The sequence below is a fragment of the Paenibacillus sp. XY044 genome (genome assembly GCF_002257645.1).
In the GTDB taxonomy this organism is placed as follows: domain Bacteria; phylum Bacillota; class Bacilli; order Paenibacillales; family Paenibacillaceae; genus Paenibacillus_AQ.
Genome location: NZ_NQMO01000002.1, coordinates 112,304 through 169,974 on the forward strand (window position 1 = coordinate 112,304; position 57,671 = coordinate 169,974).

Genomic DNA, 57,671 nt, shown 5'->3' on the forward strand with positions numbered 1-57,671 from the left:
TCGGCAGAGCCAAGAAGCTGATCCGCGCCGTGGACGACGTCAGCTTTACGATCCGCAAGCGGGAAACCTTCGGACTGGTCGGTGAGTCCGGCAGCGGGAAGTCGACGCTGGGCCGGGTGCTGCTCCAGATGGAGCGTGCCACGGCGGGAAGGGTCCTCTTTGACGGCAAAGATCTGACGAATCTGGGAGGCCGTGAGCTGCGCAACGCCCGCCAGCATATGCAGACCATTTTCCAGGATCCGTACGGATCGCTGGATCCGCGCTGGAAGATCGGAGACAGCATTGCCGAGCCTCTCAAGGTACACGGGCAGGGGCAGCGGTCCGCCGCCGACATCAGCCGCCGCGTCAGCGAGCTGCTGGAGCTGGTAGGGCTCGACCCGTCCTGGGCGCAGCGGTATCCGCACGAGTTCTCCGGCGGGCAGCGGCAGCGGATCGGCATCGCCCGCGCGATCGCCCTGAACCCGCGGTTTATTCTCGCCGATGAGGCCGTATCCGCGCTGGACGTATCGGTTCAGGCCCAAATCATCAATCTGCTGCAGGACCTGCAGCAGAAGCTGGGGTTGACCTACATGTTCATCGCCCATGGCCTGCAGGTCGTCCGGCACCTGTCGGACCGGATCGGCGTGATGTATCTTGGGAAGCTCGTGGAGATCGCACCGAGCGAGTCGCTGTTTCTCGCTCCGGCCCATCCGTATACCCAGGCGCTGATTGAGGCCATACCGCAGACCACGCCTCGCCAAGACCAGCCGGCCGGCAGACTGGAAGGGGAAATTCCTTCGCCGGCCAATCCGCCTTCGGGCTGCCGGTTCCATACCCGGTGTCCGTTTGCCACGGATCGCTGCCGCCAGGAAGAGCCGGCGCTGCGCCAGCTGGACAGCGGTCATCATGCGGCCTGCCATTTCGCGCTGTGACGGGATGGCCGCCACCTGAACGGGAGGTTATGAATTGTCAGTCACGATGAACGCTGCCGCGGCAAAGGCCGAAGAAGGGCAGGACGGTCTGCCGTTTTGGCCGGTTCTGCTCACCCTGTTCTGCGGTTCCTTTGTCGGCATGTACCCCATGGTTTCCTTAAACGTTTCGCTGCCCGGATTTATCGGCATCTTTCACACCGGCCTCGGGACCGTGCAGTGGATCGTTACGGGCTTTACGCTTGCCTTCGGTATGATCGCACCTGTCAGCGGCTATCTCTCCAGCCGCTTCGGCGGCAGGCGGATGTTTCTGCTGTCGCTGGCGGGAATCACCGTCTGTTCCGTGCTGTGCTCCCTGTCTTGGAATATTTACGCGTTGATTTTCTTCCGTCTGCTGCAGGGATTGTGGTGCGGACTGATTCAGCCCGTGTCCCTGGCCATGATCTATCAGACGCTGCCGCGAGCAAGACAGCCTCTAGCGGTTAGCGTCTGGTCGTTTTCGACGGTGCTTGGCACGGCGGTCGGCCCTTCGGTAAGCGGGTGGCTTCAGCAGCACGACTGGCACCTGATCTTTCTCGTGACGCTGCCCGCCGGCATTCTGGCCTGGATAGCCGGCCGCATCCTGCTCCCGAAGGATACGCGCGGTCCGCAAAAGCATCTGGATGCCACCGGTCTCCTGCTGGCCACCGCAGGCAGCCTCGCCTTCTTGCTGCTGTTCGGCAATCTGCACGCCTGGGGTATGCAGTCGGTCTGGACGTGGGGCTGCCTTCTGATCGGCGGCGCCTGCACCATTTTCTTCATCCGGGTCGAACTTCGGGCGAAGGAACCGCTGCTGAACCTCAGGCTGTTCGGCAATTTCACGTTTGCTGCAAGCCTTGGCGTATCGCTGATCCTGTCCTTTGCCCTCTACTCGGGCGTATACTTCGTACCGCTGTTCCTGGAGGAAGTTCAAGGGCTGTCGTCCTTTCAGGTCGGGCTGCTCTTTCTCCCGGCGGCTGCCTGTCTGACCTTGGCCACGTTCGTGTCGGGGAGAGGTTACCGCACCTTTGGGCCGGCAGCGCTGATTGCCCTGGGCAGCCTGATCCTGCTGGTAACTACCTTTCGCTTCAGCCGGCTCGGCACGGAAACGACGCTTGTTTCCGTGATGATCTGGCTGGCGATCCGCAACGTTGGTACGGGGCTGTCGCTGACCCCGGCGACCAGTGCCGCGATGGCGGCGGTTCCGCAGTCCGAATCGGGCCACGCGTCGGCCCTGATCAACTGGCTGCGGCAGTTATTCAGCGCGGGAGCGCTCGGCATGTTCACGTCGGTGTTTTATGCGCGGATGAGCGTGCACGAATCCCGGCTGCATGCCGAATATGCGGCGCAAGGCACGGAGTGGGTACGCCGCGAGGCATATACGCGGAGCATCGACGATGCGTTTTTGTTCGCGAGCGCGCTGGTGGCGCTGGCCATCCCCCTTGCGCTCCTTCTCCGTAAGCGAAAAGAAGCGGCGGGCACCAGACAACGTCTGGATCAGCCGACCAAACTCAACTGATTGGAATGGATAGGAGGCGAAATCCAATATGAAAGTGGCTGTATTCAGCCTTATGATGAATCTTCCCAATGCCGTGACGGGGGAGTCCCTGACTACGCAGCAAAAGTTCCACAATGTCATCTCGCAGGCGGTCCTCGCCGAGAAGCTTGGCTTTGACGCTTACGGCGTGGGAGAACGACACGGGGCTCCCTTCCTGTCCTCGGCGCCGCCTGTGGTGCTGACCGCTATCGCGGCCCGTACATCCCGCATCCGCCTGCTCACGACCGTCACCGTGCTGAGCGTGCTGGATCCGGTGCGGGTGGCCGAGGATTACGCCACACTCGACCATCTATCCGGCGGCCGGCTGGAGATGATCATCGGTAAAGGAAACGATCCGCGGCATTATCCGCTGTTCGGCATTACGGAGGAAGAGCAGTGGGACTCGATAGAAGAGCGGTACAGGCTGCTAAAACGGTTGTGGGCAGAAGAAAATGTCACCTGGGAAGGAAAGTACCGGCCGCCGCTGCGGGAGGTGACGACGTTTCCTCGTCCATACCAGGCCACCATTCCGGTCTGGCACGGCAGCGCCTCGAGCACACGCTCGACCGAGCTGGCGGCCCGGTTCGGTGAGCCGATTTTTTCCTCCAACGCCTTTCATCCTCAGGCCAAATATAAAGCGCTGATCGATCATTACCGCGAACGTCTGGCCTATTACGGCCACGATCCCGCCAAAACGGTCGTCGGTGCGGGTTCCGGCAGCCTGTACTTGGGGAATACGACCGAGGAGGCGGTCCGCAGGTACCGGCCTTATTATACGGCCTTCAGCGCGACGGAATCGGCCAAGCATAACCAGTCGCCTTTTCACAGCCTGGAGGATCAGATCGAGAACGGCCCGGCGCTGATCGGCAGCCCCGAGAAGGTGATCGAGAAGATCCTGAATTACCATGAAGCGTTTGGCCATACGGTGCTGAGCATCAGCGTGGATGGGCTGACGGAGTCAGAGCAGCAGGAGCAGCTGCAGCGGTTCGCGGAGGAAGTGGTGCCGGTATTGAAGCGCGAAATTCCGAGCCAGGTATGGGAGAGCGGACCGGTGCTGGCCGGAGAAGAGGAAGCCGTTTTATCTGAATCGTAATCGGGTCTGCCGTTAAGAGACCTCTGCGATCGGCATCACTTCCGGATTCGTTAAACGATAGGCGTTCCCCATACACGGCTACCGATTCGCGTTGACCCATGCGTTATTTTTGCCTGATACCTTAAATAGGAGGCAGGACATCAGATATAGTACAGCGAATGTAGTCCACCAAAATATACGAGGTCAGGAGTGGTAACCGTGCCGAAGCCGTCCAGTCAGCATGTGGAGGATTTTCTAAAACAGCTGGATCATCCGCTTAAGCCTGAGATTGAGGAAGTGCGGAAAATCATTTTGAACACGGACGAAGGGCTCTCCGAGCATATCAAGTGGAATGCCCCAAGCTTTCTCTCCCATAATGACGACAGGGTGACCTTTAATCTTCATGGAAAGGGATTTTTCAGGCTGGTTCTTCATCGTGGAGCCAAGCCAAAAGATTCTACCGACCTCAGGCTGTATTTCGAACAGGAACAGGGGCAGGAGCTGTTAGAATGGTCTGCCCCTGACCGGGCGACGATCCGGTTTACCGATATGGAAGATGTCGAGTCCAAGCGGGATGTGCTGCAGGCTATCATCCGCAAATGGCTCGAAGTCTCAGGCTAACAAGTTTGAAGGAAGGGAGGAGGTATCTCACCCCTTCATTGATTTTGGAGCGCAGTGGGGCCGGCGGTTCGTTATCGTGCCGCAGACACCGAGGCACCGAAGCGCTGAAGCAGCTGACGCAGCTCATTCGGATGGCTCAGCATGGGCAGGTGCCCGGACTCAAGGCGTTCGACCCGGGCGCCCAGCTTTCCGGCCATCTGGTCCTGCAAGCCGGGCTTCAGCTCCTGATCCCGACCAAGCTTGACGTACAGGGAAGGGATTTGGAGCCGGGACGATGCCTCCACCCGGTCCGTGTAGACCCGGATCGATTCGGGGGTGAATCCGCGGACAATTTCATCAGCCTGCTCTTCGGTGAGGTCGCTGCAGAGCCCGCGGCGGATGGCTTGTTCCGGAGGTTTGGTTCCGAACAAGCGCATCATCAGAGGAAGCAGGAACCGCTGGCCCGGAGGGAAGGCGGACACGAACGATCCCCCGCTGCGGGGGATGACCGCTCCGACGGCGGCAAAGCCGACGACCCGGTCCGCCATTTCGGCGGCGATGTTCAGACCGAGCACACCCCCGAGGGAATGAGCGACCAGGATCAATTTTTCCACGTCCCAACCGCGGATTTGTTCCTTCATATATTCACAATAATCCTGTAAAGACAGCTTGCCGATCCCTTCGTTATCCGGTCCCCGGCCCGGATAATTCATCGCCAGCCAAGGTGCATGAAGCTCCTTTGCAACCTCTTCCCATATTCGGGCGTTCAGGCCCGCCCCATGAATGAACACGTATCCGATTGGTTTGCGATCCAGCTGAATCTTATCCACTCGCTATCTCCTCCATTTTGATCTTCAATGTAATGCCGGCAGGCTGTGCTGCCAGCGTATTGGCGACTCTGCGGGCTGCTTGCCCATCAACCTCATCCTCATCATACCCGGGCTTCCCTGACAGCTACGGTCAGTGGAGATTGTCGAATGGCCGCTTTTCTAAAGATACTGTCGATCCTGCAGCTATCCTGATTCGCCATGTTCCGCAGATGTTGAGACTTGCTGCCAAATTTCACGGCTTGCGTAAATTATTGTCACAGGTTTGCAATCTCCGGTCGGTAAGATAGGACCTGCGGCCCAAATCCGAAAGTGGAAGAACCGTGGGCCCAAGGGGAAGGGGATGGCAAAGTGATGAAGATGAGCGTATCCGCCATGAAGTGGCTGAAAATCTTGCATATTGTATTGGTGTCATTGTTTTTCGGCGGCATCCTAAGTTCGGTGACCGTCAATTTTACGCTGGGCTTAAGCAGCTATGAAGATACGCTGAAATCTTATAAAGTCATCGTGCTTATCAGCGACGGCGTGATCCGGACGGGAGCCGTAGGGACGCTGGCGGTTGCCTTCGTTTACGGCTTTTTTACGTCATGGGGCTTCTTCAGGCACCGCTGGCTGACCGTCAAATGGATTCTCTTCATTCTGCAGACGTTTATCGGCATTTTCGTTGTGGATAAGCTGATGCTCGCCAATCTCAATCTGCTGGAGACAAAGGGCCTGAAGGCGCTTGGTGACCCTGTATTTCTCCATAACCACGGGCTCAGAAATACGTTTGTCCTCATCCAGATCGGCTTGACGCTGGTCATATTCATCATTTCGGTCATAAAGCCCTGGAAAAAGAAATGGAAATAAGCTTCGTTACGATCTTTCACGTTTCCACGCGAAAAATAACCCCTGTTCCTGTCGGTACAGGGGCTTTGCTCGTTGGCAAGAAGCAGTGGAGTCTGCTGATCACCGCCCCCCGGAACGGTTCATCCGTGATTCCGTGATATAATGAAGGAACACGGCGAATGAGCCGCCAAAGGGATTGGAGGATGCGCATGTCCTACGAGGAACGTTTGCGGCAGTATATCCGGGAAAATGAGCATTTGATGAAAGATTTGGAGCGGGTGCGGGAGCTGGGGCTTCCGCAGTGCTACATCGCGGCCGGGTACATCCGGGGAACGGTGTGGGACCGGCTGCACGGGTTTTCGAACCAGGCGGCCCACACCGATATTGACGTTATTTTCTATGATCCCGAGGACCTGTCGGAGGCGCGCGAAGTACAGCTGGAGCAGGGGCTGATCGACCAGACCGGGAACGATAAATGGTCCGTTAAAAATCAAGCCCGCATGCATATTCGCAACGGCAACCCGCCTTACCGTTCCTCAGAGGACGCGGTCAGCTGGTGGCCGGAGACGGCGACCGCCGTCGGTGCACGCCTGGATTCCGGGAACAGGCTGGAGATCATCGCCCCTTACGGGCTGGACGATCTGTTCAGCCTTGTCGTTCGCAGAAGTCCCCGGTTCGAGGATAAGGCCTATTATGTCAGCCGGGTGCGATCGAAGAACTGGCAGCGTCAGTGGCCGCGCCTCACCATCCTCGAGGACTAGGAGCCGGGGCACGCCGCCCCTCAGTCCTTGCGGGTGTCAGGGTTGACCGATATAATTAAGGGCAAGTTGCATACATGGAATTTGGAAGGAGAAGGTGGATCCCATCGTGGAAAGTAATCATAACGGGAAACCGTTCATCTATTCCTCCCGCAGCCCCGAGGATACGGAAGCGCTGGCCGCGTGGCTGGCAGGCGTAGCGGAGCCGGGGACCGTGATCGGCCTGGACGGCGATCTGGGGGCGGGGAAGACCGCCTTTTCGCAGGCGTTCGCCAGGCATTTTGAGGTGCAAGATGTTGTGAACAGCCCAACATTCACCATTATTAAGGAATACGAAGGGCGGATGCCCTTTTACCATATGGATGTATACCGGGTGTCTCTGGAGGAGGCCGAGGATCTCGGACTGGACGAGTACTTCTTCGGAAACGGCGTCAGTCTGGTCGAATGGTCGCAAATCATCGAAGAACTGCTGCCGGTTCGGCATTTGCATATCTATATTGAGACTGCCAGCCCCATGGAGCGAAGCATTACGGTCCGGGGGTATGGACAGCCTTATGAAGATTGGGTCGGCAGTTTGAACAGAAATGGAGTCGTATCAACATGAATAACGAGAATTCACAGCCGCTGCGGCGGTTTTTGGCGCTGGACACCTCAACAGCCTGTCTGGCGCTGGCGGTGATGGAGAATGGCCGCGTGCTGCATACGATCGAGGCTTCAGGCGAGCGAAACCATTCGGTCCATTTGCTGCCTTTGATTCAGAAAGGCTTGCGGGAGGCCGGCGTTGATGCATCCCAAGTCGATGGCGTCGCCGTCGGCATCGGTCCGGGCTCTTATACCGGGACCCGGATTGCCGTCACGGCCGCCAAGACGCTGGCCTGGGCCTGGAACGTGCCGGTCGCCGGCATTTCCAGCCTGCATGCGCTGGCCTGGAGCGGACTGATGGCCGGCCCGGGCTCACGGGCCTCAACCGGAACGAGCTGGGTCATTCCGCTCGTGGACGCCAGAAGGGGGCAGGCGTATACGGCATTGTTTGCGGCCGGGCAGGCGGACATCCCGCTGCGGAAGAAGGACGATGCCATTCGCCTGGTGCAGCCTTGGGTAGAGGAGCTGGAGCAGCTCCTCTTGTCCATGCCGGAGGAAGAATGGCCGGATGCCGTCCATTTTGTCGGCGATATCGGTCATCATCAGGAATCGGCGCAGCGGCTTCATTCCATACTGGGAGACCGGCTTCATCTGACTTCCTGCGATATGAAAGGGGAGCCGGTAGGAAAGCTCGGTGCGGACCGTCTCCTCCGGGGAGAGCAGGATGAGCTGCACGCCCTGGTGCCAAACTATACGCAGCTTGCCGAAGCTGAAAAGCTCCTGCGCAAGCCGTGAAGGGAGTCTTTTGACAATCATGGAGCAGGAGATCAATCAGGACGCGGAAGGATTAAGCTTCCGTCCGATGACATTAGAGGATATACCCGCCGTCATGGTGATCGAGCATGATGCGTTCACTTTGCCCTGGACGGAGGAGGCGTTCCGCAACGAGCTGACGCATAATCATTTTGCGCGTTATATGATGATGGAATGGAACGGAGAACCTGTCGGATATGCGGGAATGTGGACGGTCATTGACGAAGCGCATGTGACGAATATTGCCGTTTTGTCTCCGTACCGCGGCCGCAAATGGGGAGAGCGCCTGCTGCTTGAGCTGATGAAGACGGCCTCGCAGCTCGGCATGAAGCGGATGACGCTCGAAGTCCGTGTCTCCAACCGGGTCGCGCAAAACTTATATATGAAAATGGGATTCGAGCCGGCCGGGCTCCGGAAGGGATATTATTCGGACAACCAGGAGGACGCGATGATCATGTGGGCCGAGTTGTTTCCGGACCACAGTCAGGGCGCCCGCGGCTAGGAAGGAAAGTACACAATGAATCAAGCCAACATACAATCACAACCATGTTATATTTTGGCGGTGGAAACGAGCTGTGACGAAACGTCCGCCGCAGTGGTCAAGGACGGCAAAGAGGTCCTTAGCAACTTGATCGCCAGCCAGATTGAAACCCACAAGGCGTTTGGCGGCGTCGTGCCGGAGGTCGCTTCCCGCAAACATGTCGAGAATATTACGCTGATGCTTCAGGAAGCGGTGCAGGCCGCGGGCATTACCCTGCAGGACTTGTCGGCGATTGCCGTCACCCAAGGTCCCGGCCTCGTCGGGGCTTTGCTTGTCGGTGTCGTCGCGGCGACCAGTCTGGCGTTTGCGCTCTCGAAGCCGCTGATCGGCACGCATCATATTGCCGGCCATATTTATGCCAACAACCTGGTGGCCGACCTCAAGTACCCGTGTATGGCGCTGGTGACTTCCGGCGGGCATACGGAGCTGGTTTACCTGGAAAAAGAGGGCCGCTTCGAAGTCATCGGACGCACGAGAGATGACGCGGTCGGCGAGGCGTACGATAAAGTGGCGCGGGCGCTCGGCTTTCCGTATCCGGGCGGCCCGCACGTGGACCGTCTGGCGCTGGAATCGGAAGAGACGATCCAGCTTCCACGGGTCTGGCTTGAGCCGGACAGCTACGATTTCAGCTTCAGCGGGTTGAAATCGGCGGTGCTGAACGTGGTGAATCAGCGCAAAATGCGCGGGGAGCCGGCTGCGGAGGGGGCGATTGCGCGCGGCTTCCAGGAATCCGTCGTGGAAGTGCTTGTCACCAAGTCGATCCGTGCGGTGAAGTCATACCATGCGAAGCAGCTGCTGCTATGCGGGGGCGTGGCGGCGAACAAGGGCCTGCGGGCGGAACTGTCCCGCCAATGCGAGCAGGAAGGCATTGAGCTGATTATCCCGCCGTTCAAATATTGCACGGATAATGCGGCCATGATCGGAGCCGCCGCCTATTTGAAATGGAAGGAGCAGCAGTTCGCCGGTTTGGACCTGCGGGCATTGCCGCAATTTTCGCTGGAGGAATGGTCCGTTCGGACATAAATGCCTGCTAAACCTTTCCGATCTTCCTGGCACCAGCCGGAGGAAAGGCAGCAAACATAGCCCAGGTGTACTGGTGAAACTGAACAGCCTGTTGTCTCTTTGATGAGACAGCAGGCTGTTTTTGCATCCTTGGCCGTTATGGCGTTTGTTGTCCGACGATAGAGGACGAAAAAGCCGTCATGCCGTCGAAGACCCCTGTCATGTCTGCCGGAAGAAGCGGTGAATCGGCAAGCCGTGAGCAAGGTTGGGGCTATATTTTAGGACCTGGTCCTTGTCAAGATGTGGACAAGGTTATCCACATATTCCACCGAAATTGTGCACAACCACCTGTTTCTTAATAAAACCGCTGGTTTATAAGGATGGTGAAAACGGGGATAGGTTTTTCACAGGTCTTCTGTGAAAACTGTGGATAATGTGGATAATTTAGTGGATAAAGATGGATATTTTACAAAGAGGCGCATTTACTCAACAAAAAATGGCCCTCAGGGCCATCTTTTGTTGGGAGTTATGCACTTTTTTTGGGGATAAGGCTGTGAATAAGTGGAATCTTAACATTAAAAGTTTTTTTGTAAATTTGACAAAAGTTCGAACTTTGGAGCTTCCACCGGTTCCACTTGCTGAAAATCGGCTTACTCTGCAGCCAATGTTTCCCATTCGGCATAAATCGTTTCCAGCAGACTTTTCTTTTCCTCCTGCTGTTGCTGGTGCTCCTGCAGGGCGACGTAATCCTGATAGACTTCCGGCTTGGCCATTTCGGCGTCCAGGCCCGAAATTTCTTCCTCTAGGCTCTGGATCTGCTCCTCAAGTGCTGCAAGCCTGCGCTGCCGGTTCCGCTCCTCACGCTTAGCCTGCTTGTCGGCCTCGAACGAGGATATGCCGGATTTGTCGCCGGGATCGGTTGCTGCCTCCGGTTTGGACGGGCTGTTCTTCGCTCCGGCTCCGTTTGCCTGCTCCAGCGCTTCTTGGTTTAGTTCCTCTATTTCCTGCTTTTTCGCTAAATAATCGTCATAATTGCCGAGATAATGCTCGGCGCCTTCAGGATGAAGCTCAATAATGCGCTCGGCCATTTTGTTCAGGAAGTACCGGTCGTGGGAAATGAACAGCAGGGTGCCTTCGTAATCGATCAGGGCCGATTCCAGCACTTCCTTGCTGAATAAGTCCAGGTGGTTGGTCGGCTCGTCCAGAATGAGCATGTTGGCTTCCAGCAGCATCAGTTTGGCCAGCGAGACCCGGGCCTTTTCGCCGCCGCTGAGCGCAGCGATTTTCTTGAGCACGTCCTCGCCGCTGAACAGGAAGTTGCCGAGCACGGTGCGAATCCGGGCTTCCTCCATGTGCGGGTAGGCACTCCAGAGCTCCTCGAGCACGGTGTTGGCCGGATTGAGGTTGGTCTGCTCCTGATCGTAATACCCGATTTTGACCTTGGTCCCCCAGTGGATCGCCCCGGTCTGCGGCTGGCTGCTCCCGATCAGGCACTTGAGCAAAGTTGATTTACCGATCCCGTTCGGCCCGATGAGCGCGACTGTTTCGCCGCGGCGCAGGTCGAAGGATACGTCTTTAAACAGCGTCTTCGGCGGTTGGAACGACACGGAAAGGTCCCGTACCTGCAGCACCTCTTTGCCGGACATGTACTCGACTTCGAAGGAGAAGTGCGCTTTCTTCAAATCGCCGAGCGGTTTGTCCATCCGGTCCATTTTCTCGAGCGCCTTGCGCCGGCTCTGGGCCCGCTTGGTGGTCGACGCACGAACGATGTTGCGCTGGATAAATGCTTCCATCTTGGTGATTTCGTCCTGCTGCTTCTCGTACTGCTTCATCTGGGATTCGTACTCGGCTGCCTTCAGCTCCATATAACGGCTGTAATTGCCCGTATACCGCTTGGACTGATGCCGCTCGATTTCGACGATGGTCGTCACGAGGCGGTCCAGGAAATACCGGTCGTGGGATACGACCAGCAGCGATCCGGCATACGCACGCAAATAATCCTCGAGCCAGGTCAGCGTCGCAATGTCCAGGTGGTTGGTCGGCTCGTCGAGCATAAGCAGGTCCGGGGCTTGCAGCAGGATGCGCGCCAGCGCAAGCCGGGTTTTCTGCCCGCCGCTGAGCGTGGCGATCGGGGTATCCGGCGCAAAGCTGCCAAAGCCCATACCGTGCAGCACGCTGCGGATCCGTGTCTCCATTTCGTAGCCCCCGTGGTCTTTGAACCAGTCCGAACGGGAGGCATAACGGTCCAGCAGCTCCTGGTATTTCTTCGGATTGTCCATGACTACCGGATCTGCGATCTGCTGCTCCATCACCCGGAGCTCTTTTTCCGTTTCGATTAAAGGGGCGAACACATCCAGCATTTCTTCCCAAATGGTGCGGTCGGACTGAAGCCCGCTGTTCTGGGCGAGATAGCCGATCGTTGTTTCCTTCGATTTATAAATTTGCCCGCCGTCATAGGACATTTCCCCTGCCAAAATTTGCAGAAGGGTCGACTTGCCCGCGCCGTTGACGCCGACGAGGCCGATGCGTTCCCTCTCCAGAACCTGCAGGTTGATGCCTTCCAGCACGGGAGTAATGCCGTATAATTTTTTGATTCCACTCGCTTGAAGAAGCATGTGCTGTTGCAACCTCCATCTATCTTCTTAATAAGACCAGTTTACATGAAATACTAAGAATGCGCGACTTGCAGTGCAGGACTTCGGGACAATCTTGGCGAAAGAGAAGCAACAGTGGTAAGATAAGAGCAAATCAACGGATGCAGGGCTGAAAATCGAAAGCGTCGTTTGATGCCACAGGGGGCGGCTTGGATGAATGAAGAGAAGGCGCGTCTTCGCTTCGCCATGCGGCAGATGCGGGATGGTCTGCCTGAAGAGGAGCGAAGACGGGCGTCCGATCAGGCCTGCCGACATGCATCGGCGTGGATGGAATCGGCAGGCTGCCGGAGCGTAATGGTGTACGTTCCGTTCCGAAGCGAGATGGACACGCGGCCGCTGATCGAGCGGGCATGGCTTCGGGGCGTGGATGTTTACGTCCCGCGCTGCATTCCTGGGGATCGTTCCATGACGATTCACCAGCTGCGGCGATGGGACGAGCTTCAGGCCGGCGCATACGGCATCCTGGAGCCGGACCCGGAGCAGGTGCAGGCCGAGAAGGACGGGATGCTGCCGGATGTGGTGCTGGTGCCTGGCCTCGCTTTTGATATGGAGGGCGGAAGACTCGGGTACGGCGCGGGTTACTACGACCGGCTGCACGACCGGTGGTCTGCTGCGGCTGTTGACGGCACCATGCCGGTCTGGGCCGGGATCGGTTTTGCGCCGCAGGTGGTGAACCGGGTCCCCATGGACGATAACGACGCTCGTCTTCAAGTCCTCATAACCGACCAAGGGATATACACGATAAACAAGGGGGCTGACGATGGATCTGACGCATTTTAACGAACAAGGGCGGGCCAAAATGGTGGATGTCTCGGAGAAGGACGTCACCACGCGTACGGCGATGGCCCGCACGACGGTCACGATGGCGCCCGAAACGCTGGCGCGGATCAAGGAAGGGCGGATCGGCAAAGGAGACGTGCTCGCCGTCGCTTCGGTCGCCGGCGTCATGGCGGCGAAGAAAACGTCGGATATCATTCCGATGTGCCACCCGCTGCCGCTGACAGGCATCGATATTCATTTCAGCGATAACGGAAATGATGAACTTTATATAGAAGGAACTGTGAAGACTACGGGTAAGACCGGCGTCGAGATGGAGGCGCTGACCGCTGTATCGGCTGCCGCCCTGACCGTTTATGACATGTGCAAGGCGCTGCAGAAAGATATGGTTATCGGTCCGACCCGGCTGGAATCCAAGACCGGCGGCAAGAGCGGCGATTACAGCCGCGAAGCTTAAGCAGGGCGGGAGCAACACCTGCGCGAATCGGACGGTTTTTAATAAAGACAAGAACATAGGATTAAAGGAGGAGGGGTGATCTTATGGTGTGGAGAACAGCGATCCTGACGGCAAGCGATAAGGGAGCCCGAGGTGAACGTGAAGATACGAGCGCACAGGTCATCCGGGAGCTGGTGGAGGAGGAACTGGGCGGGGAGATCGTGGAATACCGCATCGTTCCCGACGAGCAGGATGATATTATTGCATCGCTCATTGAATTGACGGATTATTTTCAGGCGGATCTGGTGCTCACGACCGGAGGCACGGAGCTTGCGATCCGGGACGTGACCCCCGAGGCCACCCGCCGTGTCATCGAACGGGAGGTGCCCGGCATTGCGGAAGCCATGCGGGCGACCGTCATGCAGAAGAACCGTGCGGCCATGCTGTTCCGCGGCATTGTCGGCATCCGCGGCCGGACGCTGATCGTCAACTTGCCGGGCACGCCCAAGGGCGTGCACGAGCACTTGGCGGCCATTATGGACCAGCTGCCGGAAGCGCTGCTGATGGTGACCGGGCAATTCCGCCAATAATCCAGCATTTACCTGACTTTTTTCAAAATTGTCACACTTAATTGATATTGTAGTCATCCGTGTTATGGTATGATGGCGATGTGGCAATTTTATGTCATTGCTGTGAACAAGCCCAATCGATATGCAAACTTCCATCAATGATCTGCTTTACTCGGACACGGTGTGTTACATATCCGGATTTTGGTTAAGAGTAAAGTACAGAGAGGAGAATACAATATGCTGAGTGGAATCGGAGTGCCAGGGATTATTTTGCTGGTCATTTTGGCATTGCTGCTGTTTGGACCCAACAAGCTTCCTGAACTTGGGCGGGCCGTCGGCCGCACATTCCGCGAGTTCAAGGACGGTGCCCGCGATATCATCGGCGAGGACGATCAGGCGCCGCGCAAGAGCGAGCCTAAGCCGCTGGCCGCAAGCGAAACGCAGCAGCCTGCACCTGTGCAGAGCAGCGCTGCCCAAGATAAGCGTCTGCCGGAGTAATTTTGAGAGAAATCCAGGCAGTCCAGATTCATCCCTTCCTTGCGGGGAGGGATTTTGTTTTGTCCTGAAGGCTTAAAGCGAGAAGGAAGGTGACCTCATGGTGGAAAAACAGGAAGAAATGTCGATCGTCGAGCATTTAGGCGAGCTGCGCAAACGGATCATTTACGTCCTGGTCGTGCTCGTGCTCGGGCTCGTGGTCGGCCTGGTTTGCGCCAATCCCATATATCAGTACCTGATCAGCGTCGACTCGGCCAAGGATTTCGAACTGCACGCATTTTCCTTCTGGGACGGGATCGGCATGTACATGAAAATCGCCATGATCGTATCGCTCGTGGCGACGATTCCGTTTACGGCGTACCAGCTGTGGGCTTTCGTCAGCCCGGGTCTCCGCGATGTGGAACGCAAAGCCGCGCTGCGCTATGTGCCTTACGTATTTCTGCTGTTTCTGGCCGGACTTGCCTTCGGTTATTACGTTGTATTCCCGATGGCGCTGGGCTTTACGACCCAGGTGACCGAGTCGATGGGACTGAAGGAGACGTACGGCATATCCCAATACTTCAGCTTTTTGTTTACTTTGGTCGTGCCGGTGGCGCTGCTGTTCGAGCTGCCGATCATCGTCATGTTTCTGACCAAGCTGCGGATCTTGAATCCGCTGCGGCTGCGGAAAATGCGGAAGGTCGCCTATTTTGCCCTCGTATTTATCGCGATCGTCATTACGCCGCCGGATTTCATTTCGGATTTTCTCGTGACGATTCCGCTGCTCGTGCTGTATGAGTTCAGTGTGTTTTTATCCTCCGTTGTGTATCGCAAGCAGCTGGCCGCGGATGCGGCGGTGGAGGCCAGTTACCGGTTTCCGGCCGAACCGCAATAAGAGGACGCAAGCATTCTTTTTCTTGATGGAAAAGGGATGCTTTTTTTCTTTTCTTCGAAAACGGGCAATTCTTTTTTCAGAAATTACGGAAAGCGGCATATTTCGGATTCCGGTGGATACAATGATGGAGGGTGTCTTATGCGCCGCGGAGGCCTGTGCAAGGCTTGTCCGATGAAGGATGGGACAGGTTCGGCGGAGGTGCTATGAAAAGTGTGAAGTTCTTAGAAAAATGCTTCAAAGAGGACTTGAAATCTGTTCCCAAGTTGAGTATCATAAAAGTGGTTGTTAGCACTGAACGTTGTCGAGTGCTAATGAAAACTGTCAACCAGACTTTAACCGCATCACAACATACTAAATAAGGAGGCTATTTTTCATGATCAAACCTTTGGGTGACCGCGTTTTGGTAGAACCAATCCAACAAGAGGAAACGACTTCATTCGGGATTGTCCTTCCGGACTCCGCTAAGGAAAAGCCGCAAGAAGGCAAAATTATCGCTGTCGGCAGCGGAGCCGTTAAAGACGGGGCTCGCGTTCCTTTGGAAGTGAAAGAAGGCGACCGCGTGTTGTTCTCCAAATATGCCGGAACAGAAATCAAATATGAAGGTAAAGAATATTTGATTATGAAAGAAAGCGACATACATGCAATCGTAGGCTAAGCGATTTTTTGATCCGGCGAGGATTGAATTTTCGGCGAAGAGCCTGAACATATGAGCAACATCTATATCATTTATGGGAGGTTTTTATCAACATGGCAAAAGATATCCGTTTCAGTGAAGACGCACGCCGCTCCATGCTGCGTGGTGTAGACGCTTTGGCTAACGCTGTAAAAGTGACGCTCGGACCTAAAGGCCGCAACGTCGTTCTGGAGAAAAAATTCGGCAGCCCGCTCATCACCAATGATGGTGTGACGATCGCCAAAGAAATCGAACTGGAAGACGCTTTTGAAAACATGGGCGCTCAACTGGTCAAAGAAGTAGCGACGAAGACGAACGATGTAGCCGGTGACGGAACAACGACGGCTACAGTTCTGGCTCAAGCTATGATCCGCGAAGGTCTGAAGAACGTAACTGCAGGCGCTAACCCTATGGTGATCCGCAAAGGGATCGACAAAGCGGTTAAAGCGGCAGTAGCCGAGCTGAAGAACATTGCGATCGAGGTTAAAGCTAACCATGAAATCGCACAAGTTGCTTCCGTTTCTGCAGCTGACGAAGAAGTAGGTCAACTGATTGCTGAAGCGATGGACAAAGTGGGCAAAGACGGCGTTATCACCGTCGAAGAATCCCGCGGGTTCGCAACGGAGCTGGAAGTCGTGGAAGGCATGCAGTTCGATCGCGGCTACATTTCTCCATACATGATTACGGACACGGATAAAATGGAAGCCATCCTTGAAAATCCATATATCCTGATTACCGATAAAAAAATCAGCAGCACACAAGAAATCCTGCCGCTGCTTGAGAAAATCGTTCAACAAGCAAGACCGCTTGTCATCATCGCCGAGGACATCGAAGGCGAAGCTCAAGCGATGCTGATCGTGAACAAACTGCGTGGAACATTCAACGCTGTTGCCGTTAAAGCTCCTGGCTTCGGCGACCGCCGCGAAGCAATGCTGCAGGATATCGCTGCTCTGACTGGCGGCCAAGTGATCACCGAAAAGCTCGGTCTGGATCTGAAGACCACATCCATCGAGCAATTGGGTAATGCACGCCAAGTGCGCGTTACTAAAGAAAACACGACGATCGTGGACGGAAGCGGAGACAAGAACGACATCAACGCCCGTATCTCGCAAATCCGTGCACAGCTGGAAGAAACGACTTCCGAATTCGACAAGGAGAAACTGCAAGAGCGTCTGGCTAAATTGGCTGGCGGCGTAGCGGTTATCAAAGTCGGTGCTGCAACCGAAACCGAACTGAAAGAGCGCAAACTGCGCATCGAAGACGCCCTGAACGCAACCCGCGCTGCGGTTGAAGAAGGTATGGTTTCCGGTGGCGGTACGGCCCTCGTGAACGTATACCATGCGGTAGCTGCTGTTGACGTGACTGGCGACGAAAAAACAGGCGTGAACATCGTTCTGCGCGCTTTGGAAGAGCCAATCCGCACCATCGCTGCCAACGCGGGTCAAGAAGGCTCCGTTATCGTGGACCGCTTGAAAAAAGAAACCGTGGGCATCGGCTATAACGCTGCAACGGACGAGTGGGTGAACATGTTCGAAGCAGGGATCGTTGACCCTGCGAAAGTAACGCGTTCCGCTCTGCAAAACGCGGCTTCCGTAGCTTCGATGTTCCTGACTACCGAAGCTGTCATCGCCGACAAGCCTGAACCAGAAAAACCAGCTATGCCAGATATGGGCGGCATGGGTGGAATGGGCGGCATGATGTAATAAAGGGCCCAATTACCCTGATATAGCAATAAAGAGAAAGGCTCCCGCGAGGGAGCCTTTTCGTATATACTCGGTAGGAAACTTAACTCGTGCTTGATCGTCTCGTTTAGGATGCACTTGGAAATTTAACACTACTTGTGTTCCGTTGGAAAGTTACTGTCATTCTCTGCAAAAAAAGTAGTCTCATTTCCTGATTGGGGTTTTATCACCGTCCCATTTTTTATGACTTCAAGTTTCTTGGTTCTCCAAAAAATTCCCCCCGAAACTTTTATCATCGCATCTAGCTCTTGTCCGTCATCAAATTTTTAATGCTGATGATCCTGCCCGGAGCGCGGACCGCCGAAGCGTTCGTCCCGCGGTACTCTGTCTGGCCCCCATCCAAGATTGGGAAAGCCCATCTTTCTTTGAAACCGGAATCCGTGAGGCCCATTGCCGTTCGGGCCGAAAGGAGGCCGATGACGTCCATGTCCGCCCCAGAAATCCCCAGAACCTGCATCGCCTCCCAACTGCTGCTCCATCTGATCGATCAATCGATTCATATATTCGCTTAATTTGGCCTGCTCTTCTTCATTCAGGCAATCGAAGAGCTTGTTCTCATCCTGCTGCCGCTGTTCGAGCTGATCGGCGGCTTTCGCCCCGGCTTCCGTCAGTTTTACGTTCATGACCCTGCGGTCATCTTCCGACGGGGCTCTCGTGATTAAGCCATTCCGCTCGAGTTTGGTGAGGAGCTCGCCTAGAGACTGATTACGCATATTGAGCACATACGTCAACTCCTTTTGCGTAATTTCAGGTTTTATCTTCAGAAGCGCGAGCACCCGTCCTTGTCCCCGGTGGGGATCTCCGAAATGATCCTGATCTCCGCGAACATGAAACTGATATCTGCGCAGCAGCTTCATAAACTGAAATATTTGTTCCATTAAGCTTGTATTGTTTTCGTTCATGGTTCGTTCCTCCTTAATATTCAGGTGCCTGATAATAAGGTACCTTGACATCATCATACAGGTACCTTATTATCAAGTCAATATCTGATCCATGTATTCATAACCATAGGGAGGGTGACCCATGTCCAAAATGTATGGGGGAGGCATGCCGGGGGCGGGCTTTGGCCGGATGAAATTCGATGACACCCAGCAGAAACCCAATATGTCGAAGGCTATGCTGATTCGCATTTTCACGTATTTCAAGCCATATTGGAAGCAGACGATGCTGGTGTTGTTGATCCTGCTGGTTTCGTCTTTATTGGGGCTGCTGCCTCCGATTCTGATCCAGCGGATCGTCGATCATGCGCTTCCGGACAAAAATATGAGACTTCTGGCGGAGCTGGTGCTGGTTTCGCTGGGAACCACAGTCGTGTCAGGACTGCTCGGTGTATGGCAGAGCTATTTAAACTCTGTTATCTCTCAAAGCATCGTTTTCGACATGAAGAATCAGATGTACAGCCATTTGCAGCGGATGCCTCTGCAGTTTTTCTCCGCCGTCAAGCAGGGTGAGGTCATTACGCGGATGACGAGCGATATTTCCGGCATCCAAGGCGTCTTCAACAGCACGGTGATCAATTTTGCCAGTAATCTGTTCGTGCTTTCCACCACGGTTGCCACGCTTGTGATCATGAATTGGAAGCTAGCGGTCATGGGCATCTTGATCGTGCCATTGTTTATTATACCGACAAGAAAAATGGGCAACGTGCGATGGAAGCTGGCCAAACGGACGCAGGAAAAAATGTCTGAACAGAACCATATCATTCAGGAGACGCTGAGCATCAGCGGTTATTTGTTGATGAAGCTGTTCACGCGGGAAGAGAAGGAGTATGACAGCTTCAGAACCATTAACAGGGAGTCGACGCGGCTCCAGATCCGCGAATCCATGGCCGGCCGCTGGTTCATGATGATCTTGTCTACGTTTACGAGCCTGGGACCGATGCTTATTTATCTGTACGGAGGTTACCTGTTCATCCATGGAGAAATTACGGTCGGAGCGATTATCAGCTTTGTGGCGCTGCTCGGACGGATTTACGGCCCCTTTGGCCAGATGACGAATCTATACGTGGATATTAAAAGATCGGTTGCGCTCTTTGAACGTATTTTTGATTATTTTGATATGGAGCCCGGAATCGTGAATCTGCCCCCTGCCAAGGCCGTGAACTTAATGAAACAAGACATCGTTTTCAAAGACGTGTGTTTTGCGTACCAGAAGGATAAACAGGCCTTGCAGGACATTTCGTTCACCGCAGCCTCCGGCACAATGACTGCCCTCGTCGGCCCGAGCGGAGCCGGAAAAACGACCATCACCAACCTGATTCCGCGTCTTTACGAGAGGGATGCCGGAAGCATCCGCATCGGAGGGACGGATAATCGCGATATGACGCTGGAATCCTTGCGCTCGCAAATTGGCCTCGTCACACAGGATAGTTACCTCTTTAACGGAACGATACGAGAGAACTTGCTGTACGCAGACAGCGGTGCAAGCGAGGAAGAGATGATGAAGGCCTGCAAAGCGGCGTATATTCATGATTTAATCACCGGGCTACCCGAAGGGTACGACACGGTCGTCGGAAACCGGGGAATCAAGCTGTCCGGAGGCGAGAAACAGAGAATTTCCATTGCGAGAGTTCTTTTGAAAAACCCGTCCATTATTATTATGGATGAGGCTACCTCATCGCTGGACACGGCATCGGAATATTACATTCAAAAAGCGATGCATCTCCTTCTGAGGGACAAAACGAGCATCGTGATCGCCCACCGCCTCTCCACGATCATGGCCGCCGATAAGATTCTCGTCGTTAAGGATGGAGCTATTATTGAGGAAGGAAATCATGGAGAACTTCTGCTTAAAAACGGGGTTTATACCGATCTACACAGCAAGCAGTTTGAACGAAAAGCATTCAGCACCGAATTGTAGTCTACGATATGACATTTTTTCATACCCCCTGCTTGATGTTCATGACTTCCCTGGAGTAGGACGTCGGACGGATCGTGGATGGGGAAACACGAATGAAATCGCCAGTCCACGAACCGGCTGGAAGACAGTACGCGGTTTAAAGAAAGGGGCTCAAATGACTGGAAACGAGTAAGAGTAAACGTTAGGTACATTCCCTCCATGTACTTGACGTTTTTTTGCTGCCGGGACAGCGAAAAACGCATATGAAGCTGCTTATGTGTCATGGGCGGCTGGGTGCAGACTAGGCATTTCAAAGCCTCCGGCCGCAACCGCATACGTTTCCATGCTATCCGTAACGCGCATGATGATGCTGCTCAGCCGGAAATCCTGACTCTTCCGAGCGTGAATTTCGATCCGATTTGCGGCTATTTCTAGGACATCTCCCTGATTTTACATTGCGATAACAATTCAAGATTAATATGAGAGAAAATGTAGATTTAAGGTGTGGTGAATAGGTTGATTACTGCAATTGTCGACGTCGGATCGAACACGATCCGTTTGACCGTATACCAATACGAAAGTCAGGATACACAGGTATTATTTCATCGCAAGACTATGGCGGGGCTCGTCCATTATATTGACAAGAAGCGCATGAATGCCGCTGGCATACGCGTCGTCTGCCAAACCTTGAGCGACTATATGAACATGCTGCAGCAGCTGCCCGTAAAACCGGACAGCATTCATGTGTTCGCAACGGCCGCCATCCGCAATATCTCCAATACCCGGGAAGTGGTCAATGCGATTCGCGAAAGCGCCGGAGTTGAGGTGGAGGTGATTTCGGGCGATGAAGAGGCCAGGCTCAGCTATGTGGGAGCCATGCACAGCGTGGAGCTGGAGGAGGGCGTACTCGTCGACATCGGCGGCGGAAGCTCTGAAATTGCCGTTTTTCAAAATAAAGAGATTTGTTACAGCGACAGCCTGCCCATCGGATGCTTAAATGCCTATGAGAAATGCGTCGAGAAAATTATTCCGTCCGAAAAAGAGCGTCAAGCGATTGCAGAACTGGTACGAAAACAGCTGCAGGCCATGTCCATCCCGGAACTTGGCCCCCTACCGATCTGCGGCGTGGGCGGCACGATTCGCGCATCCTTCAAATTGAAGGGTGTTCTTGGCGAAACAGACAACGCCAACCAATTGAGCATCGAGGAGCTGCAGGGGATGATTCGGCGTTTTAAGAATCACAAGAAAAAGCATATCGCTCCCATTCTGATGAAAACGCCGGATCGGATTCACACTCTGATACCAGGGATGATTTTGCTTAACGAAATCGCCCGGTTTTTTCAAACCGAAGTTGTGCATATCAGCCGCTGCGGCGTTCGAGAAGGATTTTTATATGATCGCTTAGCCAAAGGGAGTGAAGAGTAATGACGACCTCCACGCCACTGAGAACACAAACCCCTTATATGCAGAACCGGGAGCTATCCTGGCTAAGGTTTAATGAGCGCGTGCTTGAAGAAGCGATGGACGAGCGGGTTCCGCTGTTCGAGCGTCTGAAGTTTGTTTCCATCTTCACCAGCAATTTGGATGAGTTCTATATGATTCGGGTCGGCAGTTTAACCGATTTGGCCGGTATGAAGGAAGAGCATCGGGATAACAAAACCGGATGGACGGCCCAGGAACAGCTGAATTGTATTTATGAGGCCACAGAGCCTTATTATGAGAAGCGAAACGCTATATTTGCCCAGATCGAACAAGCCTTGGAGAACTTTCAGATTTACCGCGTCGGCATGGATGACCTCAGCAAGCAGGAAAAAAAGTTCATTGAGGATTATTATGAAAAGCATATTTTCCCTGTCCTGTCGCCGATCGTGGTCGATTCGCATCATCCGTTTCCGCATCTGATGAACAAGCAGCAGTACGCGATGTGCAGTTTCGAGGACAAGAACCAAACGCTCGGCATTATACCGGTCTCCCCGTCTTTTCCGGACTTCATCCAATTGCCTGGAGATTCGTTCCGGTATATATTGACGAGCCATGTCATTCTTGGATATGCCAAGCAGCTGTTCAATATGTATAAAGTGAGCAGCGCCCAACTGGTATCCGTTACCCGGAACGCCGACATTGCGCTGGAAGACGAACACTTGGAATACGACGATGATGAAGATATCCGGCAGCTGATGAAGAAGACGCTCAAGAAACGGGCGCGTCTGGCACCGGTCCGATTGGAGGTCGAAGGCCAGCTTCCCAAACGCGTCGGGCAATTGTTGTGCGACAAGCTGAATCTGAGCCGCAAACAAGTGTTCAACAGCGTGGCCCCGATCGTGCTGAATTATCCGTTCGAGCTGATCCAGCGCATGCCGGAGCATTTGGAAATGAAGTGCACGTATCCTCCTTTCAAGGCTAACAATCCTCTCGATACGCAGGCCTACCCTACGGTCACGGAATGGTGCCTGAAGGAAGATATGATGCTCTTTTACCCCTATGATTCGATGGAGCCTTTTCTGCAGCTGCTAAAGGAAAGCGCCGAGGATCCCCATGTCGTCTCGATCAAGATTACGATTTACCGACTGGCTCAGCACTCGATCATTACGCAATATTTATGCCTTGCGGCCGAGAACCAGAAGGACGTCACCGTCTTGATTGAGCTGCAGGCGAGATTCGATGAACAAAATAACATTGAATGGGCCGAGCGCCTGGAAGAGGCTGGCTGCCAAGTCATCTATGGCGTCGAAGGCTATAAGGTACACAGCAAGATATGCCTCATTACCCGCAAGGACAGGAATAAAATTCAATATATTACGCAGATCAGCACGGGCAATTACAACGAAAAGACCGCCAGACTGTATACGGATGTCTCGATGATGACTTCGCATGAAGAGATCGGACGCGATGCGGACGCATTTTTCAAAAATATGGCGATGTCGAATCTGGACGGGCAGTACCGGCATTTGCTCGTCGCGCCGAATCATTTTAAGCAGCCCCTGCTTGAATGCATGGACCGGGAGATTGAGAAAGCCGGGCGAGGCGAGCCTTCCCGGATTTTGATGAAATCCAATTCCTTGACGGACCGGGAAATTTTGCAGAAGCTGTTCGAGGCCTCGGAAGCCGGCGTTCCCGTACAGCTCATCATTCGCGGGATCTGCTGCCTGCTGCCGGGAGTCCCGGGAAAAACGGAGAATATCACGGTTCGCAGCATCGTTGGACGCTTTCTGGAGCATTCCCGGATCTTTTGCTTCGGTGCGGATGAGGACTGCTCCATCTACATTTCTTCAGGGGATTTAATGACGCGCAGCACGACCCGCCGCGTCGAGACGGCTTGCCCGGTTCTTGACCCGGGACTGAAGCAGCGCATCCTTCATCATCTGGATATCATGCTGCAGGACAATGATAAAGCAAGGCAGATGTCCAGCAATGGGCAGTACAAACGGCTGTCCTCGCCGTATGAGGCCAACCTGATTGACAGCCAGAAACAATTCATCCAAGAGGCGATGCAGGACATGGACAGGCAGCAGCCGAGCCATTTGCGCTTTTGGCGCAGGTGGGGCCGCTTGCTGCCACTGATTGGGCAAAAAGGGGACGCGAAAGATTAAACCGGTACCCATACACTGGACACTTCAAAAAAGTGATTAGGTGTATTGGTACCTTTTTTATTTTAGCGATTAACCTTCCCCTTTTTGAATCCACTCCCCGAACTGCTTCATGGCTTTCTCGCTGTGCACGTATTTGTATTTTTTGCCGTCGTCGTAATGGAAAATCGCCGCGCTGTCCTCGTCGCCTTCGATTTCGGACGTGATCGAGAGGATGCGCTGGGTGTCGAGCAGCTTGAAATTACCTTGGTCGTCTTCGGCGGGAATCGCCTGTTGCTTTGGTTCTTCTTCCATGTTCATGGGTGCAGCCTCCATAGGTCGTTTTGTCTTATTGTACCCGAATGGAAAACGATTTGCATGGATGCTGCGGTTTTTCTCATTACGCCTAATTCTCCAACCTTCATCAGGTAACACCGAAGAAGGCGAATAGTCCACTCCCATAATACGCATTGGACATATACATATGGCATATACACATACTCCTAATTTTTCAAGGGAAGGTGCCGAGGAATGGAAAAGGGAGGAAAAATAAAGCGCAAATACGTAAAGCAAAAAATAAAATGCATCGGCGCTAAAAGAATCAAAAAGACCATCGTTTGCAAAAAAACGAAGCATAGAAGAAAACGGAAGATCCATACTTTTATGGATCAGCATGCCTTACAAGCAGCAATTGAGGAAGCAAAAGCACAAATCAAAGCAGAGCTGGCCCTGTTGGTCGGGATGCACGGCCCTCAAGGCGGGCGAGGTACGGATGGAACGGCGGGACTGCCCGGGGTTCAAGGCCCACAAGGCACGCCGGGGATGCAAGGCCCTTCCGGGACGGAAGGTCTTCGCGGGCCAAAGGGTCCGCAAGGTCTGCAGGGTCTTCCCGGACAACCGGGAGGCCCTGGCCCCCAAGGAGCAACAGGGATGCAAGGGGCGCCAGGCGCACCGGGCCTTCAAGGGCCTGCAGGACCAGAAGGTCCAGAGGGTCCGCAAGGCCCGCCTGGACCCGTAGTGATCCCAAAGATAACGGTGTTACCAACGGCCGCTCGTTATTTTTATGAGCCGGAGACCGATCTGGATTTAACGGAGTCGGCTGAGATCGCAGCGAACCAATTTACGAATGATGAGGGAGAAGCGGTTGCCGATTTTACGACGCTTGGCCCCAATAGTTTCAGCAACCTCTATATCAACGGGATTCTCCAGCCGGGTAATTCGTACAGCGTCAATCCGTCGAGACTATATTTTCCGTCGCAAAGCACGACCCTTTATGCGGGGACCCCCATTATATTGGAAACGGTGCAGTTAACCGCGAATGTTACAGTCTAGCAATTTTTAGTATGTTCCCCCCAAGCCAATCCTATCCTTCTTGCATTTAATATTGTAGAGGACAGGTAGATTTCTAAGGTGTTTCCTTGGAAACCTATACCTTCCTCAACAAAGAAGGGAGGGGAGAAAATGCCAATCGTAACCCCATATCAAAACAGCGTAAGATTCACTTCGACCATTGGTGCAGGTACCGGAACAGGAGCGACCTTTGCCATTGCGGCAACGGCCTTCACCAATGACGCCGGAGTGGCGGCTACGGCATTTCCGGGTACGTTTAACTACTACAACCTTTATTTGAACGGTTTGATGCAAACGGCTGACGTTTCTTCGACTACAACAACCACCCTGACCATTCCCGGAGGTAATGTGTTGGACCCAGGCACTCCAGTTGTCGTTCAGTTTGTTGTTTCTTAAGAAGGACGAGGACTAACGGATGAACCGGAGGTCCTCCTTTTGCATCTTATTTTGAATTCAGGGCAATTTCCTCGATCAATTTTTCCCCTTCGTTCCGTACGTTTCCTACCGATCTCGACACGGGGTAGGAGTACATGTCCTCTGCATCGTAAGGCTGCAGCAGTCCCTGCAGTAAATCTTTATCGGTTACTCCGGGATCCAGCCATATCTTCAGCTCCTCCTAGCCAAGAATGACGGGCATACGGTTATGGACTTTCTCCATTTATTACCCAAGAATGAGTGTCGCGCAAATTGAAACGAAGATGCAGCAGCGGCGTATTATAAATCATTCAAATGGAAATGAGGTTAATCGCCAATGCGTTATTTATTATGTTTTCTTCCGCCGCTTGCCGTTCTTAGCTGCGGTAAATTGGGACAATTCATCTTAAGCATCATTCTCACATGTATCGGTTATATTCCTGGTGTCATTCATGCGATGCTTGTGGTTCATTCATATAAAGAAGATCAACGGGCGGATCGGATTGTCCGGGCGATTCGGGAACAGCATCGATAAAAAATGTACATTCCCGGGAAATCCGGCGATTCGTGATGTAGGTCAGAAGATAACGGCTCCCAGAGGGGAGCCATTTTTCATGTTATAGGTTCATTTCATGTTGTTCTTCTCAGTCCGTTCGTTAACTAATCAAGGATATTAACATAGGATTCACTTTCTTGTATAATTAAGGAAATTTTTATGCGAGGTGGATGCGTTGAAGCGTTTTTCCTTAGGGGATAAAATTCTGATCTTTTTCCTGCTCGGGTTGGCGGCGCTGTTCATTATCAGTTTCTTTGTAGTGCGTTACATCATTCAGCATGTGTCATTTGCTCCGTAAGTCTGCTGACCCGCTTCGCGCGGAATGGTCCTGTGCCCGATCCCGTTCTATCTATAAAGGAGTCGATACATATGCCAACGCTGCTAATGGAATCGTGTTTGTTGCAATTGGATGGTTTGCTAGAAAAAGGCCGGAATCGGGTGGTTCCGAAGATTCGGTAAGGATTGGGCTACGGAGATTAGCGAGGATCGGCGATGGTACCTTCGCTTTGTCGGCATGATCCTTATGATCTTCGGTGGGCTGCTGTGTTTGGCAGGTGTGTTCAGTATTTGAATACAAAAAACCTCTCTGATCCCAGAGAGGTTTTTCTCGTAAGTCTGTGCTGCTTACAGCGTCAGGCCGCCGTCCACGAGGACCACGGAGCCGACCATGTAGCTCGAGCGGTCGGAGGCCAGGAAGGAGACCATTTCGGCCAATTCTTCCGGCTGCGCGTAGCGGCCGATCCGCATGTTGCTGACTTCTTCAGGCATATAGGCGCCCGATTTGAACTGCTCCTCCACGCTTTGGGTCAGCGAGGTTTGCACGCCGCCAGGGCAGATGGCGTTGACCCGGATGCCCTTTTTCACGTACTCCATGGCTGCCGACTTCGTCAATCCGATCACCGCATGCTTGGTTGCGGAGTACACGGATACGCTGTGCTCACTGCGGATGCCGGCGGTCGACGCCGTATTGATGATCGAGCCGCTGCCCTGCTTCTCCATCACTTTGAGTACATATTTCAGCCCCAGGAAGGCACCCTTCATGTTAACGGCAACGAGGCGGTCGAATTCTGCCTCTTCCACGTCGGCCAGCAGCGAAAATTTCTGGATGATGCCGGCATTGTTGAAAAAGGCATCGATCCGGCCGTAGGTGTCCACAGCGGCATTGACGTAACGCTGCACGTCTTCGCTTTTGGATACGTCCGCCTGAACGAAAATGCCTTCGCCGCCCTGCTCATGGACCATCCGCAGCGTTTCTTCGCCGGTTTCGCGGTTAAAGTCGACCAGCACGACTTTGGCCCCATTGGCGGCCATCTTTAAACTGCTGGCTCTGCCGATTCCGCTTCCGGCGCCGGTGACCAGCACGATTTTATTTTCCAATTCCATCGTAAATTCCCCCTAATCGTTGATCATGATCTGTTCATTGACCATTGTACGAGGGTTTGATCGACAATAATTGTACTTTTCTACGCTTAATTGTATTATTTTAATGCAAAGAAACCGTTGTCAATTTGCCGACACAAGGGGGGAACGTCATGCGGTTCGCGCTGGAAGAAATGAAATACTTATGCCACCATCTTCATGAGGCTCATGGCGTGTCTGTATTTTACGTCAACGCCCGCGGGCAATTTGAATATGAAAGTCCGGCTGCGAGTATCCGTCAGAGCCCATATTATGTGCCGCTTCAGGAGCAGATCAGGGAATATGCGGCAAACGGCGAGCTGGGGAACATGCCGGCCTTTTTTTCGATCGCCAGGCTGAATTTTTTTCGAATCGGCCTGCAGGATGATGAAGCAGCTCTGGGGCAAATCGTGGTCGGGCCCTGTCTCGATGCCGGGCTGGACGAAACGCAAATCGATTACATCACGGAGCTGATGCACGAGTTTTCCAATGTCCGGGTGCTGATCGAGTTTTATCAATCCCTGCCCGTCATTGGCCCGGAGCGGCTTCGCTCCATGAGCCTGTTGGTTTACAGCCTGCTTTACCAGGAGCTGTTGGACCCGGCCCTCATCGTGGAAACCGGCGGTGAGCATCCACCAGGGAAACAGCCATCTCATGAGACCGATCTGGAGATTTCACGGGAACGGATGAACCTGATCTCCCATACCAACCTTTCACACGAGCGGGTGCTGCTGGACTATGTCCGCAAGGGGCGCACCGATAAAGTCCAGGACGTCGTCCGTTATTCCATGATCGGAGAAGACGAGCTGGGCAAGCTGTCCCGGCGCAGCCGGATCCGCAGCGAGAAAAACCTGATGATTACGGGCGTGGCTTTAATCTGCCGGGCGGCGATCGAAGGCGGGCTGAACGAGGAGACGGCCTTTACGCTGAGCGATTACTATATACAGCAATTGGAGGAGCAGGAAAGCCTGCAGGCGATATCCAAAGTGATGACCGAGGCGGTCTTCGCGTTTACAGACAGGGTATCCAAGGTCAAGGAGCAGCAGTATTCGTCGACGATTACCGCCTGCCAGCACTATATTTCCGACCACCTTTACGACGATATCACACTTGAGCAGCTGGCGAAGCTGACCTATTTGAGTCCCAATTACTTATCCAGCCTGTTTAAGAAAGAGGTAGGCGTCTCCATCAGCGAATATATCCAGCGCGAAAAAATTGACGAGGCGAAAAAGCTGCTGTCGCTAACGAAATACAAAGTTTCGGACATCTGCTCATGGCTGAACTTTAACGATCAGAGCTACTTTAACAGGGTGTTTAAAAAAGTTACCGGCGTGACGCCAAAGCGGTACAGGGAGGAAGGTGCAGCAGGACGAGCGGCGGAAAAACCGAAGCCTCCGGGATGAGCCGGATTACAAAATGAACAAGCTTCCAGCAGGCGTGACTTGCAGGGGGCTTTTTTGCATTCCATGAATTGGCGGTTTGACAATCCGCTATTTCCGTCCTAATATTATACCCATAGGGGTATACGTATAATGCCCCGAAGTAAAAGTAATTCATCCCGGTTTCATTTTAAAAGGAGGTTCACAAGCATGGCGGAAATATCGGCAAATGTCACTTTGGATTGCAAAGGTTTGTCCTGCCCGATGCCTATCGTCCGTACGAAAAAAGCGATGGATCAGCTTGAAGCGGGGCAGGTCATCGAAGTACTGGCCACAGACCGGGGGTCTTTGGCGGATATGCAGGGTTGGGCCAAAAATACGGGCCACCAGTACCTGGGGACGCTCGAAGACGGAGAGGTGCTGAAGCATTACCTGCGCAAATCCCGGCCGGAAGAGATGAAGGAGACCAACGATTACCCGCTTACCGTCTCCAATGAAGAGCTTCAAGGCAAGCTCGCAGCAAGCGAGGACTGGGTTGTTCTGGACGTACGGGAGCCGGCTGAATACGCGTTCGGCCATATACCCGGGGCGGTATCCATTCCGCTGGGGGACCTGGAGGCGCGGCTCTCGGAGTTGAATCCGGAAGACAGCATTCATGTCGTATGCCGGACAGGAGCACGCAGCGATCTGGCTTGCCGGCTTCTTGCCGAGCATGGATTTAAGTATATAAGCAACGTCGTGCCCGGTATGTCCGCATGGACGGGACCGATTGAAAACCAAAACCAGTAAAGCAATAACCAAATTCAATCATCTATGGAGGTATAACACTCATGAGTACAAAAGTAGCGATTATCGCCAGCAACGGCGGATTGTTCGATGCCTATAAAGTGTTTAATATTGCCACGGCGGCCGCAGCCACCGAGGCGGAGGTAGCCGTTTTCTTCACATTCGAAGGACTGAATCTGATTCATAAGCAGGCTCATCAACAGCTGCCGCTGCCGGCCGGACGCGAGCACTTCGCCGATGGCTTCCAAAAGGCTAACGTTCCGGGCATTCCGGAACTGGTCGCGATGGCGCAGGAGCTTGGCGTCCGGATGATCGGCTGCCAAATGACGATGGACGTCATGAATTTGACGAAGGACGATTTTATCGACGGCATTGAAGTCGGCGGAGCGGTAACCTTCCTCGACTTTGCCAAGGATGCCAACGTCACCTTATCGTTCTGACAAGGAGGAATCTTTGAAATGACAGCTTCAGCGAATGTGAATGCGAATCCGAATCCGAGCGTGATGACAGCCAAGGAGCTGACACGGCGAATTCTGGCCAAGGAAGAACTGTTGATTTTGGATGTCCGCAATGAGAGTGACTTTAACGACTGGAGGATCGAAGGCGAGCGGGTCCTGATCATCAACATACCGTACTTCGATCTGCTTGACGGGGTTGATGACGCGCTTTCCCAGCTGCCCGAAGGGAAAGAGGTCCTCGTCGTGTGCGCCAAGGAAGGTTCCTCCCAATTCGTCGCCGAACAGCTGGCTGAAGCGGGCAGAACCGGTGTGTCCTACCTGGAAGGCGGCATGAAATCCTGGAGCGAGCATTTGGAACCGGTCCATATCGCCGATTTGAACGGCGGGGGCGCCCTGTATCAGTTCGTGCGGATCGGTAAAGGCTGCCTGTCTTATATGGTGGTCTCCGGCGGCGAAGCTGCCGTCATCGATACGCCGCGCATGATCGGCGTATTGGAACGCTTTGCAAGCGAGCATGAGGCGTTAATCCGTCATACGCTGGATACGCACCTGCATGCCGATCACATTTCCGGTGGAAGGGCGTTAGCCGAGCGCACGGGGGCGGCCTACTGGCTGCCGCCGAAAGATGCAGAGGAAGTCGCTTATTCCTATGAGGGTCTGGAGGAAGGCCGGGAGATTAACGTTGGAAGCACCACCATCGCAATTGAGCCGGTGTATTCCCCGGGACATACGATCGGAAGCACGTCGCTCGTCATCGATGGGAAGTATCTGCTGACCGGCGACATTTTGTTCGTCGAATCCATCGGCCGTCCAGACCTTGCGGGCCAAGCGGAGGATTGGGTGGTCGACCTGCGGAGCACGCTGTACAGCCGGTACAAAGGGCTGTCCGAGGACTTGATCGTGCTGCCGGCGCATTTCGGTAAAATCTCCGAGCTTGGTGAGGACGGGAAAGTCATGGCCCGGCTGGCGGACCTGTTCCGTCACAATCCGGGGCTGAACATTCAGGACGAGGAATCGTTCCGGCGCACCGTTACGGAAAATCTCCCTCCGCAGCCCCATGCGTATCAGGATATCCGACAGGCGAACATGGGTAAAATCCATCCGACCGAAGAGGAGCAGCGCGAGATGGAGATCGGGCCGAACCGCTGCGCTGTTCATGACAAGTAACCGGCGTGCGTAATGCGTGACAGCCTGTTTTCACTTCAGACGCTTAAGGACGAGAAAGGAGGCAGGATGCCGTGGCGGATATGATGCTGTACGCCGTCATGCTGCTGCTGGGGCTCATCGGATCATTCTTCTCTGGACTGCTCGGCATCGGCGGAGCGATCATCAATTTCCCTCTGCTGCTGTATATTCCGCCCGTGCTGGGACTGGCATCGTTCTCCGCGCACGAGGTTTCGGCGATCAGCATGTTCCAGGTCTTCTTCTCCTCGCTGGCGGGCGTGCTGGCGTACCGGTCGAGGCCCGATCCGAAAGGAGGGGCGGTCCACAAAGGACTCGTCATGTATATGGGGGGAGGCATTCTAGCAGGCAGCCTGCTCGGCGGACTGTCCTCCGGAGCGATGGACGGGACGACCATCAACGTGATTTACGGTATTTTGGCGGTACTCGCCGTCATCCTGATGCTTATTCCGAACCGGGGGACGGAGGTCCAGTCCGAACAACTTGCGTTTAACAAAACCGTAGCGGTCATGGCCGCATTTCTGGTCGGCGCCGTCTCAGGCATCGTGGGTGCCGGAGGATCGTTTATTCTGATTCCGATCATGCTGACGGTGCTGCGCATTCCGACCCGGACGACGATCGCTTCCTCGCTGGCCATTGTGCTGATTTCGGCGATAGGCGGGGTCATCGGCAAAATAGCGGGCGGGGGCATTCCGCTCGGACCGACCGTATTTACCGTCCTCGGCAGCCTGATCGGGGCTCCGCTCGGATCGAGAATCAGCTCCAGGATGAACGTGTCATTTTTGCGGTACGCGCTGGTGTTGTTAATTGCCCTCACGGCTGTGAAAATATGGGCGTCCCTGCTGTGAGAAGGATCGGGTGGAATCAATTTCAATGCGGCAGCCGGATCTGTGCAAGTGTAGTTTTATTTTTTTTGCTCTATAATATACCCATACCGGTATATCGTTAGAGAAAGGTGGGATCCTGACATGGAATACAATTACACGGATGAAATGAAAACCCGTCTGCGCCGCATCGAAGGGCAGATCCGGGGCGTGCTGCGCCTCATGGATGAAGGAAAATCGTGCAAGGAGGTCGTCTCCCAATTGTCCGCCGTGCGCAACGCTTCGGATAAAGCGATCGCCCAGATCGTCGCCGAGAACCTGCAGCAGTGCATCTTGGCGGAGCAGGCGGCCGGGAACATGGACACTGGAAAAATGGTGAAGGAAGCCGTGGAGCTGCTTGTGAAAAGCCGGTAAACCCTGGCATTTGACAACCCCGAAGGAAATCAATATACTTTGCTTATCCATTTGAATATTCGGAATATACGCGGAAAGAGCGAAGTAGCGGGAAGTCCCTGTTCTCAGAAAGCCGGGGGTCGATGCGACCCGGCAGCACACGGTCCTGACGAATTACACTCTGGAGTATCTTGGGTAATGCCAAGCGGAATGGCCAACGTTACATGCGCCGTCGAGTGGTGCAGCACGCCTTGAATGAGGCGGCCCTGCGCAATGTGGGTGGTAACACGGTTTTTATAATCGTCCCTTAGGTCTGTTTCAGGCCCGGGGGGCGATTTTTTGCGTTTGGCGGCTACATGAGGAAGCCTCGCATCTGGGCAGTAGTCCGACTCGATCCATGTATAACCGATTTTTAGCCCTATATAACACTAACAAACAAAGGAGCTGGACAAGGAAATGAACATTATTGACGAACTGGAATGGCGCGAGGCCATTAACCAACAGACGGACGCGGAGGGACTCCGCCAATTGACGGAGGAGAAATCGATCTCCCTGTACTGCGGCGTCGACCCGACCGGGGACAGCATGCACATCGGGCACCTGATTCCGTTCATGATGCTGAAACGGTTCCAGCTGGCCGGACACCGGCCGGTCATTCTGATCGGCGGCGCTACCGGAACGATCGGCGATCCGAGCGGACGCCAGTCCGAACGTACGCTGCAGACGATGGACCAGGTGCAGGCGAACGTGGACGCCCTGACCGCCCAAATGAAGAAGCTGTTCCTGACCGAAGGCGACAACCAGCTGCGCATGGTGAACAACTATGATTGGACGCATCAGCTGAACGTGATTGATTTTCTCCGCGATTACGGGAAAAATTTCAGCATCAACACGATGCTGGCCAAGGATATCGTCGCGAACCGGCTCGAAACCGGTATTTCGTACACCGAATTTTCCTACCAAATCCTGCAGTCGATGGACTTCCTGCACCTGTACCAGGAAGAGGACGTTCAATTGCAGATCGGCGGCTCCGACCAATGGGGCAACATTACGAGCGGCCTGGATCTCATCCGGAAAAAGGAGGGCTCGGGAGCGAAAGCATTCGGCCTGACCATCCCGCTTATGCTGAAGGCGGACGGCACGAAATTCGGCAAAACCGCCGGCGGCGCGATCTGGCTCGATCCGAAGAAAACGACGCCATACGAGTTCTACCAGTTCTGGGCGAACACGGACGACCGAGACATCATCAAGTACCTGAAGTATTTCACGTTCCTGGACAAAGAAGCGATCGACGCTTTGGCGGAAAAGGTGCAGACCGAGCCGCACAAACGCGAAGCGCAGATCACGCTCGCCGAGGAAATGACCCGTTTCGTCCATGGGGAAGAGATGCTGGCCCAGGCCAAGAAGATCACGGCTGCACTCTTCAGCGGCGACATCAAATCGCTCTCCGCGGACGAAATCGAGCAAGGCTTCAAGGAAATGCCGACCTTTGAGGCGTCGAAGGAATCCAAAAATATCGTCGACTGGCTCGTCGATATCGGCATCGAGCCGTCCAAGCGTCAAGCGCGGGAGGATCTCAAGTCGGGAGCCATTTCGATGAACGGCGAGCGCGTCACCGACGCCGAACTGGAAGTAAGCGCAGACCATGCCATCGAAGGCCGGTTTATCATCATCCGCAAAGGCAAGAAAAACTACTATCTCGTGAAGCTGTCCTAGTTTTCGTACGATCTCCCGGAATCGGGGACTACGACTGGCTAAGATATATCATAAAAAAGGCTTTCCCAACGCCCTTCGGGACGATGGGGAAGCCTTTTTGCCGTGCCTTCGAACCTATGGGCAGGAGCCGCCGTAATCGGCTGAAGGAATAGGCTACGCCTTCTCCCCAACCGAATGTTCGAGATGAAGCGGCGGAGGGATGAGCCAGCCTTTCTCCTTGATCATGCGCAGAATCCGCACGCCGAGCGCGGCTTTGGCGGTATGGTATTTGGCGAATAACGCGCCGATATCCTCGCGGAAGGATATGCCCATGATCGTACTGCACGCTATCAAACCCAGTGAGGCGTCCGCCGCCAGTTTGGCGCCGATCTCCTGGTCGGCAAAACGGGCGCCGGGCGGAATATCCTCCAGCTTGACGGCGGGTCTGTCCGCCATCATAGGCGACGGAACGATGCCGTTGTCGGTCAGCAGCTTGTCGCATTCCTTAATCTCGGTTTTGGCCTGGTCGATCAAGTCTTCAATGATTTGTTTGAGGTCTTTGTCTCCGGCATGGTTCAGGTAAGCCTGATAGCAGGATACGGCTCCCTTCGCCAACATGGAGGCTTCCCATACATGAAAGACTTCGCCGTAGTGCATCGGTTCGTGTTTCGGATTTCCATCGAGAATACCCATCGATTCCATTCTCTCCTTAAATTCAGGTGGGCGATACCGTTACATTATGAGCAGATCCTACTGGTTTCATGTACTCCGTCGTTCGGCTGGAGCGCGTGATGAAAATTTCGTAAAGCTCGTATCTCCGCCATGGACGGCCTATCACGAGACTCTGCATCGCGCTTCCGATGACCGACTGGTTCGATTCCGAATTCCGGCCGGCAGATGAATTTTCAGCATCGGAGTATCGTTGGCGGATTTGTACATTAAGCTGCTGAAGGTGAAGGGCTCTCCCGCTGGCTTTTCGGCCAAAATGATTGTAAGCCCTTTAATTATGTGCGTTCCCATTGTAAAATGGTGGACAAAACCATATGACAAGGGGACGATCGAATGAGCACAGCAGCAAGCAGGCTGCCAGACAGCAAGCAGCGCATACCATTATGGGAGGATGTTCCTCTGGGACAAGGCAGTCCGGAGAACGAAGGCTGTCCCAGCATGACGCCTTATCTGCTCGAAGGAGAAGGCCCCTACCCGCTGATGGTGGTTTGCCCGGGAGGCGGATACGTCATGCGTGCAGACCATGAAGGCGAACCGATCGCCTTGTGGCTGAACAGCATCGGAGTGTCGGCGGTAGTCCTCAACTACCGCGTATCGCCGAACCGCCACCCGGTTCCGCTGGGGGACGCCCAGCGGGCGATCCGCACGGTACGAAACCTCGCAGCGGATTGGAATATCGATCCGGCGCGGGTAGGCATTTTGGGCTTCTCCGCCGGGGGACACTTGGCGTCCACGGCCGGTACCCACTTTGATGCGGGCCAGGCGGATGCGGAAGATCCGGTCGAGCGTGAGAGCAGCCGTCCCGATCTGCAGGTGCTGTGCTATCCGGTCATCAGCTTCGGGCCGTATACCCACGAAGGCAGCAAGCATTCGCTGCTTGGGGACCAGCCGGATCCGGAACTGGTCCAACATTTGTCCAACGAGACCCGGGTCACGCCGGATACGCCGCCGGCCTTTATTTGGCACACCGCCGATGACGGGGCCGTTCCGGCAGAGAACAGCCTGCATTTCGCCCTCGCCTTAAGCCGAGAGAAGATTCCTTATGCGCTGCACGTATTCGAGGCCGGACGTCACGGACTTGGGCTTGCGGAGGAAGAAGAAGCCGTCAAGGCATGGCCGGACCTGTGCGGGACTTGGCTGAGAGAACGGCAATTCATACAATAATACTTAACCCAGAGAAAGGGACGACGCTCCTGGAGCGGACGTCCCTTCTTGCCGTTTAGGAGGGGATAAGCACTTCCATCCTCCCCAAGGCATACGCTGGTTACGAACGAGTTGATTTGAAAACCCCTAGGAGGATGATACAGAAGTGATAACCCGTACTTTTGGCATCGGAAACCCAGGCAGTGGATGGGCATGAATACCACGCTCGGCCTAATGTCTGCCAAGCCGGGCGGAAGATCCCGATTTCTTCCCTATGTCGAGGCAGCAAGTGAGGCAGGCTTCAAACGGGTGATTCTTTTTGCGCCTGAAGATGTGGACCTGACCCGGCGGAAAATTACCGGTTACGCCTATCAGAAGCATAAATGGGTACGAACCGTGCAGCGCTTTCCGGATCTCATATATGATATAGGCCATTACAGGACCACCCGCAGTTACCAACAAGCGGAAGAGATCAAGTCTTTCGGCCGGCTGCCCTTTGTCGGCGATTGGCTTGGTAACAGGTGGGTCGTTTATCAAGGGCTGAAGGCTTCCCCGGAAATCGCGGAGCATTTGGTAGAGACGAAGCTGCTCATTCGCGCGGCGGACGGGATCTCCATGCTGGAGCGGCACAAATCGGTCATGCTGAAACCGGTCAGCAGTGACTCAGGCACCGGGATCAATCGGATCACTCATCGCAAGGATATGTTGATTATTGAGGAGAACGGGGGCGCATGCCGCAGCATCCCGATAGAAGCGGCTGGGAAATATTTAGATCAGTTGGCCGCCAAAGGTTATCTGATGCAGCCGGCCCTCGATTGGCGCATAAACAGCCGCAACCCTTGGAACTGCCGCGCGCTGATCCAGAAAGATGGGCTGGGCAGCTGGAGCTTTACCGGACTCTTCGTCCAGGAAGGACAGACAAGCCGTCTAAGGACACATCCAGAGCATGGCGGGCAGACGGTGGAAGCGTACCCCTTTTTGGCCAAGCGATTTGGGGAAGAGGAAACGATGAGGCTGCATGCCCGGGTGGGGGACCTGACACAGCGGATCGCAGAGCAGCTTGAGCTATATTACAACCGGAGCTTTGCTGAATTGGGCGTAGACTTGGCAATAGGCGAAGATCGGTCGCTTCATATTCTGGAAGTGAACCATAAGCCGGGCAAGCCGTTCATGCGGACGGAGCGTGACCTGGAACTCTATGAGAAAAGCATCCGAATGCCGTTTCAATACGCCGCATATCTGGCTCATAGGCAAGCGGCGGCTACTACGGCGGCGGCGGCACCTCCATGGACGCGGGATACGTCGACATGCTCCAGAGCGGAGCTCATCGAACAAATCGTCCAGGACGGCATGGCATTCTACCGGACTCCATACCGGTTCGGTGCGGTGCCATGGTCCATCGACGCGTTCGATTGCAGCTCATTCATGCAATTTATTTTTGCCAGAAACGGCCTGCTGCTGCCGCGCACTTCCAGACAGCAAAGCCTGCTGGGGTATGACGTGGCCAGAAAGAATCTGGAGCGGGGCGATCTGCTGTTCTTCTCCGTCCACTCCCGGATGCACAAAAGAGGGCTGGAACGAATCGGCCATGTCGGCATCTATCTTGGCGACGGCCGGTTCCTTCATTCCTGCAAAGCGGGGGGCGTCGTGGTCACGGAGCTTTCGGATCCTTTTTGGAATCGGTTATATATCAAAGGCCGCCGTGTGATTGAAGAAGATGGCTGCTCTTAGACGGCGTTCAATCATCGTTTTTCGGCATGTCCTTATCAATCGCCGGGGCGTGGGATATAATGGATTTGTGCATGTCCCATATGATAAGGAGGACCATCCGAATGAGTGTAAAGATCTCGCCTTACATTGTAATGAATGGCAATTGTGCCGAAGCTGTCGCGTTTTATGAAAAAGTGCTGCAGGCCAAAAACCTGGGATTGTCCCGTTTCAGCGATATGCCGGATTCGGATCATCCGCTGCCGGATGAAGCCAAAAATCGCGTCCTGCACGCCGCGCTTGAGTTTGACGGCAACACGCTGCTCTTCTCCGATACGTTCCCTGGAAATCCGTATCAGCTGGGGGATCAGCTGAGCATCGCAATGACATCGCAAGACAGCGAGCGTCTCAAGTCGGTCTTTGCCGGTTTGGCGGATGGGGGAGAGGTGCTGATGGAACTCCAGCAGACGTTCTGGAGCCCGGCCTTCGGCATGGTCCGCGACAAGTTCGGCATCACGTGGCAGGTCAGCACAGAGCAATAGGAACGCAGCTTAGGCAGATCGGCAAGGATTACGGATCTAAGCAGATGCTGCTTATGTAATCCGCCAACTTATCCTGCTAAATTAGAAACGAGCAACAGGCCATGGCCAAACCGCTATGACCTCCTTTTGGGGGGCCGCGGGAAGAGGGCCGTGGCTCTTTTTAGGTTATAGAATTTTTAACGCGGTCTGCCCCCTGCGAAATAATGGCGATAGGCGTTTTTTTATGCGAAATCATGATTGGAAACTGACATCTTATGGAATCATCCTGATTTATACATTCCGATGACAAAATCCGCGAAAGTGTGATATCCTTGTGAAGGATGATACAAACCTACTTTCCTATATATTGTCGTTAGCGATATCCATTGTGGGAAAGTTTGTGAAAAATATCATTTGTTTGGCATTTACGGCGGTTTCCGCCCAGAAATTATACGAACCCATTCGTCATGGGTACATTATAAGGAAGGGAGCATGATGATGCTCAAACAGTTCATGAAAGCCTCACGCTTCGGAGTTGTACCGGTCATGTTGATTCCGGTCGCGCTTGGAGCGTTGGGGGCTTTTGTATGGAACGGCGTTTTTAACGTCTGGCTGTTCTTGATCACGCTCATCGGCGCCGCGACGGCCCACCTTTTTTCCAACATGGTGAACGACCTGTGGGATTACAAGAGCGGGACCGATATGGCCGCCAAAGAAGCGGTGGATGCCGTCTCCACCAACTCGGGCTTTTTAACAGGCGGCGTTTGGAGCATTCGCAAGTTTGCGGCGGTCACCTGGACGCTGTTTGGCATTGCCGCGGCATGCGGTATTATTCTGGCGGTATTTTCGGGGCCGTGGGCATTCATTTTTGGCGCTCTGGGCGGCTTGATCGCATATTTCTATGTGGCACCTCCACTGCAGTTTGGATACCGGGGCAAAGGCTACTCGGAAATTGCGATTCTGCTCTCGTTCGGCGTTCTGCCGGTTATGGGGGCCTATTACGTGCAAACCTCGCATTTGGATCTGCGGGCTCTGCTTCTGTCCCTGCCGATCGGTTTGTTAACCACGCTGATTCTGTTTAATCACCACTTTTTGCACTGGCAGGCGGACCGTCAGGCCGGCAAACGGACGCTGGTGGTCGTGTGGGGCGAGCAAAGAGCGCTTGGCTTCTCCCGGTTCCTGCTGTTGCTGTCCGCCCTGATGCTCGTGGTCAGCGTGATTGCCGGGGCGCTTCCGGTATACGGACTGCTGGCCCTGCCTGGCATGATTCCGCTGTACCAGGTGTACGGCAAGCTGAAGCCGCATAACAACAGCCATGCTTATCTTCCGCTGATGGGCGCGTCGGTCAAGTCGGCCCAGCGAAGCGGGATCATTATGATTGTATGTTTGCTGATTCAAGGCTTGATCTGACCTTACGGCATTATTGACTTAAGCGAGAAAGGAAGTTCGATGCTACATGGTACAACAACGGGTTTTTGGGGATTTTCATACGATTTTGTCAGAGGGCGAAGTTTGGAAGATCGGCGGCTTTCCGCTGCCGGACGGCACGTTCTGGGAATACCGGGAGCCTGACGCGGTGGTCATCGTCCGCAACGGCATTCTGTATGTCCGCGCTCCGCTGAGCCGGCAAAACGACCAGGTTCAAATTTTGGACAACGCGAAGCATATGTATTATTCGGTGGAAACGGTCAAAGTGCCGGATAACGGAGTGGTCGACTTCGAGCTGCAAATCCGCGCCCGTTCGGTCAATACCGCGCCGAACGATCTGTACGACGGCTACGTATCGCTTAACCTGCTGGATTTTTCAACCGGAGCGGCGCTTGATTTCTTTGCCGGAAACGACAAGTATGCCAGCGTATATGCTGTTCTGCCCTTCCCGGGCGTGGAGGTTCCTCCATCGGACAAGACCCGGTACTTCTGCATCTTTAAAGAAGATACGAACTTCAAACCATGTGAATTTAACACGTACAAAATTACGTATGACCGCGGGAACGACGAAGCCGTGTTCTATTTGAACGGCACCGAGATCCGCCGCGAAAAAAACATCCCGATCAAGTTTAACGAGTTTACGATCGCGCTCGGTATCATGACAGAGAAAGACATCTCGCCGGAAGGCAGCGTGTCCGTTCATGGACAAGTCATTACGGCCGAGTATTCGCCGGTGACCGTGACGATCGACGACCGTTCGGACAACAAACGGATAGCTGAAGAAGAATAGGTAAGAGAGGAGAGACGCGCATCAAAGCCGCGGTTATAAGATCGCTGTATACCGTTACGACGCCGAGATGCATTGGTCTCTCCTCAAGCAAAAAGGGCTGGTCCCCAAGGTAGAACAATCTACCGGGGACCAGCCCTTTTTTCATGAAAACAGAGAATGAATCAATATTATTGCTTCAGGTCTTCGATCGACTTAATGTCAACGTAGGACGGTACGACCAGTCCGGTTTTGACACCGGTCATGTTGGCGCCCAGATCATCGATCTGATCCTTGTATTTGGCAAGGTAGTCGGCGTGGGTCAGCGGCAGCCAGGCTGCGGCCGATGCGTCTACGTCTCCGTTGGCAACGCCGGTCCACATCGGTCCGGCTTCGACCTGCAGAGCGGTTACTTTGTAACCCAGCTTTTCCTGAAGGACATACTGCAGCAGGTTGGTGCTGGCGATTTCCGAATCCCAGGCGACGTAGCTCAGCTTCAGCGGGTTGCCGTTAACGGGTTTCAGGTCCTTGATCCACTCATTGACCCGGTCGGCGTGGCTGTCAGCCCATGCCTTGGCAGCTTCTTCCGGCTTTTTACCTTCCTGAATGGCCGTCATGATCTCGCCCATTTCATCGGAGGACCATTCAAAACGGTCCAGGAATGCGTAAGCGGTCGGCTCATCCTTTTCCAGACCCTTGCGGGCGATCGTATGAATTTCCTCGGCTTCGCCGTATACTTTCTTCGGATCATCCAGGTACTTCAGGTCATATTTGGAGAACATCCAGTGCGGTGTCCATCCGGTAATGACGATCGGCTTTTTGGCCTTGATGTCCTTGGCCAGCGTCGCTGTCATGGCTGCGCCGGATCCTTCGATCAGCTTCCAGTCGGACAGGCCATATTCTTCGATGGCTTTGTTGGTCGCCTTCATGATCCCGGCACCGGGATCGATGCCGATGATTTCGTAGTTTACCTGTTTACCGAAGGAATCAGCGCTGCCTTCTTCGTTTGCCGCACCGCCGGAGCTGTTTTGGCCGCAGGCGGACAGCATCAATGCTCCTGCCAGACCCAAGCTGGCCAGGATCGTCCATTTCTTCTGTTTTTTCATGTTATGCACCCCTTTTTTTGGATTTAAATAGATTTTGCGTAAAGCGGTCGAGCACGATGGCGAGAATGACCACGGCAAGACCGGCTTCGAAGCCTTTACCAATTTGGAGCTGGGTTACCGCGCGGTATACCTCGGCTCCGATGCCCTGGGCGCCGATCATCGAAGCGATGACGACCATAGACAGCGACAGCATGATGGTCTGGTTGATGCCGGCCATCAGCGTCGGCATGGCCAAGGGCAGCTGCACTTTGAAGAGCTTCTGCGGTCCGGTGGAACCGAAGGCATCGGCTGCTTCCGTGAGCTCGCCGGACACCTGCTGGATGCCGAGCAGGGTCAGTCGGATCGTCGGTGGAATCGCGAAGATGACTGAAGCGATGACCCCCGGCACAACGCCCAGGCTGAAGAAGGTGACTGCCGGCAGCAGATAGACGAAGGCCGGCATCGTCTGCATGAAATCGAGAATCGGCGTAATGATGCGGGACGCTCCTCTGCTGTAAGCACACCAAATGCCGATCGGAACACCAAGGATCACCGAGATCAGGGCAGAGGTAATGACCAGACTGAGGGTGTCCATCGTCTGCGGCCAGTAGCCCAGGTTATAGATCAACAGGAATCCGATCACCGAGAACAGCGTCAGGGATATCCGCCCGACCAGGAAGGCAAGAATACCGAGTATGACGATAAACAGGAACGGATGCGGCAGCATGAACAGCCATGTAAATCCGTTAACGATGCCTTCGATGACACCGGATATGAAGTCGAACAAGACCGTCAGATGATCTGCCATCCAGCCGACCAATGCTTCAATCCACTCATCCAGCGGTATTTTCGGCATTTGGGCTCACCTCCTTCGGACTGTTCTCTCCGGCGAGCGCCCCAAGCAGGGCACCGCGGACGATCACACCGGCGAGACGGTCGTTATCGTCGACGACGGCGAGCGGCACCTTGGACATGCTGGTGATTTCAAACAGCTCATTGATCAGGACGTTCGGATGCACCCTTGGGCCATCCGTAATCAGAATGTCCGCGAGCGTTTTGCCGCTGCGCATCGCCTCCGAGGCATCCTCTGCCGTGATGACGCCGAGCAGGCGCTTGCCGCGGTCGATGACGAACAGGTTGGAGATACCGCGCTCACGCATCAGCTCGAGTGCCACGCGCGGCCCTCGGTCCGGCATGATCGTCTCCGGACGGCGCATGACATGGGCGGCGGTCAGCACCTTGGACAGGTCGACGTCCTCGACGAACCGCTCCACATAGGCGTTGGCCGGCTGCGTCAGAATTTCCTCCGGCGTGCCTACCTGTACGACGGCGCCGTCCTTCATGAGCGCAATCCGGTCGCCGATCCGCAGCGCTTCGTCCAGATCGTGCGTGATGAAGATAATCGTTTTCTTCATCGTCTCCTGAAGTTCAAGCAGCTCATCCTGCATGTCGCGGCGGATGAGTGGATCGAGCGCGCTGAAGGCTTCGTCCATCAGCAGAATTTCAGGGTCGTTCGCCAGCGCCCGGGCCAGCCCGACGCGCTGCTGCATACCGCCGCTCAGCTCGTCGGGAGATTTCTGCTCCCAGCCTTTGAGGCCGACCAGCTCGAGCGATTTCATCGCTTTGTCCGTGCGAGCGGGCTTTTTGACCTTTTGGATTTCAAGCCCGTACTCCACGTTCTCCAGTACGGAACGGTGCGGAAACAGTGCGAACTTTTGAAATACCATACTGATCGTCTGGCGCCGTACCTTACGGAGCTGCTCCTTGTTCATTTTTCTGAGATCCTGCCCGTGAACGAGAATTTCCCCCGCAGTGGGCTCAATCAGCCGGTTCAGCATCCGGACCAGGGTGGATTTGCCGCTGCCGGACAGCCCCATAATGACGAAAATTTCGCCTTCTTCGATGCTGAGGTTGACCCGGTTCACCCCGACGGTCACGGATTTTTCCTTCGCCAGCTTCTCCTTGTTCCAGCCTTGTTCAAGCAGCCCGACGCTTTGCTCCGCCTGGGCCCCGAACAATTTGCTGACTTGTTTAAGCTGCAAAATAGACATGTGTTACCCCCTTATTGCTTCTCTATCGTTGATAAGTGCGAACACGATGCTGCGTGAATAACCAACGGGTTACAGTGTAACAATTAATATATATAGTATCAAACGTTTTAACAGTACGTAAAGAACGTACAGAAAAAACTGTACGAAATTTACTGCAGAATGCTCCCATATCCGCCGTTTTCCTGACGAATCGGTTTCTTTACAATTAAAATCGGTTTACATACAATAGACGATGAAGGTTTGGTCTTCTCCATACTTTTTTCACTTACAATCACGGGCAACACAAGCGGATCCGGATCCTGTTCAGTCGATCGGGCCAGGGATTCTGCGGAGAATGGTTGAACAAATAAGGAGGTTGCAAGCATGAGCTTGGACCAATTCGAAGATGAACGCGACGCGGTTCTCCACAAGGTGCGCAAGCGAGTCATTGAAACAATCGGAAGAAATATGGACTTATATGGAATCTCCCAGTCCACCGGACATTTATACGGGCTGCTTTTTTTTGCAGACAAACCGATGACGCTGGATGAAATGGGACGGGAAATGAAAATGAGCAAGACCAGCATGAGCACGGGCGTCCGGACGCTGCTGGACTTGAAGATGGTCAATAAAGTGTGGGAGAAGGGCTCCCGTAAGGACTTATATGAGGTAGAATACGACTGGTACCAGACGTTTACCGACTTTTTCGATATCAAATGGAGAAAATCGGTGGAGAGCAATATCCAGATTCTGAGCAAGTCCATCGACGAAATGGGCCGCTTGCTGCCGGAGTACGAGCATGACGCCGAGTTCAGCGAGCTGCTGCGCAAGGATATCGCCAAGTTGCATGAGGCGGTTGCCTATTATGGCTGGCTGGACCGGCTCATCGATACGTTCGAGAGCGGAGAGATTTTTAAGCTGGTCCCGAAGGAGCCTCCAGCTACCCAACGATAAAGATAAAAGAACCGGAATCGGGCTGCGCTATGCAGTCCGGTTTTTCTTTAGATATAAGAACGTATAAGATTCGGAGATTCGTGGTTGACATCCCCCTGCTTTCGGCCATATGGTGTAATTTAGTAAATGTTAGACGAAGAGCCGAGCGAGGAGAGATGAAAGATGGTTACGGGTTATGCCGGGTTGCAGGAAGATGAGTTAAGGCGGGAACAAGGACGGTTGCAGGCTGAATACGAGGCGTACCGGCGCCTGAATTTGAAGCTGGATATGTCCCGGGGCAAGCCGTGCCCGGAGCAGGTGCAGCTTTCGAACGAAATGCTGGACGTGCTGCCGTCCGGGGATCCGCTTCAGACGGAGGACGGGACGGACTGCCGCAATTACGGAGGCCTTGACGGGATCCCGGAGGCGAAGCGATTTTTTGCCCAAATGCTCGGGGTTTCGCCTTCCGAGGTGATCGTTCAAGGCAATTCCAGCTTGAGCCTGATGTATGATGCGTTGGCCCGGGCCATGCTGTTCGGCGTGCTTGGAAGTACGCAGCCGTGGAGCAAGCTCCCGGCCGTCAAATTCCTGTGTCCAAGCCCGGGGTATGACCGTCATTTTGCGATCTGCGAGCAGCTGAATATCGAAATGATCACCGTAGATATGACGCCGGACGGGCCTGATATGGATACGGTGGAAAAACTTGCAGCCGAAGACGACTCCATCAAGGGGATTTGGTGCGTGCCGAAGTACAGCAACCCGGGCGGCATCACGTATTCGGACGACACCGTCGAACGGTTGGCCCGGATGAAGGCGAAGGCGGGCGATTTCCGCATTTTCTGGGATGACGCTTATACGGTCCATCATCTGACTTCAAAGCATGATGAGTTGAAGAATATGCTGGATGTCTGCACGAACGCCGGGAACCCCGACCGTGTGTTCATATTTGCATCCACTTCCAAGGTGACTTATCCCGGTTCCGGTGTGGCCGCATTGGCGGCGAGCAAGGACAACCTGAACCATATGAAGAAACAGCTGTCCGTGCAGACGATCGGCCCGGATAAAGTGAACCAGCTTCGGCACATCCGCTTTTTGAAGGATATGGAGCATCTGGGCCGCCACATGGAAAAGCATGCCGCGATCATCAAGCCGAAGTTCGACTTGGTGCTGAATAAGCTGGAATCCGGGCTCGGTTCCAAGGGTATTGCTTCATGGAGCAAGCCGAGCGGCGGGTATTTTATCAGTCTCGATACGATGGATGGCTGCGCGCGGGAAGTCGTGCAGCGTGCAGCGGAGGCTGGAGTCACACTGACGCCTGCCGGAGCCACTTATCCGTACGGACGCGATCCCCGGGACCGTAATATCCGCATTGCGCCGACCTATCCATCGATCGAAGAGCTTGCGCAGGCCATCGATATTTTGTGCGTATGCGTGCAGTTGGTATCGATAGAACGTATTTTAGCGGATAAATAGAGTAGGGTAGTTTACAGGCAGGTCAGGAGGGATTGGGAGGAGACGGTACCGCAGGGTAGGTATCCCGGCCCAGCCTCCGGCCTGCCGTTTCTTTTGTTCCGGTGGCCGGGACGTGGCGGCCTGCCCTGGCCAAACCGAATAAGGGCATGTTATTGTACAGCGCCTCGGACGCGCCTTGTTCCACGAGGAACGTTTCGTGGTAAATCCCGACGGTTCCGTCGGTGCCGATGCGCCGGTTAAAGTCACGCCAAGCGGTAAGATGCTTATAGCCACGCCTGGCGTAGTCCTCCAGCTGTTCATACGACCTCCAGTATTGAATCAAACAAACGCCCCTCCACGAGATGTGCATCGTCCCGTCCATAAACCCCAAATCCCGGTTTTGGTACAGCTCCTTCATCATGGCCGGCATCGCCCGAAACACGGGAAGCCATTTATGAATGGACCACAGCCGGTTTACCCTCATCCCAATGATAAAGACCACGAATGAACCTTCCATTTCGGCCGTGTAGCGGCCGGGAATCACGTTTCCCAATGCAAATCACTCCTTATCGTTTCCATGCGAAGGCTCTTCGATCAGCCTCAGCTGCACTTCATAGAACGCCATGACGTCACTGTCGGCATAGAGCTGGGAGGTGAGAAAGGCGCCGTAAAACGCCGTAAACAAACATTGAACCGCATGTTCCGGGGGGATACTCTGCCGCAGCGTTCCATCTTCGGCTGCCTCCAGAACGCAGCGGTGGAATAAGGCAAACATGTCGGGAGAGACCATGCCTTCCTCATCATGGCCGGGAAAGAGCAGCAAGACCTCGGCCAAGCTCAGCTCCGGCATGCACGGGTGCATATTCATCTCGGACAAAAAGGCGATCAGACTCGGCATAATGCCGGGATACTCTTCGGTTTGCCGGGCTGCCTGCGCGAACAGGTGCCGGATCGCCGCGAATCCTCGCAGCCGCTGCTGCCCGATTTCAATGATCCGCCATGTCAGCCATAGGCGCATGAAGTAGACGAGCAGGTCCTCCTTTTTGCGAAAGAGGTTAAAGAATGTCACGCGGGAGATCCCGGCCATCCGGCATATATCGTCGAGCATGACATCCCTGAACATACCTCGACCGAGAAGGGTCAGGGTGGATTCGTACAAGGCGACTTTCGTTTTGGCCTTTTTCAATTCACGGAGCGGAATATCGTGTAGTTCCATGAAGCAGCGTCCTCTCTTCATTTATAAAAATTAACTTGTGTAAATAATTTAACTTGAGTTAACTTTTCGTGTCAAGCGATTTTGTTCCCGTTTCGGACTTCATCAGGCCCTCGGCATTTATCTTTTTGGCTATTTTGCAGGGATCACCGGATCTGGACCGTCAAACTGTATAGAACGATTTTAATAGAGAAGAGATGTGGTGGAATTGATCAAAACGACGGTTTTGAAGACAGGAGTCCAGACGGCATGGATGAAATGGGAGGGCTTGTTTGATCGGATCACGCGGCTGCGGAGCAAGCGGGTGCTGAGTTACGGGATATGCAAGCTGGTGATTCGGCCTTTTCACGGGAAAAGCATCCGCAGTGACAGCGGGCAGTGGCTCCATGCCGGCGATTGGATCGGGGAGCTTCATCTGGATAACGGACAGGTGCTGGAGCTGTCACGGAGCTTGGGACCGGACAGGGCGGCGCTGAAAACCGCACGGCTCCTGAAGCAATCGCTCAGGCAGATCCGTGAAGCGATGGATGATGTTCCGGAATTGGCCGAGGTCAAAGCGCTGACCGGAATTACGCTGCTTCACCGGGGGCTTACCCATGGACTGGGCTTCGAGCAGCACCCGCTGGAGTCCGGATGGTTCCGGCTGCTGACAACGTTATATTTAAGATTTCTGCTGCGAATGCTCCATCCCGCCGGGCAAAAACGCGTGAAGCACAGCGCTCCCAAGCTGTTTCCGCAGATGCTGCTCATGACAAGACAAGCGTTTATTGAACGGTATCGCTGCGAAGCGAATTTAAGAAACATCGGATAACAACGTGTTGATAACACGAAATCCGGTAACAAGGATTCGGCATCAGGCTTGTCATGCTAGTCTGCATAATGTGACCAAGTCCCTCATAGACATGTATCAATCAGTTCAAACCAAGTGCTAAGGGGGATGATGTCATGCGCCGGATTTCATGGATGCTCGCCATGATCTTGTGCGTTACGGTTGTGTTGGCAGGCTGTGGTGGCAAAAAGGATGCCGCTTCCGTTGTCAAAGACTTGAACAACGTGGTCGATACACTGCAAAGCAAAGATGGCTCTTACAAAGGAACGGGGAAAATGACGCTGTATACCGGGGAAAAGCCGCAGGAATACCAGGTAGAGGTATGGTACCAAAATCCAAGCTACTACCGGATCAGCCTGACGAACGCCCAGAAGGACGTCACTCAAATTGTTCTCCGCAATGACGAAGGCGTGTTCGTGCTGACGCCAAGCCTGAACAAAAGCTTCCGGTTTAAAAGCGACTGGCCGGACAACCAGGGGCAAGTCTATTTATACCAAACGCTCGTCCGGGGCATTCTAAGCGATAACACCCGGCAGTTTGCCGCAGATAAGGACAGCTATGTGTTCGATGTTGCGGCCAACTATCACAGCCAATCTCTCGTCCGTCAGAAAATTTGGCTCAACAAGGACAATTACGCGCCAAAACAAGTACAAGTCTCCGACTCTGACGCTCATGTCGTCGTCGAAGTCAAATTCGACCAGTTCCAGTTCGATGCGAAATTCGACAAGGATTCTTTTGACATGAAGCGCAACATGACCGTGCAAAGCGATCCGTCGGTCGGAACCGTGGCCGAAGTCGACGAAAACGGCAATCCGGTCGCGTCCCAGGATCAGCCGCAGGGCGATAACGGGGAAGCTGCACAGGAAGTTACGAAGGAACTGGGCGATTTCGGCATGATTATCCCGGATTACCTGCCTGAAGGCGTCGCGCTCAAGGACAGCAACAAGTTGGACAACAGTGACAACCATGCGCTGCTGCTTCGTTATGACGGTACATACCAGTTCACGATCATGGAATCCCGTCCGGATGACCGGGCTGTATCCCTGACGCCGGGCGAAGTGGTGGACCTTGGATTTACGGCTGGCCTCCTGTCTGGCGATGAGCAGCAAACGCTGACCTGGATGAATGGGGACGGCGTGGAATTCCGTATTACGAGCGCCAATCTGCCGGTGGACGAAATGATGCAGATCGCAGCGTCTTTACAGGAACAATCGGGTAAATAATACGCAGGTAGGCGGACCCTTCGGGCCGGCGGGGCGTAAGTCCTCCGGCGAAGGGCCTTTCGCCTATTCATCTTCGAAAACCGCTGTGGTACGGTAAACCGGCCGGATTCCGCCGGGGCGTGGTTCATTGACAGTCACCTTCCTGAACATTACGATTACATAAGAATGAAAGTAAATGACGACTCACTTTCATCCAATCTCTGGGCATAGGATCATGAAAGTATCTATGTCCATAGAATGAGCGAAAGATGACAACACATCTTTCGTCAATCTATGTAACCGAGTGTTAATTCTTAGAGAAGGTGACTACTGAATGCAGCAACAATATAGAGCAACTAGAGCTGAAATCAATCTGGACCAACTGCAGGCGAACGTTACGGCGTTTCGCCGGGCTCTGCCCGAAGGCATGAAGTTTCTGGCCTGCGTCAAGGCAGATGCATACGGCCATGGCGCTGTGCAGGTGGCGCGGGAGCTGGAGAGCATCGGTGTGGACTATCTAAGTGTCGCTTTTTTGGATGAAGCGATCGAACTGCGGCATGCCGGAGTGACGCTGCCCATCCTGGTGCTCGGCTACACCCCTCCGGAAGGCATAAGAACGGCGTGGGAGAATAACATAACAGTGACGGTGTTCAGCCCGGAGGTACTGGAGGCCATCCAGCAGCTTCCCGCGGACGCCGAGTCCAGGCCGCTGAAGGTGCACATCAAGATCGACAGCGGAATGGGCAGACTGGGGCTTCTTCCCGGCCCGGACGCCATTTCATTTATCGAGTCGCTCTATGCCCTTTCGCAGGCTGAGGTTGAAGGCTTGTTTACCCATTTTTCCAAAGCGGACGAAGAAGATAAAAGCTATACACTGGAGCAGTACCGGCGTTTCGAGAGCGTGGTGGCTTCGCTCGGGGAGAAAGGATTCAGCCCTCCTCTTATACATACGGGCAACAGCGCCACAGCGATTGATACCCCTCAGCTGTCCTACAATATGGTCCGCGTCGGCATCAGCCTGTACGGATTGTATCCATCAGATGAGGTGAATCATCAGACTGTCGCACTTTCCCCGGTATTGACGCTAAAGACAGAGCTTGCATATGTCAAAACCCTTCCGCCGCATTGGGGCGTCAGCTACGGCGCCAGATATGTGACGGATCAAGATGAAGTCATTGGAACGCTGCCGATCGGCTATGCCGACGGGTACTCGCGGATGCTGAGCGGTAAAGCGGAAGTCCTGATCCGCGGCCGCCGTGTTCCCGTTGTCGGAACGATCTGTATGGACCAGTGTATGGTAACACTTCAATCTTTTGCCGAAGGGGCAAAAGAAATTCAAGCGGGCGAAGAGGTTGTGCTCATCGGTCAGCAGTCTGGCCAGTGTATTTCGGCAGATGAGCTGGCTTCTCAGCTGGGTACCATCCACTATGAGGTCATCTGCATGATTTCCCACCGGGTTCCCCGTGTATACACGAAGCGGGGGACGCTGTACAACCGGGTCAACCCATTGCTCACCTAGTGCGAAGAAAGGCGGAATTTAAGCCTTTTTGCTGGAAATGAAGGAATACGGCACACTCATCCCGAATAAAGGTAATGACGAGAATGACTGTACGTAAATGCCGAGTCTAGTTTATAATGTATGCAGCATACCTGGTATATCTTCGGCATATATATTCCTTTGTATAAATTTCCTTGATTAAAGTTATACTGGGCACAAGGGTGAGAAGGTATTGTGGGGGTGGAACAGAAGGTGGCTAATATGCAGAATACCAAACGAATTATGATCAGCTTGCCGGATCATCTTTTGCAGGAAGTGGATGGCATCGTTGCGATGGAGAATTCGAACCGCAGTGAACTCATCAGGCAAGCCATGAAACTGTATTTAACGGAGCGGAAGAAACGTTATATACGGGAGTCAATGCAGCGCGGCTATATGGAAATGGCCAAGATCAATTTGACGATGGCATCGGAGGCCTTTCACGCGGAAGAAGATGCAGACAGCACTCTAGGCCGCTTAGTGAGCGGGGTGTAGACATTGATCGTAAAACGCGGCGACGTTTTTTTTGCGGATCTTTCACCCGTAGTCGGTTCTGAGCAAGGTGGAGTCAGGCCGGTTCTGATCATTCAGAACGATATCGGCAACCGGTTTAGCCCTACGGTCATCGTGGCGGCCATTACCGCCCAGATTCAAAAGGCAAAGCTGCCGACCCATGTGGAAATCGATGCGGTTTCGCACGGCTTCGACAGGGATTCGGTCATTTTGCTGGAGCAAATCCGGACCATTGATAAGCAGAGGCTGACGGACAAAATTACCCACCTGGATGAGGAAACGATGAAAAAGGTGGATGATTCACTGCAAATCAGTCTCAGCCTGATCGATTTTTAAGCGTTGAACCATAAGGTTGATGATATGGTTGTGAAGAAGGAGGCGTCCCCGAGAGGGGCGCCTTTTTCTTGTTTTCCGGGAATGCCGGCGGCAAGGGGAGGCGGGCCTGAGTCAAGCCTGGACAAGACGGCCGGGAAAGCTCGCCGCTCCCAGCGACTCGTACGTATAAAGTCACATAAGTCCATTGTAAGGGGTTACGCATCGGCTATAATGAATGGTATCCAACGAATGAGCGGGCAGGTGAGTACTGCATCTGCGTCTATCCGCTTGTGATATCAGGGAGGGAATTATGGCGATTCATATCGATACTAAGCAGCAATTATTTCATCTTCAGACCCGCAATTCAAGCTACGTATTTCAGATTCTTCCGTCCGGCTATGCCGCCCATCTCTATTACGGGAAAAGGTTGCGCGACGCTGATCTGAGCTGGCTGCTCGTGACGACCGAAAGGGCTTCCTTCAGCCCGAATCCGGTGCCGGAGGATCGTTCGATCTCCCTGGACACGCTGCCGCAGGAGCTTCCGGTGTACGGAACGAGCGATTTCCGCCACCCGTTGGTACAGTTCCGGCTGCCTAACGGCTCGACCATTACCGAGTTCAAGTATGTATCGCATCGGGTGGAGCAGGGCAAACCGCGGATGGAAGGGCTCCCTTCGACGTACGTGGAGAGCGAGTCCGAAGCGGAAACGCTGTTTGTGAATATGCAGGATCCCGTGTCAGGGCTCCATGTAGAGCTGCAGTACACGGTGATGGAAGCTTATGATGCGCTGACCCGTTCGTTAAAAATCGTGAACGACAGCACCGAGCCGGTGGAGCTGCTGAGAGCCCTCAGCGCAAGCGTGGACTTTCCGCGCGCCGACTACGAGTGGCTGCAGCTGTCCGGCGCCTGGACCCGGGAACGCGACGTAGTGCGCCGTCCGGTCGCCTATGGCATGCAGGCGGTGGAGAGCCGCCGCGGGGCCAGCAGCCACCAGCAGAACCCGTTTGCGGCGCTGCTATCTCCAGGAGCGGATGAAGACCACGGTGAGGTGTACGGCTTCAGCCTGGTATACAGCGGAAGCTTTATCGCCCAAGCTGAGGTGGACCAATTCCGGACGACCCGTCTATCGATCGGGATCAACCCGTTCGATTTCACCTGGCAGCTGGAGCCGGGAGCCGCGTTCCAGACGCCGGAAGCGGTCATGGTGTATTCCTCCGAAGGACTTGGAGGCATGTCGCGGACGTATCACCGGCTGTACCGCGAGCGCTTGGCCCGCGGCCAGTTCCGGGACAAGGAGCGCCCGATCCTCGTCAACAACTGGGAGGCGACCTACTTCCAGTTCAATGCGGATAAAATCGTTGACATCGCCAAGGCCGGCAAAGAGCTCGGCATCGAGCTGTTCGTCCTGGACGACGGCTGGTTCGGCCATCGCGACAGCGACAACTCCTCACTGGGCGACTGGGTGGTGGACAAGAATAAGCTGCCGGGCGGACTGGAAGACCTGGTGAAACGCGTCACGGGCATGGGGATGCAGTTCGGGCTGTGGTTCGAGCCGGAGATGGTCTCTCCGGACAGCGACCTGTACCGCAATCACCCGGACTGGTGCCTGCACGTACCGGACCGGCGCCGCACGGAAGGCCGCCAACAGCTGATCCTCGACTTCTCGCGGCAGGATGTGCGCGAGGAAATCGTACGGATGCTGACGGAGGTGCTGAGCAGCGCGCCGATTACGTATGTGAAGTGGGACATGAACCGCAACATGACGGAGATCGGATCAGCGCTGCTGCCGCCGGAGCGTCAGCGGGAGACGGCCCACCGCTATATGCTCGGCCTCTACGAAGTGATGGACCGAATCACGTCCGCGTTCCCGCACATTCTGTTCGAGAGCTGCTCCGGCGGGGGCGGGCGCTTCGATCCCGGCCTGCTCTATTACATGCCGCAGACATGGACAAGCGATAACACCGATGCGGTGTCGCGCCTGCGCATCCAGTACGGCACCAGCCTCGTCTATCCGGTCAGCGCTATGGGCTCGCATATCTCCGCGGTTCCGAACCACCAGGTGGGACGGTCCACGCCGCTTGACATGCGCGGCCACGTCGCCATGTCGGGCAACTTTGGCTACGAGCTGGACTTGACGAAGTTCACTGAGGAAGAAAAGGAAGTCGTGAAGCGGCAGGTGGCGCTGTATAAGGAAATCCGCGGGCTCGTCCAGACCGGCGAGATGTACCGGCTCCTGAGCCCGTTTGAAGGCAACGAGACCGCCTGGATGTTCGTGGCGGGAGACGGCAACATCGCTGCAGTCTTCTATTTCCGGGTGCTGGCCGAATCCAACGCACCGTTGAACCGACTCAAGTTGAAGGGCCTCGAACCGGCCGCGGATTATGAGCTGGTGGGCACAAGCGAGGTTTACAGCGGCGACGCCTTGATGTATGCGGGCCTCGCGGTAGGTGCCGAGCGCGGGGATTACCACAGTGAGTTTTTCCGCTTCCGGCGCGTATAAGCCTGGCGATTTCCAGAAATAACCGGCCTCCAGACGCCGTAAAGATCTATACAGATGGAAGCCGCAGCAGTATGATGAACCTTGCCCTGTTTAAGGGGCAGGGTTCTTTTTGCTTTTTTAGGAAAAATCTACCGCAGGATGGAAGCTTTCTCCTGCCAAACATGACCGCTGGAAAAATGGCTCAAAGTTTGTGATAATAAGGTATGAAAACTTTGTAGATTTGCCTAAAGTTTTGGTTTGATCTCACAGTTTTCCATAGAGGCCAGCCGCCCGTTATTGGGGACTGGCTGCCAGGCAAGCTGACACTTATATCTATAACGCCGCAGGAACAGCTCTGCTGATATGAATTTTCGGTACACACCGTCTGCAGGGACGGGCGTTTATGAACCAGACCATGCCGCTAGCTCAAATCGGATAAGTCTGCAGACCAATCACATGATGACGAAATGAATGTTTTAATGACGACAATGATGAGAGAACGTTTGAATACATGGGAACGCAAGTACGAATGGGAAAGAGGGATTTATTTTGACAGAAAAGGAAATGGTTATTGAACAGAACGGTGAAGAACAGAAGGCACGGGAAAAAGAGCGGATCGTGCAGCAGATTGCCAAGGAGCTGCAGCTGTCCCTGAAGCAGATTCGGACAACCGTGGGACTACTGGATGAAGGCAATACGATTCCGTTTATCGCTCGTTACCGCAAGGAAATGACCGGGGAATTGGATGAGAACCAGCTGCGCGGAATCGAAGAGCGCGTGACTTACCTGCGAAATCTGGAAGAGCGCAAGCGCGAAGTGATCCGGATCATCGACGAGCAGGGGAAATTGACCGGGGAACTCAAGACGTCGATCGAGAAGGCGGCCAAGCTCCAGGAAGTGGAGGACCTTTACCGTCCGTACCGGCAGAAGCGCAAAACCCGTGCCAGCGTGGCTAAAGAGAAGGGGCTCGAGCCGCTCTCCGAGTGGATATTGGCCCAGCCGAAGCAGGGGGATGTTCATAAGGAAGCCGCCAAATACGTCGATGCCGACAAGGGCGTGGAAACGGCGGATGATGCGATTTCCGGCGCGATGGACATTCTGGCGGAGAATTTGGCCGACGACGCGACCATCCGGGCCTGGGTGCGGCGTTATACGATGGACCACGGGATGCTGACGTCGGAAGCCAAGGATCCTGAGCAGGAGTCCGTATACGAGAACTATTACAACTATCGGGAGCTGGCGAAAAAGATGCCTCCTCACCGCATTTTGGCCATTAACCGCGGAGAACGCGAAAATATCCTTAAAGTGGGGCTGGACGTGCAGCCGGAGTCGATCCACAAATTCATGGAACGTCAGGTCATCAAGGGCAGCTCGACGGTTCAGCCGATTCTCACGGCCGTTATTGAAGATGCTTACAAACGGCTGATCGCCCCCTCCATCGAGCGCGAAATCCGCGCTGAGCTGACCGAGAAGGGGGAGAATCAGGCAATTTCCATCTTCTCCGGCAACCTGCGCAGCCTGCTGCTGCAGCCGCCGGTCAAAGGCCGCTGCGTCCTAGGGGTGGATCCCGCCTACCGGACAGGCTGCAAGCTCGCCGTCGTGGACGATACCGGCAAGCTGCTGGAGGTGGCCGTGACGTACCCCACGCCGCCGAACAACAAAAAGAAAGAAGCTGCCGCGAAGTTCACCGGGCTGATTAAGAAGTACGGCATCCAGCTGATTGTGGTCGGTAACGGTACGGCTTCGCGCGAGACGGAGCAGTTCGTGGCTGAGGTGATCAGCGACATCGGCATGCCGGACCTGGCCTACCTGATTGTCAACGAGGCCGGAGCGAGCGTGTATTCGGCTTCCAAGCTGGCTCAGGGGGAATTCCCGGATCTTGACGTTGCGGAGCGCAGTGCAGTGTCCATCGCCCGCCGCGTGCAGGACCCGCTGGCTGAGCTCGTGAAGATCGAGCCGAAGGCGATCGGGGTCGGCCAATACCAGCATGACGTATCCCAGAAGCATCTGGACGAGAGCCTGAAGACCGTCGTCGAATCGGCCGTAAACCATGTCGGCGTCGACGTGAATACCGCTTCGCCGTCACTGCTCTCTTATGTATCCGGCGTCAACGCAACGACCGCCAAAAACATCGTGAAGTACCGTGATTCCAACGGTAAGTTTTTGAGCCGCAAAGAACTGCAGAACGTGCCGCGGCTGGGAGCCAAAACCTACGAGCAGTGCATCGGGTTTATGCGTATCTCCGAGGGGGACAACCCGCTCGACCGTACGCCGATCCACCCGGAATCGTACAAGGTGGTGGACCGTCTGTTCCGCGAGCTTGGTGTCGGCATGGATAAGCTGGGAACATCTGAGCTGTCCGAGGTGCTGGGGCGTCAGGATGTGGATAAGCTGGCGGAGGTGCTGGAAGTCGGTGTGCCTACGCTGCGCGACATTCTGGAGAGCCTTCAGCGCCCGGGCCGCGACCCGCGGGAGGAGCTGCCGCTGCCTATTTTCCGGACGGACGTGCTGAAGATCGAGGATTTGACCCCGGGCATGGAACTGCAGGGCACCGTGCGCAACGTCATCGACTTCGGCGCCTTCGTGGACATCGGAATCAAGAGCGACGGTCTCGTCCACATTTCGCAGCTCAGCAGCGGCTACGTTAAGCATCCGATGGACGTGGTGTCCGTCGGCGATAACGTGACGGTGTGGGTATTGAACGTCGATTTGAAAAAAGGCCGCGTCGGCCTGACGATGCGCAATCCGCATCAGGGAGAATAAGCTTTTCGCAAGATAGTGAGTTAGCAAGATCGGAATTTAACAAGACCGGTATATATGGAGTTCCGGCCAGCATGGCGTTTCTTAACTGGTTCATGATCGCTGCCGGACTCCTTCCCATAGCCCACCCGAAGAATGGAAAAAAAAGGTTTCCGGTCTTCGGGATTTTGGCATGTTCAGGTTTAAGTTTGGTCATGTTCGGCGGCTTTCTTCCGTGCCCGGAATCGCCGGACTTTCATTAGATTCCCGCACATTTTGTCATCGCAGTAGCGTTTGGAGCGGTTGCGGGTATCGTCATAATACACCCAGAGGCAGTCCGGATTCTCGCAAATCCGGATTCTTGCCGTTTCGCCGCCCGCAAGCACATCCGCAAAAGACGCGGCGATGTCCGACATGACCTGCTGCCAGTCCCAGCGAACCGGTCGGTTCCGAGTGGACAGGCTGCCTTCCCGGTAAGACAGCTCTCGAATGACGGGGCCGGCGG

The 57,671-nt window shown here is 54.4% G+C and carries 57 protein-coding genes and 1 pseudogene (2 of these 58 running past the window's edge); 45 read left to right on the forward strand and 13 right to left on the reverse strand.

The features are described 5' to 3' along the window. The 4 genes from CJP46_RS08635 to CJP46_RS08650 form a co-directional block, all read left to right on the forward strand. On the forward strand, positions 1-911 hold the end of the coding sequence (locus CJP46_RS08635; protein WP_094595233.1) for a dipeptide ABC transporter ATP-binding protein. It extends 1,186 nt beyond the left edge of the window; 911 of the gene's 2,097 nt are visible here — the last part of the coding sequence; the start codon falls outside the window, past its left edge; its stop codon occupies positions 909-911. 34 nt (positions 912-945) lie between these two features. Next, positions 946-2,445 carry a DHA2 family efflux MFS transporter permease subunit gene (locus CJP46_RS08640; protein WP_256992266.1) on the forward strand — a complete coding sequence of 500 codons (1,500 nt, stop codon included), beginning with the start codon at positions 946-948 and terminating at the stop codon, positions 2,443-2,445. Between the two features lie 28 nt (positions 2,446-2,473). Beyond that, positions 2,474-3,556 (forward strand): LLM class flavin-dependent oxidoreductase, encoded by a 1,083-nt coding sequence (locus CJP46_RS08645; protein ID WP_094595234.1) that lies wholly within the window; start codon positions 2,474-2,476, stop codon positions 3,554-3,556. 198 nt (positions 3,557-3,754) lie between these two features. After that, positions 3,755-4,156, forward strand: a complete 402-nt coding sequence (locus CJP46_RS08650; protein ID WP_094595235.1) for a DUF1801 domain-containing protein — start codon at positions 3,755-3,757, stop codon at positions 4,154-4,156. A gap of 71 nt (positions 4,157-4,227) precedes the next feature. Here the strand turns inward: CJP46_RS08650 and CJP46_RS08655 are convergent, their stop codons facing one another. Beyond that, complete coding sequence (locus CJP46_RS08655) at positions 4,228-4,965, reverse strand: alpha/beta fold hydrolase (protein WP_094595236.1); 738 nt, start codon at positions 4,963-4,965, stop codon at positions 4,228-4,230. A gap of 351 nt (positions 4,966-5,316) precedes the next feature. Here CJP46_RS08655 and CJP46_RS08660 point away from each other — a divergent pair, with 351 nt between their 5' ends. The 6 genes from CJP46_RS08660 to tsaD all read left to right on the forward strand — a co-directional run bounded on the left by CJP46_RS08660 (position 5,317) and on the right by tsaD (position 9,507). Continuing rightward, a complete protein-coding gene (locus CJP46_RS08660) occupies positions 5,317-5,811 on the forward strand; it encodes a DUF2269 domain-containing protein (RefSeq protein WP_256992267.1) in 495 nt (164 codons plus the stop codon). A 188-nt stretch (positions 5,812-5,999) separates the two neighbouring features. Next, positions 6,000-6,551 (forward strand): nucleotidyltransferase family protein, encoded by a 552-nt coding sequence (locus CJP46_RS08665; RefSeq protein ID WP_094595238.1) that lies wholly within the window; start codon positions 6,000-6,002, stop codon positions 6,549-6,551. Positions 6,552-6,657: 106 nt separating this feature from the next. Further along, positions 6,658-7,152: a tRNA (adenosine(37)-N6)-threonylcarbamoyltransferase complex ATPase subunit type 1 TsaE gene (gene tsaE, locus CJP46_RS08670; RefSeq protein ID WP_373557975.1), complete on the forward strand. Its 495-nt coding sequence runs from the start codon at positions 6,658-6,660 to the stop codon at positions 7,150-7,152. After that, a complete protein-coding gene (gene tsaB, locus CJP46_RS08675; protein WP_094595239.1) occupies positions 7,149-7,925 on the forward strand; it encodes a tRNA (adenosine(37)-N6)-threonylcarbamoyltransferase complex dimerization subunit type 1 TsaB in 777 nt (258 codons plus the stop codon). Before tsaE ends, tsaB begins: the two co-directional genes overlap by 4 nt. Positions 7,926-7,944: 19 nt before the next feature. Continuing rightward, positions 7,945-8,445 (forward strand): ribosomal protein S18-alanine N-acetyltransferase, encoded by a 501-nt coding sequence (gene rimI, locus CJP46_RS08680; protein ID WP_094595240.1) that lies wholly within the window; start codon positions 7,945-7,947, stop codon positions 8,443-8,445. 15 nt (positions 8,446-8,460) lie between these two features. Then, positions 8,461-9,507 carry a tRNA (adenosine(37)-N6)-threonylcarbamoyltransferase complex transferase subunit TsaD gene (tsaD, locus tag CJP46_RS08685; RefSeq protein WP_094595241.1) on the forward strand — a complete coding sequence of 349 codons (1,047 nt, stop codon included), beginning with the start codon at positions 8,461-8,463 and terminating at the stop codon, positions 9,505-9,507. A 629-nt stretch (positions 9,508-10,136) separates the two neighbouring features. On the opposite strand, the gene CJP46_RS08690 is transcribed toward tsaD, so the two are convergent. After that, on the reverse strand, positions 10,137-12,101 hold the full coding sequence (locus CJP46_RS08690; protein ID WP_094595242.1) for an ABC-F family ATP-binding cassette domain-containing protein: 1,965 nt from the start codon (positions 12,099-12,101) through the stop codon (positions 10,137-10,139). 192 nt (positions 12,102-12,293) lie between these two features. Here CJP46_RS08690 and CJP46_RS08695 point away from each other — a divergent pair, with 192 nt between their 5' ends. The 7 genes from CJP46_RS08695 (at position 12,294) to groL (ending at position 17,667) form a co-directional block, all read left to right on the forward strand. Continuing rightward, entirely contained in the window at positions 12,294-12,920 is a 627-nt protein-coding gene (locus tag CJP46_RS08695; RefSeq protein WP_256992268.1) for a 5-formyltetrahydrofolate cyclo-ligase, read from the forward strand. Then, complete coding sequence (moaC, locus tag CJP46_RS08700; RefSeq protein WP_094595244.1) at positions 12,901-13,374, forward strand: cyclic pyranopterin monophosphate synthase MoaC; 474 nt, start codon at positions 12,901-12,903, stop codon at positions 13,372-13,374. The genes CJP46_RS08695 and moaC overlap by 20 nt, the downstream gene beginning before the upstream one ends. An 83-nt stretch (positions 13,375-13,457) precedes the next feature. After that, positions 13,458-13,943, forward strand: coding sequence for a MogA/MoaB family molybdenum cofactor biosynthesis protein (locus CJP46_RS08705; protein WP_094595245.1), 486 nt, complete (start codon positions 13,458-13,460; stop codon positions 13,941-13,943). Between the two features lie 219 nt (positions 13,944-14,162). After that, a complete protein-coding gene (locus tag CJP46_RS08710) occupies positions 14,163-14,420 on the forward strand; it encodes a twin-arginine translocase TatA/TatE family subunit (RefSeq protein ID WP_076175208.1) in 258 nt (85 codons plus the stop codon). A gap of 97 nt (positions 14,421-14,517) precedes the next feature. Next, positions 14,518-15,291, forward strand: coding sequence for a twin-arginine translocase subunit TatC (gene tatC / locus CJP46_RS08715; protein ID WP_094595246.1), 774 nt, complete (start codon positions 14,518-14,520; stop codon positions 15,289-15,291). Between the two features lie 373 nt (positions 15,292-15,664). Next, complete coding sequence (groES, locus tag CJP46_RS08720) at positions 15,665-15,946, forward strand: co-chaperone GroES (protein WP_076174926.1); 282 nt, start codon at positions 15,665-15,667, stop codon at positions 15,944-15,946. 92 nt (positions 15,947-16,038) lie between these two features. Further along, complete coding sequence (gene groL / locus CJP46_RS08725; protein ID WP_094595247.1) at positions 16,039-17,667, forward strand: chaperonin GroEL; 1,629 nt, start codon at positions 16,039-16,041, stop codon at positions 17,665-17,667. Positions 17,668-17,756: 89 nt separating this feature from the next. Here groL and CJP46_RS08730 read toward each other — a convergent pair. Next, positions 17,757-17,942: pseudogene (locus CJP46_RS08730) on the reverse strand (VOC family protein); the annotation flags it as partial. A gap of 30 nt (positions 17,943-17,972) precedes the next feature. Continuing rightward, positions 17,973-18,608: a MarR family winged helix-turn-helix transcriptional regulator gene (locus CJP46_RS08735; RefSeq protein WP_094595248.1), complete on the reverse strand. Its 636-nt coding sequence runs from the start codon at positions 18,606-18,608 to the stop codon at positions 17,973-17,975. Positions 18,609-18,729: 121 nt separating this feature from the next. Here CJP46_RS08735 and CJP46_RS08740 point away from each other — a divergent pair, with 121 nt between their 5' ends. The 3 genes from CJP46_RS08740 (at position 18,730) to ppk1 (ending at position 24,134) form a co-directional block, all read left to right on the forward strand. Then, positions 18,730-20,565, forward strand: coding sequence for an ABC transporter ATP-binding protein (locus tag CJP46_RS08740; protein WP_256992269.1), 1,836 nt, complete (start codon positions 18,730-18,732; stop codon positions 20,563-20,565). A 495-nt stretch (positions 20,566-21,060) separates the two neighbouring features. After that, entirely contained in the window at positions 21,061-21,969 is a 909-nt protein-coding gene (locus tag CJP46_RS08745) for a Ppx/GppA phosphatase family protein (RefSeq protein ID WP_179281101.1), read from the forward strand. Next, a complete protein-coding gene (gene ppk1 / locus CJP46_RS08750) occupies positions 21,969-24,134 on the forward strand; it encodes a polyphosphate kinase 1 (RefSeq protein ID WP_218831026.1) in 2,166 nt (721 codons plus the stop codon). The genes CJP46_RS08745 and ppk1 overlap by 1 nt, the downstream gene beginning before the upstream one ends. A gap of 69 nt (positions 24,135-24,203) precedes the next feature. Here ppk1 and CJP46_RS08755 read toward each other — a convergent pair whose 3' ends face one another. Beyond that, a complete protein-coding gene (locus tag CJP46_RS08755) occupies positions 24,204-24,431 on the reverse strand; it encodes a hypothetical protein (RefSeq protein ID WP_089549950.1) in 228 nt (75 codons plus the stop codon). A 342-nt stretch (positions 24,432-24,773) separates the two neighbouring features. Here CJP46_RS08755 and CJP46_RS37375 point away from each other — a divergent pair, with 342 nt between their 5' ends. From CJP46_RS37375 to CJP46_RS37020, 4 genes are all read left to right on the forward strand, one after another. Then, a complete protein-coding gene (locus tag CJP46_RS37375; RefSeq protein ID WP_218831027.1) occupies positions 24,774-25,442 on the forward strand; it encodes a DUF4183 domain-containing protein in 669 nt (222 codons plus the stop codon). Between the two features lie 129 nt (positions 25,443-25,571). Next, on the forward strand, positions 25,572-25,856 hold the full coding sequence (locus CJP46_RS08765; RefSeq protein ID WP_094595251.1) for a DUF4183 domain-containing protein: 285 nt from the start codon (positions 25,572-25,574) through the stop codon (positions 25,854-25,856). 355 nt (positions 25,857-26,211) lie between these two features. Next, the gene (locus tag CJP46_RS08770) at positions 26,212-26,409 is read left to right on the forward strand and encodes a YqaE/Pmp3 family membrane protein (protein WP_076174899.1); all 198 of its coding nucleotides are present in this window, start codon (positions 26,212-26,214) and stop codon (positions 26,407-26,409) included. A gap of 196 nt (positions 26,410-26,605) precedes the next feature. After that, positions 26,606-26,728: a hypothetical protein gene (locus CJP46_RS37020; protein ID WP_256992339.1), complete on the forward strand. Its 123-nt coding sequence runs from the start codon at positions 26,606-26,608 to the stop codon at positions 26,726-26,728. 326 nt (positions 26,729-27,054) lie between these two features. Here the strand turns inward: CJP46_RS37020 and CJP46_RS08775 are convergent, their stop codons facing one another. Then, positions 27,055-27,813: an SDR family NAD(P)-dependent oxidoreductase gene (locus tag CJP46_RS08775; RefSeq protein ID WP_094595252.1), complete on the reverse strand. Its 759-nt coding sequence runs from the start codon at positions 27,811-27,813 to the stop codon at positions 27,055-27,057. 149 nt (positions 27,814-27,962) lie between these two features. Here CJP46_RS08775 and CJP46_RS08780 point away from each other — a divergent pair, with 149 nt between their 5' ends. From CJP46_RS08780 to tyrS, 7 genes are all read left to right on the forward strand, one after another. Next, positions 27,963-29,231, forward strand: coding sequence for an AraC family transcriptional regulator (locus CJP46_RS08780; RefSeq protein WP_094595253.1), 1,269 nt, complete (start codon positions 27,963-27,965; stop codon positions 29,229-29,231). 186 nt (positions 29,232-29,417) lie between these two features. Next, positions 29,418-29,996 (forward strand): sulfurtransferase TusA family protein, encoded by a 579-nt coding sequence (locus CJP46_RS08785; protein ID WP_094595254.1) that lies wholly within the window; start codon positions 29,418-29,420, stop codon positions 29,994-29,996. A 41-nt stretch (positions 29,997-30,037) separates the two neighbouring features. Then, positions 30,038-30,433, forward strand: coding sequence for a DsrE/DsrF/DrsH-like family protein (locus tag CJP46_RS08790; protein ID WP_094595255.1), 396 nt, complete (start codon positions 30,038-30,040; stop codon positions 30,431-30,433). A gap of 63 nt (positions 30,434-30,496) precedes the next feature. Next, positions 30,497-31,618, forward strand: coding sequence for an MBL fold metallo-hydrolase (locus tag CJP46_RS08795; RefSeq protein WP_094596104.1), 1,122 nt, complete (start codon positions 30,497-30,499; stop codon positions 31,616-31,618). An 80-nt stretch (positions 31,619-31,698) separates the two neighbouring features. Then, entirely contained in the window at positions 31,699-32,481 is a 783-nt protein-coding gene (locus CJP46_RS08800; protein WP_094596105.1) for a sulfite exporter TauE/SafE family protein, read from the forward strand. 120 nt (positions 32,482-32,601) lie between these two features. Then, entirely contained in the window at positions 32,602-32,871 is a 270-nt protein-coding gene (locus tag CJP46_RS08805; protein ID WP_094595256.1) for a metal-sensitive transcriptional regulator, read from the forward strand. A 435-nt stretch (positions 32,872-33,306) separates the two neighbouring features. After that, entirely contained in the window at positions 33,307-34,566 is a 1,260-nt protein-coding gene (tyrS, locus tag CJP46_RS08810; protein WP_094595257.1) for a tyrosine--tRNA ligase, read from the forward strand. 153 nt (positions 34,567-34,719) lie between these two features. On the opposite strand, the gene CJP46_RS08815 is transcribed toward tyrS, so the two are convergent. Then, positions 34,720-35,238 (reverse strand): DUF3231 family protein, encoded by a 519-nt coding sequence (locus tag CJP46_RS08815; RefSeq protein ID WP_094595258.1) that lies wholly within the window; start codon positions 35,236-35,238, stop codon positions 34,720-34,722. A gap of 369 nt (positions 35,239-35,607) precedes the next feature. Between CJP46_RS08815 and CJP46_RS08820 the strand changes: the two genes are divergently transcribed. From CJP46_RS08820 to CJP46_RS08840, 5 genes are all read left to right on the forward strand, one after another. Continuing rightward, positions 35,608-36,438, forward strand: coding sequence for an alpha/beta hydrolase (locus tag CJP46_RS08820; RefSeq protein ID WP_094595259.1), 831 nt, complete (start codon positions 35,608-35,610; stop codon positions 36,436-36,438). Positions 36,439-36,630: 192 nt separating this feature from the next. Then, on the forward strand, positions 36,631-38,148 hold the full coding sequence (locus tag CJP46_RS08825; protein ID WP_179281102.1) for a YheC/YheD family protein: 1,518 nt from the start codon (positions 36,631-36,633) through the stop codon (positions 38,146-38,148). A gap of 101 nt (positions 38,149-38,249) precedes the next feature. Further along, positions 38,250-38,666, forward strand: a complete 417-nt coding sequence (locus CJP46_RS08830) for a VOC family protein (RefSeq protein WP_094595261.1) — start codon at positions 38,250-38,252, stop codon at positions 38,664-38,666. 471 nt (positions 38,667-39,137) lie between these two features. After that, positions 39,138-40,055 carry a prenyltransferase gene (locus CJP46_RS08835; protein WP_094595262.1) on the forward strand — a complete coding sequence of 306 codons (918 nt, stop codon included), beginning with the start codon at positions 39,138-39,140 and terminating at the stop codon, positions 40,053-40,055. A gap of 46 nt (positions 40,056-40,101) precedes the next feature. Next, positions 40,102-40,863: a DUF6081 family protein gene (locus CJP46_RS08840; protein ID WP_094595263.1), complete on the forward strand. Its 762-nt coding sequence runs from the start codon at positions 40,102-40,104 to the stop codon at positions 40,861-40,863. 167 nt (positions 40,864-41,030) lie between these two features. Here CJP46_RS08840 and CJP46_RS08845 read toward each other — a convergent pair whose 3' ends face one another. From CJP46_RS08845 to CJP46_RS08855, 3 genes are read right to left on the reverse strand one after another with little or no spacing between them, the layout of a single operon-like run. After that, the gene (locus CJP46_RS08845; RefSeq protein ID WP_094595264.1) at positions 41,031-41,945 is read right to left on the reverse strand and encodes a glycine betaine ABC transporter substrate-binding protein; all 915 of its coding nucleotides are present in this window, start codon (positions 41,943-41,945) and stop codon (positions 41,031-41,033) included. Position 41,946: 1 nt separating this feature from the next. Further along, positions 41,947-42,780 carry an ABC transporter permease gene (locus CJP46_RS08850; protein WP_094595265.1) on the reverse strand — a complete coding sequence of 278 codons (834 nt, stop codon included), beginning with the start codon at positions 42,778-42,780 and terminating at the stop codon, positions 41,947-41,949. Then, positions 42,758-43,975 (reverse strand): quaternary amine ABC transporter ATP-binding protein, encoded by a 1,218-nt coding sequence (locus CJP46_RS08855; RefSeq protein WP_094595266.1) that lies wholly within the window; start codon positions 43,973-43,975, stop codon positions 42,758-42,760. Before CJP46_RS08855 ends, CJP46_RS08850 begins: the two co-directional genes overlap by 23 nt. 363 nt (positions 43,976-44,338) lie before the next feature. On the opposite strand from CJP46_RS08855, the gene CJP46_RS08860 reads away from it, so the two are divergent. Both CJP46_RS08860 and CJP46_RS08865 read left to right on the forward strand, forming a co-directional pair. Beyond that, complete coding sequence (locus tag CJP46_RS08860; RefSeq protein WP_094595267.1) at positions 44,339-44,908, forward strand: GbsR/MarR family transcriptional regulator; 570 nt, start codon at positions 44,339-44,341, stop codon at positions 44,906-44,908. Positions 44,909-45,070: 162 nt separating this feature from the next. Next, positions 45,071-46,360, forward strand: a complete 1,290-nt coding sequence (locus tag CJP46_RS08865) for an aspartate aminotransferase type Ic (protein WP_094595268.1) — start codon at positions 45,071-45,073, stop codon at positions 46,358-46,360. 22 nt (positions 46,361-46,382) lie between these two features. On the opposite strand, the gene CJP46_RS08870 is transcribed toward CJP46_RS08865, so the two are convergent. Further along, complete coding sequence (locus CJP46_RS08870) at positions 46,383-46,892, reverse strand: DUF4188 domain-containing protein (protein WP_094595269.1); 510 nt, start codon at positions 46,890-46,892, stop codon at positions 46,383-46,385. Positions 46,893-46,898: 6 nt separating this feature from the next. Beyond that, the gene (locus CJP46_RS08875; RefSeq protein WP_094595270.1) at positions 46,899-47,555 is read right to left on the reverse strand and encodes a TetR/AcrR family transcriptional regulator; all 657 of its coding nucleotides are present in this window, start codon (positions 47,553-47,555) and stop codon (positions 46,899-46,901) included. Positions 47,556-47,754: 199 nt separating this feature from the next. On the opposite strand from CJP46_RS08875, the gene CJP46_RS08880 reads away from it, so the two are divergent. From CJP46_RS08880 to CJP46_RS08910, 7 genes are all read left to right on the forward strand, one after another. After that, positions 47,755-48,363 carry a YkoP family protein gene (locus CJP46_RS08880; protein WP_306431037.1) on the forward strand — a complete coding sequence of 203 codons (609 nt, stop codon included), beginning with the start codon at positions 47,755-47,757 and terminating at the stop codon, positions 48,361-48,363. A gap of 134 nt (positions 48,364-48,497) precedes the next feature. Beyond that, entirely contained in the window at positions 48,498-49,604 is a 1,107-nt protein-coding gene (locus tag CJP46_RS08885; protein ID WP_094595271.1) for an outer membrane lipoprotein-sorting protein, read from the forward strand. Between the two features lie 313 nt (positions 49,605-49,917). Then, the gene (gene alr / locus CJP46_RS08890) at positions 49,918-51,102 is read left to right on the forward strand and encodes an alanine racemase (protein WP_094595272.1); all 1,185 of its coding nucleotides are present in this window, start codon (positions 49,918-49,920) and stop codon (positions 51,100-51,102) included. 231 nt (positions 51,103-51,333) lie between these two features. Further along, the gene (locus CJP46_RS08895; protein WP_036648438.1) at positions 51,334-51,615 is read left to right on the forward strand and encodes a CopG family ribbon-helix-helix protein; all 282 of its coding nucleotides are present in this window, start codon (positions 51,334-51,336) and stop codon (positions 51,613-51,615) included. Between the two features lie 3 nt (positions 51,616-51,618). Next, entirely contained in the window at positions 51,619-51,969 is a 351-nt protein-coding gene (locus CJP46_RS08900) for a type II toxin-antitoxin system PemK/MazF family toxin (RefSeq protein WP_076174838.1), read from the forward strand. Positions 51,970-52,258: 289 nt separating this feature from the next. Beyond that, positions 52,259-54,448 (forward strand): alpha-galactosidase, encoded by a 2,190-nt coding sequence (locus CJP46_RS08905; RefSeq protein WP_094595273.1) that lies wholly within the window; start codon positions 52,259-52,261, stop codon positions 54,446-54,448. 543 nt (positions 54,449-54,991) lie between these two features. Next, a complete protein-coding gene (locus CJP46_RS08910; RefSeq protein ID WP_094596107.1) occupies positions 54,992-57,190 on the forward strand; it encodes a Tex family protein in 2,199 nt (732 codons plus the stop codon). 179 nt (positions 57,191-57,369) lie between these two features. Here CJP46_RS08910 and CJP46_RS08915 read toward each other — a convergent pair whose 3' ends face one another. Next, a protein-coding gene (locus CJP46_RS08915) for a CGNR zinc finger domain-containing protein (protein WP_094595274.1) crosses the window boundary here: on the reverse strand, positions 57,370-57,671 show its 3' portion. Its footprint extends 256 nt past the window's final position; 302 of the gene's 558 nt are visible here — the last part of the coding sequence; its start codon lies off the right edge, out of view — the gene reads right to left on this strand; it ends in the stop codon at positions 57,370-57,372.

Bases quoted from the DNA above. Each gene is read 5' to 3' on its own strand.
- CJP46_RS08645 (WP_094595234.1), top strand. From the start codon at position 2,474: ATGAAAGTGGCTGTATTCAGCCTTATGATGAATCTTCCCAATGCCGTG.
- CJP46_RS08660 (WP_256992267.1), top strand. From the start codon at position 5,317: ATGAAGATGAGCGTATCCGCCATGAAGTGGCTGAAAATCTTGCATATT.
- CJP46_RS08665 (WP_094595238.1), top strand. From the start codon at position 6,000: ATGTCCTACGAGGAACGTTTGCGGCAGTATATCCGGGAAAATGAGCAT.
- tsaB (WP_094595239.1), top strand. From the start codon at position 7,149: ATGAATAACGAGAATTCACAGCCGCTGCGGCGGTTTTTGGCGCTGGAC.
- rimI (WP_094595240.1), top strand. From the start codon at position 7,945: ATGGAGCAGGAGATCAATCAGGACGCGGAAGGATTAAGCTTCCGTCCG.
- tsaD (WP_094595241.1), top strand. From the start codon at position 8,461: ATGAATCAAGCCAACATACAATCACAACCATGTTATATTTTGGCGGTG.
- CJP46_RS08690 (WP_094595242.1), bottom strand. From the start codon at position 12,101: ATGCTTCTTCAAGCGAGTGGAATCAAAAAATTATACGGCATTACTCCC.
- CJP46_RS08695 (WP_256992268.1), top strand. From the start codon at position 12,294: ATGAATGAAGAGAAGGCGCGTCTTCGCTTCGCCATGCGGCAGATGCGG.
- moaC (WP_094595244.1), top strand. From the start codon at position 12,901: ATGGATCTGACGCATTTTAACGAACAAGGGCGGGCCAAAATGGTGGAT.
- CJP46_RS08705 (WP_094595245.1), top strand. From the start codon at position 13,458: ATGGTGTGGAGAACAGCGATCCTGACGGCAAGCGATAAGGGAGCCCGA.
- tatC (WP_094595246.1), top strand. From the start codon at position 14,518: ATGGTGGAAAAACAGGAAGAAATGTCGATCGTCGAGCATTTAGGCGAG.
- groES (WP_076174926.1), top strand. From the start codon at position 15,665: ATGATCAAACCTTTGGGTGACCGCGTTTTGGTAGAACCAATCCAACAA.
- groL (WP_094595247.1), top strand. From the start codon at position 16,039: ATGGCAAAAGATATCCGTTTCAGTGAAGACGCACGCCGCTCCATGCTG.
- CJP46_RS08735 (WP_094595248.1), bottom strand. From the start codon at position 18,608: ATGAACGAAAACAATACAAGCTTAATGGAACAAATATTTCAGTTTATG.
- CJP46_RS08740 (WP_256992269.1), top strand. From the start codon at position 18,730: ATGTCCAAAATGTATGGGGGAGGCATGCCGGGGGCGGGCTTTGGCCGG.
- ppk1 (WP_218831026.1), top strand. From the start codon at position 21,969: ATGACGACCTCCACGCCACTGAGAACACAAACCCCTTATATGCAGAAC.
- CJP46_RS08755 (WP_089549950.1), bottom strand. From the start codon at position 24,431: ATGAACATGGAAGAAGAACCAAAGCAACAGGCGATTCCCGCCGAAGAC.
- CJP46_RS37375 (WP_218831027.1), top strand. From the start codon at position 24,774: ATGGATCAGCATGCCTTACAAGCAGCAATTGAGGAAGCAAAAGCACAA.
- CJP46_RS08765 (WP_094595251.1), top strand. From the start codon at position 25,572: ATGCCAATCGTAACCCCATATCAAAACAGCGTAAGATTCACTTCGACC.
- CJP46_RS08770 (WP_076174899.1), top strand. From the start codon at position 26,212: ATGCGTTATTTATTATGTTTTCTTCCGCCGCTTGCCGTTCTTAGCTGC.
- CJP46_RS08775 (WP_094595252.1), bottom strand. From the start codon at position 27,813: ATGGAATTGGAAAATAAAATCGTGCTGGTCACCGGCGCCGGAAGCGGA.
- CJP46_RS08780 (WP_094595253.1), top strand. From the start codon at position 27,963: ATGCGGTTCGCGCTGGAAGAAATGAAATACTTATGCCACCATCTTCAT.
- CJP46_RS08785 (WP_094595254.1), top strand. From the start codon at position 29,418: ATGGCGGAAATATCGGCAAATGTCACTTTGGATTGCAAAGGTTTGTCC.
- CJP46_RS08790 (WP_094595255.1), top strand. From the start codon at position 30,038: ATGAGTACAAAAGTAGCGATTATCGCCAGCAACGGCGGATTGTTCGAT.
- CJP46_RS08795 (WP_094596104.1), top strand. From the start codon at position 30,497: ATGACAGCCAAGGAGCTGACACGGCGAATTCTGGCCAAGGAAGAACTG.
- CJP46_RS08800 (WP_094596105.1), top strand. From the start codon at position 31,699: ATGATGCTGTACGCCGTCATGCTGCTGCTGGGGCTCATCGGATCATTC.
- CJP46_RS08805 (WP_094595256.1), top strand. From the start codon at position 32,602: ATGGAATACAATTACACGGATGAAATGAAAACCCGTCTGCGCCGCATC.
- tyrS (WP_094595257.1), top strand. From the start codon at position 33,307: ATGAACATTATTGACGAACTGGAATGGCGCGAGGCCATTAACCAACAG.
- CJP46_RS08815 (WP_094595258.1), bottom strand. From the start codon at position 35,238: ATGGGTATTCTCGATGGAAATCCGAAACACGAACCGATGCACTACGGC.
- CJP46_RS08820 (WP_094595259.1), top strand. From the start codon at position 35,608: ATGAGCACAGCAGCAAGCAGGCTGCCAGACAGCAAGCAGCGCATACCA.
- CJP46_RS08825 (WP_179281102.1), top strand. From the start codon at position 36,631: ATGAATACCACGCTCGGCCTAATGTCTGCCAAGCCGGGCGGAAGATCC.
- CJP46_RS08830 (WP_094595261.1), top strand. From the start codon at position 38,250: ATGAGTGTAAAGATCTCGCCTTACATTGTAATGAATGGCAATTGTGCC.
- CJP46_RS08835 (WP_094595262.1), top strand. From the start codon at position 39,138: ATGATGATGCTCAAACAGTTCATGAAAGCCTCACGCTTCGGAGTTGTA.
- CJP46_RS08840 (WP_094595263.1), top strand. From the start codon at position 40,102: ATGGTACAACAACGGGTTTTTGGGGATTTTCATACGATTTTGTCAGAG.
- CJP46_RS08845 (WP_094595264.1), bottom strand. From the start codon at position 41,945: ATGAAAAAACAGAAGAAATGGACGATCCTGGCCAGCTTGGGTCTGGCA.
- CJP46_RS08850 (WP_094595265.1), bottom strand. From the start codon at position 42,780: ATGCCGAAAATACCGCTGGATGAGTGGATTGAAGCATTGGTCGGCTGG.
- CJP46_RS08855 (WP_094595266.1), bottom strand. From the start codon at position 43,975: ATGTCTATTTTGCAGCTTAAACAAGTCAGCAAATTGTTCGGGGCCCAG.
- CJP46_RS08860 (WP_094595267.1), top strand. From the start codon at position 44,339: ATGAGCTTGGACCAATTCGAAGATGAACGCGACGCGGTTCTCCACAAG.
- CJP46_RS08865 (WP_094595268.1), top strand. From the start codon at position 45,071: ATGGTTACGGGTTATGCCGGGTTGCAGGAAGATGAGTTAAGGCGGGAA.
- CJP46_RS08875 (WP_094595270.1), bottom strand. From the start codon at position 47,555: ATGGAACTACACGATATTCCGCTCCGTGAATTGAAAAAGGCCAAAACG.
- CJP46_RS08885 (WP_094595271.1), top strand. From the start codon at position 48,498: ATGCGCCGGATTTCATGGATGCTCGCCATGATCTTGTGCGTTACGGTT.
- alr (WP_094595272.1), top strand. From the start codon at position 49,918: ATGCAGCAACAATATAGAGCAACTAGAGCTGAAATCAATCTGGACCAA.
- CJP46_RS08905 (WP_094595273.1), top strand. From the start codon at position 52,259: ATGGCGATTCATATCGATACTAAGCAGCAATTATTTCATCTTCAGACC.
- CJP46_RS08910 (WP_094596107.1), top strand. From the start codon at position 54,992: ATGGTTATTGAACAGAACGGTGAAGAACAGAAGGCACGGGAAAAAGAG.